This is a genomic window from Leptolyngbya sp. UWPOB_LEPTO1 (assembly GCF_017302695.1).
GTDB lineage: Bacteria > Cyanobacteriota > Cyanobacteriia > Leptolyngbyales > Leptolyngbyaceae > Leptolyngbya > Leptolyngbya boryana.
In genome coordinates this window covers 288,357-346,027 of sequence record NZ_JAFLCJ010000003.1, presented here as the reverse complement: position 1 = coordinate 346,027, position 57,671 = coordinate 288,357, and the positions used below count along the sequence as shown (strand labels likewise).

At 46.1% G+C, this 57,671-nt stretch carries 52 protein-coding genes (2 of these 52 cut by a window edge); 31 read left to right on the top strand and 21 right to left on the bottom strand.

The annotated features are described in order from the left end of the window. Positions 1 to 339, bottom strand: partial view of an NAD(P)/FAD-dependent oxidoreductase gene (locus tag J0L70_RS06915; protein ID WP_287453744.1) — the start only. It extends 1,269 nt beyond the left edge of the window; the window shows 339 of its 1,608 coding nt (coding positions 1–339); it begins with the start codon at positions 337 to 339; its stop codon lies off the left edge, out of view. A gap of 333 nt (positions 340 to 672) precedes the next feature. Here J0L70_RS06915 and J0L70_RS06910 point away from each other — a divergent pair, with 333 nt between their 5' ends. From J0L70_RS06910 to J0L70_RS06890, 5 genes are all read left to right on the top strand, one after another. Then, positions 673 to 960 carry a Mo-dependent nitrogenase C-terminal domain-containing protein gene (locus tag J0L70_RS06910; RefSeq protein ID WP_017289553.1) on the top strand — a complete coding sequence of 96 codons (288 nt, stop codon included), beginning with the start codon at positions 673 to 675 and terminating at the stop codon, positions 958 to 960. A 190-nt stretch (positions 961 to 1,150) separates the two neighbouring features. Then, positions 1,151 to 1,663: a hypothetical protein gene (locus J0L70_RS06905; protein ID WP_287453741.1), complete on the top strand. Its 513-nt coding sequence runs from the start codon at positions 1,151 to 1,153 to the stop codon at positions 1,661 to 1,663. 477 nt (positions 1,664 to 2,140) lie between these two features. Beyond that, positions 2,141 to 4,093 carry a TnsB C-terminal domain-containing protein gene (locus J0L70_RS06900; RefSeq protein ID WP_287453739.1) on the top strand — a complete coding sequence of 651 codons (1,953 nt, stop codon included), beginning with the start codon at positions 2,141 to 2,143 and terminating at the stop codon, positions 4,091 to 4,093. A 100-nt stretch (positions 4,094 to 4,193) separates the two neighbouring features. Then, positions 4,194 to 5,111: an AAA family ATPase gene (locus J0L70_RS06895; protein ID WP_287453737.1), complete on the top strand. Its 918-nt coding sequence runs from the start codon at positions 4,194 to 4,196 to the stop codon at positions 5,109 to 5,111. Positions 5,112 to 5,153: 42 nt separating this feature from the next. Further along, a complete protein-coding gene (locus J0L70_RS06890; protein ID WP_287453735.1) occupies positions 5,154 to 5,717 on the top strand; it encodes a TniQ family protein in 564 nt (187 codons plus the stop codon). 49 nt (positions 5,718 to 5,766) lie between these two features. Here the strand turns inward: J0L70_RS06890 and J0L70_RS06885 are convergent, their stop codons facing one another. Continuing rightward, the gene (locus tag J0L70_RS06885) at positions 5,767 to 6,231 is read right to left on the bottom strand and encodes a helix-turn-helix domain-containing protein (protein ID WP_287453733.1); all 465 of its coding nucleotides are present in this window, start codon (positions 6,229 to 6,231) and stop codon (positions 5,767 to 5,769) included. A gap of 69 nt (positions 6,232 to 6,300) precedes the next feature. On the opposite strand from J0L70_RS06885, the gene J0L70_RS06880 reads away from it, so the two are divergent. The 6 genes from J0L70_RS06880 (at position 6,301) to J0L70_RS06855 (ending at position 20,078) form a co-directional block, all read left to right on the top strand. Beyond that, entirely contained in the window at positions 6,301 to 7,206 is a 906-nt protein-coding gene (locus tag J0L70_RS06880; RefSeq protein ID WP_287453732.1) for a tyrosine-type recombinase/integrase, read from the top strand. Positions 7,207 to 7,541: 335 nt separating this feature from the next. Next, positions 7,542 to 8,258, top strand: a complete 717-nt coding sequence (locus J0L70_RS06875; RefSeq protein ID WP_287453730.1) for a hypothetical protein — start codon at positions 7,542 to 7,544, stop codon at positions 8,256 to 8,258. Beyond that, positions 8,251 to 10,329, top strand: a complete 2,079-nt coding sequence (locus J0L70_RS06870; protein WP_287453728.1) for a coiled-coil domain-containing protein — start codon at positions 8,251 to 8,253, stop codon at positions 10,327 to 10,329. Before J0L70_RS06875 ends, J0L70_RS06870 begins: the two co-directional genes overlap by 8 nt. 49 nt (positions 10,330 to 10,378) lie before the next feature. Beyond that, positions 10,379 to 12,442 (top strand): hypothetical protein, encoded by a 2,064-nt coding sequence (locus J0L70_RS06865; RefSeq protein WP_287453727.1) that lies wholly within the window; start codon positions 10,379 to 10,381, stop codon positions 12,440 to 12,442. A 95-nt stretch (positions 12,443 to 12,537) separates the two neighbouring features. Next, positions 12,538 to 13,431: a PGAP1-like alpha/beta domain-containing protein gene (locus J0L70_RS06860; protein WP_287453726.1), complete on the top strand. Its 894-nt coding sequence runs from the start codon at positions 12,538 to 12,540 to the stop codon at positions 13,429 to 13,431. A gap of 5 nt (positions 13,432 to 13,436) precedes the next feature. After that, positions 13,437 to 20,078 (top strand): HTH domain-containing protein, encoded by a 6,642-nt coding sequence (locus J0L70_RS06855; protein ID WP_287453724.1) that lies wholly within the window; start codon positions 13,437 to 13,439, stop codon positions 20,076 to 20,078. Between the two features lie 35 nt (positions 20,079 to 20,113). Here the strand turns inward: J0L70_RS06855 and J0L70_RS06850 are convergent, their stop codons facing one another. From J0L70_RS06850 to J0L70_RS06825, 6 genes are all read right to left on the bottom strand, one after another. After that, positions 20,114 to 20,377 (bottom strand): hypothetical protein, encoded by a 264-nt coding sequence (locus J0L70_RS06850; protein ID WP_287453722.1) that lies wholly within the window; start codon positions 20,375 to 20,377, stop codon positions 20,114 to 20,116. A gap of 80 nt (positions 20,378 to 20,457) precedes the next feature. Then, positions 20,458 to 20,715, bottom strand: a complete 258-nt coding sequence (locus tag J0L70_RS06845) for a hypothetical protein (RefSeq protein WP_287453720.1) — start codon at positions 20,713 to 20,715, stop codon at positions 20,458 to 20,460. A gap of 478 nt (positions 20,716 to 21,193) precedes the next feature. Then, positions 21,194 to 22,087 carry a hypothetical protein gene (locus J0L70_RS06840; RefSeq protein WP_287453719.1) on the bottom strand — a complete coding sequence of 298 codons (894 nt, stop codon included), beginning with the start codon at positions 22,085 to 22,087 and terminating at the stop codon, positions 21,194 to 21,196. Positions 22,088 to 22,108: 21 nt separating this feature from the next. Then, entirely contained in the window at positions 22,109 to 22,255 is a 147-nt protein-coding gene (locus J0L70_RS06835; RefSeq protein WP_287453718.1) for a metal-sensing transcriptional repressor, read from the bottom strand. A 25-nt stretch (positions 22,256 to 22,280) separates the two neighbouring features. Then, the gene (locus J0L70_RS06830; RefSeq protein ID WP_287453716.1) at positions 22,281 to 22,373 is read right to left on the bottom strand and encodes a metal-sensing transcriptional repressor; all 93 of its coding nucleotides are present in this window, start codon (positions 22,371 to 22,373) and stop codon (positions 22,281 to 22,283) included. An 88-nt stretch (positions 22,374 to 22,461) separates the two neighbouring features. Then, positions 22,462 to 22,932, bottom strand: a complete 471-nt coding sequence (locus J0L70_RS06825; protein ID WP_287453715.1) for a YidH family protein — start codon at positions 22,930 to 22,932, stop codon at positions 22,462 to 22,464. Positions 22,933 to 23,020: 88 nt separating this feature from the next. Between J0L70_RS06825 and J0L70_RS06820 the strand changes: the two genes are divergently transcribed. Together J0L70_RS06820 and J0L70_RS06815 are read left to right on the top strand one after the other, a co-directional pair. Beyond that, a complete protein-coding gene (locus J0L70_RS06820) occupies positions 23,021 to 23,581 on the top strand; it encodes an ArsR/SmtB family transcription factor (RefSeq protein ID WP_353736621.1) in 561 nt (186 codons plus the stop codon). A gap of 34 nt (positions 23,582 to 23,615) precedes the next feature. Further along, positions 23,616 to 24,536, top strand: coding sequence for a cation diffusion facilitator family transporter (locus J0L70_RS06815; RefSeq protein WP_287453714.1), 921 nt, complete (start codon positions 23,616 to 23,618; stop codon positions 24,534 to 24,536). 43 nt (positions 24,537 to 24,579) lie between these two features. On the opposite strand, the gene J0L70_RS06810 is transcribed toward J0L70_RS06815, so the two are convergent. Further along, the gene (locus J0L70_RS06810; protein ID WP_287453712.1) at positions 24,580 to 24,942 is read right to left on the bottom strand and encodes a hypothetical protein; all 363 of its coding nucleotides are present in this window, start codon (positions 24,940 to 24,942) and stop codon (positions 24,580 to 24,582) included. 265 nt (positions 24,943 to 25,207) lie between these two features. On the opposite strand from J0L70_RS06810, the gene J0L70_RS06805 reads away from it, so the two are divergent. Continuing rightward, on the top strand, positions 25,208 to 25,999 hold the full coding sequence (locus J0L70_RS06805) for a tetratricopeptide repeat protein (RefSeq protein ID WP_287453711.1): 792 nt from the start codon (positions 25,208 to 25,210) through the stop codon (positions 25,997 to 25,999). Positions 26,000 to 26,007: 8 nt separating this feature from the next. On the opposite strand, the gene rppB is transcribed toward J0L70_RS06805, so the two are convergent. The 9 genes from rppB to J0L70_RS06760 all read right to left on the bottom strand — a co-directional run bounded on the left by rppB (position 26,008) and on the right by J0L70_RS06760 (position 37,062). After that, positions 26,008 to 27,393 carry a two-component system sensor histidine kinase RppB gene (gene rppB, locus J0L70_RS06800; protein WP_287453710.1) on the bottom strand — a complete coding sequence of 462 codons (1,386 nt, stop codon included), beginning with the start codon at positions 27,391 to 27,393 and terminating at the stop codon, positions 26,008 to 26,010. Continuing rightward, positions 27,383 to 28,141, bottom strand: coding sequence for a two-component system response regulator RppA (rppA, locus tag J0L70_RS06795; RefSeq protein WP_353736620.1), 759 nt, complete (start codon positions 28,139 to 28,141; stop codon positions 27,383 to 27,385). The genes rppB and rppA overlap by 11 nt, the downstream gene beginning before the upstream one ends. A 139-nt stretch (positions 28,142 to 28,280) precedes the next feature. Beyond that, complete coding sequence (locus J0L70_RS06790; protein ID WP_287453708.1) at positions 28,281 to 28,766, bottom strand: copper resistance CopC family protein; 486 nt, start codon at positions 28,764 to 28,766, stop codon at positions 28,281 to 28,283. A 98-nt stretch (positions 28,767 to 28,864) separates the two neighbouring features. Then, positions 28,865 to 32,002: an efflux RND transporter permease subunit gene (locus tag J0L70_RS06785; RefSeq protein ID WP_287453707.1), complete on the bottom strand. Its 3,138-nt coding sequence runs from the start codon at positions 32,000 to 32,002 to the stop codon at positions 28,865 to 28,867. A gap of 35 nt (positions 32,003 to 32,037) precedes the next feature. Beyond that, complete coding sequence (locus J0L70_RS06780; protein ID WP_287453706.1) at positions 32,038 to 33,699, bottom strand: efflux RND transporter periplasmic adaptor subunit; 1,662 nt, start codon at positions 33,697 to 33,699, stop codon at positions 32,038 to 32,040. A 162-nt stretch (positions 33,700 to 33,861) separates the two neighbouring features. Then, complete coding sequence (locus tag J0L70_RS06775; RefSeq protein WP_287453705.1) at positions 33,862 to 34,809, bottom strand: RNA polymerase sigma factor, RpoD/SigA family; 948 nt, start codon at positions 34,807 to 34,809, stop codon at positions 33,862 to 33,864. A 245-nt stretch (positions 34,810 to 35,054) separates the two neighbouring features. Next, complete coding sequence (locus J0L70_RS06770) at positions 35,055 to 35,528, bottom strand: DUF2808 domain-containing protein (RefSeq protein WP_287453704.1); 474 nt, start codon at positions 35,526 to 35,528, stop codon at positions 35,055 to 35,057. 55 nt (positions 35,529 to 35,583) lie between these two features. Next, positions 35,584 to 35,910, bottom strand: coding sequence for a hypothetical protein (locus tag J0L70_RS06765; protein WP_287453703.1), 327 nt, complete (start codon positions 35,908 to 35,910; stop codon positions 35,584 to 35,586). A 249-nt stretch (positions 35,911 to 36,159) separates the two neighbouring features. Then, on the bottom strand, positions 36,160 to 37,062 hold the full coding sequence (locus tag J0L70_RS06760; protein ID WP_287453702.1) for a cation diffusion facilitator family transporter: 903 nt from the start codon (positions 37,060 to 37,062) through the stop codon (positions 36,160 to 36,162). Between the two features lie 204 nt (positions 37,063 to 37,266). Here J0L70_RS06760 and J0L70_RS06755 point away from each other — a divergent pair, with 204 nt between their 5' ends. Then, a complete protein-coding gene (locus J0L70_RS06755; RefSeq protein ID WP_287453701.1) occupies positions 37,267 to 38,088 on the top strand; it encodes a C39 family peptidase in 822 nt (273 codons plus the stop codon). A gap of 11 nt (positions 38,089 to 38,099) precedes the next feature. Here the strand turns inward: J0L70_RS06755 and J0L70_RS06750 are convergent, their stop codons facing one another. Next, positions 38,100 to 38,843, bottom strand: coding sequence for a ZIP family metal transporter (locus J0L70_RS06750; RefSeq protein WP_287453700.1), 744 nt, complete (start codon positions 38,841 to 38,843; stop codon positions 38,100 to 38,102). Between the two features lie 380 nt (positions 38,844 to 39,223). Between J0L70_RS06750 and J0L70_RS06745 the strand changes: the two genes are divergently transcribed. The 8 genes from J0L70_RS06745 (at position 39,224) to mrdA (ending at position 47,395) form a co-directional block, all read left to right on the top strand. Further along, positions 39,224 to 39,604, top strand: coding sequence for an ArsR/SmtB family transcription factor (locus J0L70_RS06745; protein ID WP_287453699.1), 381 nt, complete (start codon positions 39,224 to 39,226; stop codon positions 39,602 to 39,604). Between the two features lie 72 nt (positions 39,605 to 39,676). Further along, positions 39,677 to 41,728, top strand: coding sequence for a heavy metal translocating P-type ATPase (locus J0L70_RS06740; protein ID WP_287453698.1), 2,052 nt, complete (start codon positions 39,677 to 39,679; stop codon positions 41,726 to 41,728). 75 nt (positions 41,729 to 41,803) lie between these two features. Further along, positions 41,804 to 42,736 (top strand): vitamin K epoxide reductase family protein, encoded by a 933-nt coding sequence (locus tag J0L70_RS06735; protein ID WP_287453697.1) that lies wholly within the window; start codon positions 41,804 to 41,806, stop codon positions 42,734 to 42,736. 8 nt (positions 42,737 to 42,744) lie between these two features. Continuing rightward, complete coding sequence (locus J0L70_RS06730) at positions 42,745 to 43,386, top strand: cation diffusion facilitator family transporter (protein WP_287453696.1); 642 nt, start codon at positions 42,745 to 42,747, stop codon at positions 43,384 to 43,386. 18 nt (positions 43,387 to 43,404) lie between these two features. Beyond that, positions 43,405 to 44,232, top strand: a complete 828-nt coding sequence (locus J0L70_RS06725) for a CPBP family intramembrane glutamic endopeptidase (RefSeq protein ID WP_287453694.1) — start codon at positions 43,405 to 43,407, stop codon at positions 44,230 to 44,232. A gap of 72 nt (positions 44,233 to 44,304) precedes the next feature. Beyond that, a complete protein-coding gene (locus J0L70_RS06720; RefSeq protein ID WP_287453693.1) occupies positions 44,305 to 44,766 on the top strand; it encodes a transposase family protein in 462 nt (153 codons plus the stop codon). Next, positions 44,723 to 45,520, top strand: coding sequence for an ISL3 family transposase (locus J0L70_RS06715; RefSeq protein ID WP_287453692.1), 798 nt, complete (start codon positions 44,723 to 44,725; stop codon positions 45,518 to 45,520). The genes J0L70_RS06720 and J0L70_RS06715 overlap by 44 nt, the downstream gene beginning before the upstream one ends. Positions 45,521 to 45,577: 57 nt before the next feature. After that, on the top strand, positions 45,578 to 47,395 hold the full coding sequence (mrdA, locus tag J0L70_RS06710; RefSeq protein WP_287453690.1) for a penicillin-binding protein 2: 1,818 nt from the start codon (positions 45,578 to 45,580) through the stop codon (positions 47,393 to 47,395). 329 nt (positions 47,396 to 47,724) lie between these two features. Here the strand turns inward: mrdA and J0L70_RS06705 are convergent, their stop codons facing one another. After that, positions 47,725 to 48,087: a transposase family protein gene (locus J0L70_RS06705; RefSeq protein WP_287453688.1), complete on the bottom strand. Its 363-nt coding sequence runs from the start codon at positions 48,085 to 48,087 to the stop codon at positions 47,725 to 47,727. 65 nt (positions 48,088 to 48,152) lie between these two features. Beyond that, positions 48,153 to 49,766 carry an ATP-binding protein gene (locus J0L70_RS06700; RefSeq protein WP_287453687.1) on the bottom strand — a complete coding sequence of 538 codons (1,614 nt, stop codon included), beginning with the start codon at positions 49,764 to 49,766 and terminating at the stop codon, positions 48,153 to 48,155. Between the two features lie 901 nt (positions 49,767 to 50,667). Between J0L70_RS06700 and J0L70_RS06695 the strand changes: the two genes are divergently transcribed. From J0L70_RS06695 to J0L70_RS06660, 8 genes are all read left to right on the top strand, one after another. Next, positions 50,668 to 52,635, top strand: a complete 1,968-nt coding sequence (locus J0L70_RS06695) for a heavy metal translocating P-type ATPase (protein WP_287453686.1) — start codon at positions 50,668 to 50,670, stop codon at positions 52,633 to 52,635. A gap of 54 nt (positions 52,636 to 52,689) precedes the next feature. Next, positions 52,690 to 53,361 (top strand): class I SAM-dependent methyltransferase, encoded by a 672-nt coding sequence (locus J0L70_RS06690; RefSeq protein ID WP_287453685.1) that lies wholly within the window; start codon positions 52,690 to 52,692, stop codon positions 53,359 to 53,361. 28 nt (positions 53,362 to 53,389) lie between these two features. After that, a complete protein-coding gene (locus J0L70_RS06685; protein ID WP_287453684.1) occupies positions 53,390 to 54,748 on the top strand; it encodes a cytochrome P450 in 1,359 nt (452 codons plus the stop codon). 53 nt (positions 54,749 to 54,801) lie between these two features. After that, positions 54,802 to 55,431, top strand: a complete 630-nt coding sequence (locus J0L70_RS06680; RefSeq protein WP_287453683.1) for a methyltransferase family protein — start codon at positions 54,802 to 54,804, stop codon at positions 55,429 to 55,431. Then, on the top strand, positions 55,428 to 56,057 hold the full coding sequence (locus J0L70_RS06675) for a cation efflux transmembrane domain-containing protein (protein WP_287453682.1): 630 nt from the start codon (positions 55,428 to 55,430) through the stop codon (positions 56,055 to 56,057). Before J0L70_RS06680 ends, J0L70_RS06675 begins: the two co-directional genes overlap by 4 nt. 163 nt (positions 56,058 to 56,220) lie before the next feature. After that, positions 56,221 to 56,454, top strand: coding sequence for a hypothetical protein (locus tag J0L70_RS06670; RefSeq protein WP_287453680.1), 234 nt, complete (start codon positions 56,221 to 56,223; stop codon positions 56,452 to 56,454). Positions 56,455 to 56,526: 72 nt separating this feature from the next. Then, complete coding sequence (locus tag J0L70_RS06665) at positions 56,527 to 57,093, top strand: DUF421 domain-containing protein (protein WP_287453679.1); 567 nt, start codon at positions 56,527 to 56,529, stop codon at positions 57,091 to 57,093. An 89-nt stretch (positions 57,094 to 57,182) separates the two neighbouring features. Continuing rightward, a protein-coding gene (locus J0L70_RS06660; protein ID WP_287453678.1) for a di-heme oxidoredictase family protein crosses the window boundary here: on the top strand, positions 57,183 to 57,671 show its start. The gene runs 1,578 nt beyond the window's last position; 489 of the gene's 2,067 nt are visible here — the first part of the coding sequence; the start codon lies at positions 57,183 to 57,185; its stop codon lies beyond the right edge, outside the window.

Here is a 57,671-nt window from a genome sequence, read left to right as displayed (position 1 = left end):
TCCCGTAAACATCCCACAAGGCCCTGTGCCAATGACGATCGGTCGCTCTGTAAATCCTTGCGGCGCGTGAGCCACGGAACGATAGCTCATATCCGGTGTCTCTTTCACCCGCGGATCTTTCTTAAACCGTTGCAGTACTCGTTTTTCTTGCTTGATTTCTACGTCCAGAATATAGACCGCAGTAATCTTCTCCCCTCGATTGCGGGCATCATAGCTGCGCTTAAAAATGGAATACCCAACCAATTCTTCTGCCCTAAGGTGCAGCATGTCGAGAATGGCGCTTTCAATTTCCGCTTCGGTATGATCTAACGGGAGCTTTATTTCACTGAGCCGCAACATAATCTAGAGTCCAACCTACAAGGTTCAGGATAACGTCTCCGCGATACCAACTCACTCCATTTTGAGAACATTGCCTTTGGCACAGCAAAGCTGTTCGCGCACTGCTTAGAAAAAGGTAGAACACTCTGCTCCCTCCATCAACATCTGCAGCTGTCGATCGACAATGTTCAATTTGATATCCGTCCAGTGCCAAAATTTTCAAGTAGCGCTCTCTGTTGTACCATCTCTGAAGCTCAAAGTCTTCCAAGTCACCTTGCATAAACCATCCAGTTCAACCGTATAAGTCAGTAGCAGAGACAAATCCCCAACACCTCACAGCTCAGGAGATCAGTCATGTTGTACCCTACACTTCACAAACTTGCAGCTTCCCTTCTCCGTCCGATCGCTGAAAAACTCGACAATCTTGAAATTCACACCGCTGAAACTGCTCACTTCTTCTGTCGCCTCATTCCTGCCCAATGCCCGTTTGAACGTGATGTCCGCTTCTTCGGTCGCGTTTTGTTTCACATTCCGCCGATGTGCAAACTGAACCCGTTCTACGAACAACTCGTAGGATTACGATTCAAAGCACTGTGTTACTTAGCAGATGTCTGTGGTGAAGATATTGCAGCTTACTGCTAGGGTTCTTGCCATCCGTTCAATGAACCGAACTGTTCACTGTACTTTCATCGACTGTACTCTCAGTTTGTGAAAGTTTCTGGATGGTAGCTAGACTTGGGTATATCTGCGCTACAATGTCCGCTAGTATTGGGTTTGGCCAATCTACCCAGAAAGTCTAAGCCATTACTAAAGTGTTTTCAGTAGTCTCATAATGAGCATTCTCAAATTCATCACGCTTTCGAGCATTTTGACTGTCTCTCTTCCCGCGATCGCACAACCTAAACAAGTTCTTGATTCGGGATGTCGCCAAGGTACTTGCTGGGAATCATCTTTACTGAGCAGAACATTAGTCCATCAAAATCAGCTGGGTGGAGCAGCAAATCAGCTCTACACAATTGAAGTTGAAACTCAATTTACAGGTAACGACTCTAAGACTGAACAAACCTCACGATGGGTTTATTGCTCAACCAGCCAACCTTTTGTAGCATTCACCTCTTCACCGAATGACGAGCTCATTTACCTTCACTACCTGAATCCTGGTGGCGATGTATTCGGCTATAACTCTGGATCTAACAGAATATATTGGGCAGTCTGTCATGATATCTGGAATGCTAAAGTTTTTAGCCCACAAGAAGGGCTTGCACGAAAAGCTCAGCAACTAGGATATTCACGTTCATTGCAAAGTGATCAAAGAGAAATTCCTAAACAGCTATTCCAGCCCTAACCCTGCACAACGATCTGCTTAACTTCTCCATTACGAAACACAATTTCCTTATACCGCAGTCCCAAATTAATCGTGAAATGCACGATCTGTTGTGTTTCCTAAATCCCCCAAATTTTGGAGACTTTGAAACTGGGAATTTTGAGACTTCTCAGTCCCTCAGCATAGAGAATTTAGGAGCGTTCCCGGATTTCACAACTCAAATCGGATTGCTCTATGTGTAGATTGAAAGAACAGCAAATTGCTAGCAGAATAAAGTGTTATTCGACAAATTTTGTCCATTAAATCGTTTTTTTCCAATCCTTAAAGCGATTTTTTCCAATTCTTAAATTGCGACTTAGAGCCTGAAGTGCTTTTTCAGATAGCATTTCAGGCTTTTTTGTGTCTTTTTATCTTCTTAAGATTGTTAAATTGAATTCTTTCCTTTTTCTGAAAATTCGTTAAATTGAATTCTTTCCTTTTTCTGAAAATTCTCCAAATATGCAGAATACTCTCGATTTATCTGCTGTCTCAAACACAAATTCCTTTGAAGACATCGAAGTGCCCACGATTATTTCGTCCGAGGGCGAGCAGTTGCCATATTTTTTGCTGAATGAAATTACTCCCGATATTCAGAGGGAGATTGATTTCATTGATGCCATTCAGCAGGCAACTAATCGAAAAGCAAGAAGAGAAGCGATCGACAAGGCGGTAATCGGCTTGCAATGTTGCAAGAGAACCATCAAGAATAAGTTAAAAAAACTTCAATCCTATGGAGTTACTAGCTTAGCGGCTGGGCGGAAAAACAAGGGGCAGTTCGTCATTCCTAAGCAGTGGTTCGATTTCATTGCCTCAATCTACAAATGGGGACAGAAAGATGGCTCTCGGATGAATCGAAGTCAGGTTCATCAGCACTTGGTCACATTGACTTCAGAAGGTAAAAAACTTCGAGGAAAAGATTACGAGGAGAAGTTTAAAAACTATCCAAAGGTTCTTGAAGATCTTGTTGCTGGCAAACATCCGTCTTGTCCAACCGTATACAAAGTGATCAAGTGTTACCTTGCTCAGGAAGAAAGGCGCGTTCGCCATCCAGGATCACCCGCGGAAAGACAAATTGTTCAGACAACGGATGACATTCTTGTACTGACGCATAGTAATCAAGTCTGGCAGATCGACCATACAAAACTTGACATTTTTATTGTGGATGAAAACGGCGAGGTGATCGGTCGCCCTTATCTCACGTTGGTGATGGATAGCTACTCCGGTTGTGTTGTTGGCTTCTATCTCGGACTAGAAGCAGCAGGCTCGCACGAAGTCGCTCTCGCCTTGCGTCATGCGATGTTGCCTAAAGAGTACGGACCTGAGTACGAACTAACAGAAAAATGGCATGTTTACGGCATTCCTGACTACGTTGTCACTGATCGTGCTAGAGAATTCAAGTCTGAGCATATGAAGCTTGTGTCGCTTCAGTTAGGATTTCAGCGTCGCTTACGTGCGTTTCCATCAGCAGGAGGGTTAATCGAAACCATTTTTGACAAGATTAATAAAGAACTTCTATCGATGTTACCTGGATATACTGGCTCCTGTGTTGAAGATCGCCCACCAGAGGCAGAAAAGTCTGCTGCTGTAAAAATCCAAGAGTTAGAAATTCTTCTTGTCAGATACTTCGTGGATCATTACAACAGACACACTTACGGTCGTGGGTTAGCTCAGCCTCGAATTGAGCGCTGGAAAACCTCACTGCTGCTAGATCCTGAAGAACTTGACGAACGCCAGTTAGACATCTGCTTGCTGAAAGCTACTCGCAGAAGAGTTGAGAAGTACGGATGTGTGAACTTTCTGAATTTAGTGTACAAAGGGGAATGTTTGGCAGGTTATCAAGGTGACTATATATGCTTACGATATGACCAGCGCAATGTTATTCGGTTGATTGCTTACACCTATTCCAACAACGGTCTACCTGGGGAATACATTGGGATAGTCGAGGCTAGAGATGCAGAAATTCAACGGCTTTCACTTTCGGAATTGAAATGGAGGAAGAAAAAGTTTCTTGAGCAGGAGAGTAAGATTGACCAGACGGCTCTATTGCGGGAACGTTTCATGTTGAATAATTTCATTGAAACCAAACGCAAATCGAAAAGAAGGCGGCGCAAAAAAGCTCACGAGGAACGCGCTCAAGAAACCAATCAATCTAAAGTGGATGAGTTGTTCCCAGAGAGTCAAACGCCTGAAGAATTGACACCGCAGGATTCGAACACTGCCGCGCTAGCATCAGTGCAGGAGAAGACTGTGATCGAATCAAGTGACCCAGTTTCTCCATTATCTATTTCCCCTGAAACTGTTGCGGAGCCATCCTCTCAGCAGAAAAGCACTGATCACAATCCTGCGAATACGAGAAAGCGATCGAGACGCGGCATTCAAGATTGGGGAGAGTTCATCAATTCTAGCTGGTAGGAAGTCCAAGCCTTGCTGTTTGACAAGCTTGTGCTGACCTTTTAATCTTTCAAGCAGGAAGGCTATTTCAATCCGTCGAATCGTACTCTGAAAATACTCTATGTCTCAGATCAACCCAGCCTACGATAGTAATCGTCTTCAACCTACTCCCCCTCAAGAATCTCAGCCCGCTGAATCACTCCGTCGATCGCCAGAACAGCAAGCCGAGTTTGAGCGGCTTGGAAAAGCAGATACGTATTACGTGTTGGAGAGTGACGAGGAGTTTTTCCGGTGGCTTGATGACCAGCGCGATCGTAAAAGTTGCGGCTACGTGATTGCGCCAGAGGGAACGGGGCTACATAAAGTTTGTCGCTATTATCAGATGGAACGAGTGAAGCAGCGACGTGGAAAGTTTTTGCTGCCTGTATCGGTGATTTATGCAGAAATTGAACAATATGGTGGTCCGAAGGATTTGTATGGCGCGATTTTAACTGCTTGCAGTCATCCCCTCGCTCACGTAGGTCCACTGAAGGATCGCCGCGATCGCACAATCGATACATTAAGAAAATACGGCACGAAAATTCTCATTCTCAATCATGCCGACTATTTCGCCCTAGAATCCCTGAATGAACTGGTCGATTGTGCCAAAAAAGCTCCCATTTCTATCATTCTTGTTGGAACACCCTATTTAGAGCAGCTTCTCGGACGCAATAGTTTTCCATATATTCGCATCCACGATTCCTTTCTAGAGGTTCATGAATTTCCTCGTCTGGAACGGCAAGATGTCATTGAGATGATTGAGGATTGGGAAGAGCTTTTCTTAGGAGAGCAGCGTCTGAATCTAGCATCAGACCCCGAAGTATTAAAGTTTCTCCACGAAAAATCTGGCGGATTGCGCGAAGCTCTCTATGAGATTGTTCGTCAAATTGCCACAGTGAAACTGGATAAACCGAACTTAGAGTTGAGTCGGACAAATTTAGTGAAACAACTCGGAAAACGGAAGAAACCAAAAGTCATGGTACGGAAGAAAGCAGATTAGACGCGGTCTATCTCGAAGTTCTTTCGCAATCAACCAATTTGTATGTCTGAAATAATACCAGGTGAATCTGATTTAACAGACTATCAACAGACTATCGAAGATAGCTCAGAATCGATTTCGCTTTGGCAAGCATCGCTTTTTGAGGGTGAAAGTATTGCGAGCTATTTGTATCGCTTGCGTCTTCAAAACGCGGTATCTGCTCCAAGTAGTCTCAGCCAAGCATTGGAATTAGGCGTTGTTCTCAACAGATGGGAAAAATTTCGGTTCAACCCATTCCCAACAGAGACGGAATTACAAATTCTCAGCCAATTCTGTGGAGAATCGATCGACAAACTAGCAGAAGCATTCCCACCAGAATCTGAGCGAAAGAAGTTCATGGCAAGGACGATTCGACTCTGTGCTGCCTGCTGTGTTCAAGCTTGCTACCATCGTCTCAAGTGGCAATTCGATTCTGTTTCAGGTTGTGCAGACCACAAACTTCGCTTGCTCTCAAAATGCCCAGGATGCGAGAAAAAGTTTGCGATTGCATCATCGCTATGGACTCACAAAAGCTGCGAGTGCGGGATGCGTTTAACAAAAATGATCAAGCACCAACAAAGGTACTGAAAGAATGGTAGGAGCACTGTAACAGCTTGATTACATCTCTCCACGCTTCTTATTGGCGAGGAGTTTGTTTATAGCTGCTCCCACAGTGCGGACAAAATCTGAATTGATGCGAGGTCAAGCGAGAGTTGCACCCAGCACAGCGATCGCGCAATTGAGTTCCGCATAAACAGCAAAACTTCGATCGTGGTTCTGTCCATAGCGGATCAGGAGACGTTCCAGGTATCCAGCAACTTGGACAAAACTTCAAAGCTGCGATTGCATGTACAGGCACTTTCCGACAAACTGCGTCCAAATATTCTGTTGGGATGCCAAGCGCGATCGCTAACCCATTTTTTGGTTGCTGCTTTAATCGCTGCGTCTGTCCTCGCTCGATTTTGCCTACACTTTGAAGATGGATGTCCGCTCGCTCTGCCAGTTCTTTCTGGCTCAATCCCAGCCGTTCTCGCTGCCGCCGCACGTAGTCGGCAAGCGATTCTTCTGGGTTAGGAGCCAATTCAGAAGCTGAAGTAGACACAGAACACTGCCTAAAACGGTGGATTCTAGAAGTATAGATTAGCGTTTCTGACTCATCAAGAGGAAGATTATGAACTCTCGAAACCCTGTATCAGTTGCCGCAATAACGACTCAATTTTTACAACGCCCTGGACTGTCGCCTGCCACGGTCAAGTCCTACGAATCAACCCTGTTACCGTTTCTGGCTGAATATGGAAGTTTCGCGATCGAGATTTTGACTCGCCAGACCGTTTCCGAGTATCTGAACGGCTTAACCCAAATCTCCTACACCACCCATCATCGGCATCAATCTATTATTCAAGCCCTGTTCAATTTTGCGGTGGAGCAAGGGTACGTTGCTCACAACCCGATCGCTCGACTCAAACGTCGCAAGCCGGATGCGTCAAAAGGTGAACACAGCACGGATACGATCATTCGTTACCTCACACCCGATCAACTGGTCGTGCTGTATGGAGCAGTCCAATCTGATCTTCGGATGAATGCGATCGTCCATCTCCTTCACCGCACGGGCGCACGGATTGCTGAAATACTGGCACTTGACCTGAAAAACGTAAATCTTGCTCAGCAGAAGTTTCAGGTGATCGGTAAAGGGAACCGTCAACGCTGGTGTTACTACAGCGACGATGCCGCCCAAGCCCTTGCTGACTATTTCAAATATGAACGGCATTCTACCCACACTGCACTTTTCACGGCTCAGCAGCCTTTTACGAAAGAAGTTTCGCGACTTCACTACCGAACAGTTCACGATCGCTGGACGGAATTAATTGCCCCCGCATCTGAGCTTGCCGACATCAGAATGCACGATTTACGCCACACCTTTGCGACTGAGCGCGTGGGCTTAATTTCGCTGGAGGAATTGAGAGCATTGATGGGGCATCAGAAGATCGAGACCACGCTACGGTATCAAAAGGTCACATCGCAACGCGCAGAAATTGCAGCGAAGCGAGCGTTTAATTCGCTAAAGAACGCTGAATAGTAAAAGCTATAAATTGCTACTTTAAGTTAGCGTTTTTGCAAGATCTGCCTTACTGCCACAGAGTATTGACTATACTCTGCACTAGTCAAATAAGAATTCAGCTACCCTACCGGATTGATATAGAAATAAATCTATGGTAATAGGTCAAAAGACTATTTTCTCAGATACTATCGATAGCTTCTTTGGTGGGCAACTCAGATATTGGCAGCTTTGATCTACTTCAGAGTGACCCTTTAGTGTCCTCAAATCTGAAAAGAACCTTAAAGGGCATAAAATTTCCATGCTTCGTATGCTAAAAGATACCTTCGATACGTAATCTTTATCGCACCGATTTGATGGCATTATTCGCAGGTGGAGGTTGGCAGGATATTCGTCATACTGAGGTAGATGCAGCGCGTTTGCTGCTCATTCTCAATCAGTTTGGTGTGGCGATCGATGACTTTTGCGCTCAACTTCAATGCTATCCAACCTATCCGGTAGTACGCTATTTTACACCTGAGTATAAGCTGCAAAAATTAGACTTTCTACTGCGGTATCCCACTTACTTTTCCTACGAACTAATCGAACTTTATCGGCTGAGAGTCCCTGCTGCATCTGACGGTGAGGAAATTAAACAGCTTGTTCGAGGCATTCTGAGTGACCAAGAGCCAGATCGTCGTACTGATCTCTACCGCAAATTTTTTCGGGGGGCATATGAGCGGCTCGATCGAGTAGAAGCATGGTGGTACAGTCGCCAACTCGTTTATAGCCGAACCGAACCACGAGGTAATGCTCGCCCTGTGAAGTATTATTTTCTGACTGACAAGGTTGACACCGTTGTGACCCATCTCGTTAGCCATATTCCCCACGCTGCTTGGTATGAAAAGCGAATTCAACTAATTGACAAATACTTCGGCGAATTTTCAGCAGAGCAGCTTAAAAATCGTCAGTACACCCATGCACCCTACCAGAATGCTCAGCTTTCAGAAATGATCCCCGATCTGTCTCCGACGGAATTAATCAGCCATTTTGAACAAACGTTTGAAGAACCGATAGGAGTCAATTTTGAGTAACTTTAATCCTGTTGAGCACAATGCTGAGTTTTCGGAAAGTCCATCGTCGATCGAGACATTGGTTGAGAAAGTCCATTCCAGTTTCAACTCAATGTATCGAGAACGCATTTCTCGTGAGTTGGTTGAGCAAACTCTTTCTACTCTGGATTTGTCTATTATTCCTTCATCTCAAGCTACACCCCGCCTAGTAGTAGAGCGTCTAATTTTTGAAGGTGAGAAGAAGCTACGCGGCGAATCCAGTCCACAGCCTTTTCGGTACGATCAGCAATTTCAATCTGGCGTTAACATTTTGCTTGTTCAAGACAATAGCGTAGGCAAATCATCGGTCATGAAGACGATCAAATTTGCCCTAACCGGGGACGATGGTAATTATGACCTGGAAGTTAAGTCTTGGATTCACCGGATTTGGTTGCAGTTCTCCATTGGGCACGATCGCTTTACCGTCTACATCAATCGGAGTCCTGAGAACCTTCGTGGCATTTTGGTCTTTGGGGAGGAGGATCGGCGATTAGAAGCACTTGCTGAACGATCGAACTATTTTTTTGATGCAGTGGGGAGTGACTCTTTGCAGGAACGGTTGCAGCACTTCTTTTTTGAGCGGTTTGAAATTCAAGCACTGAGCTGGACTCATTCAAGCCCATCTTTTGGGATCACCACGCGAAACACAACTTGGAAAACGTTTTTTCAAGCCATGTTACTGCCAGACAGTAGCCATGATTACTTACTCTGCGATTCAGAACATGCGATCGGGAATCAAGAAGGGTTAATTTTGTCCACATTCTTGGGGCTACGCCTGGTAACGCCAATTAACCAGCTTCATGTTGCATCTAGAGTAAAAAAGCAAGAGCAGAAACTGAACAATGACCAAGTGCAACAAGTAAAGGCAGAGATCAATTTATTAGAGCAGAAACTTTCATCATCCCGTCGTGAAGCAGCGTCAATTCAACAAGAACAACGAGCTAGATTTAAGGCTTTTCAGGAAGGTGCGCCAGCACAGCGAGTTCGTGAGATCGATGCTCGTATTCTTGAACTTGCCAATGCAGTCGCTGAGCTTGATGAACAGATCTTTCAGGCGACGCGAGAAATTAAGGGATCGCACGCAATGGCGAAAAACCTGAGAGAAGCGATCACCTATAAGCTTAATCTGACTGGATTAGAAGTCACAATTTGCCCAAATTGTGATGCTGATGTAGAAGAACAATCAATCGTATTGGAACAAGAAACTCACACCTGTCGGCTTTGTCGTAAACCTGCGAACCCTGCCTCACCAGAAGCCATTCTTGAGTTGAATAAAAAAGCGATTTACTGGGACGAACAAGCACGTTCAGCAGAACAATTGAGAAGTGGGCTAAACCACCAACTCAAACAGTTCCATCAGCAGCAAGAAAATCTTAATCAAGAGCGTCAGTTGTTAGCCAATGTTGCAGCCCAGGGATATGAAGGAGTCGCCCTAAGTGCTGAAGAAGAAGCTCGTCTTGTGAGTCTGTATCAGCAGAGCGGCACTCTAGAGGCACAGATTGCTGGACTCCAACAGATGCTCATGACTTCAAACACAGGTAGTGAACAAGCAGAACTGGCGGCTAAAGTCGCAGAGAAATGTCGCAAAATTCTATGTGAAGAGGCGGAAAAACTGAACTTATCGATTTTGCAACGACTAAGCGCACAAACTCAGCATTTGGCGGAACAATTTGGAACTGAAAGTATCACAAACATTTCGTGTTCTTCTGTTGGAAGGCTCAAGTTATGGAAACATGAAGTGCCGATGGCATTTACCGCAATTCATAATTCTGGAGAGCGCCTGCGCGTCAGGCTAGCGTTTTTTATTGCAATGATGCGGATTGGTCGCCACCCAGGAATTGGTCGCCACCCAGGTTTTCTACTCATTGACCAAATTGCCTCGTCTGAAATGGTGGAAGATGATTGTCGCGCTTTAGCAACTGCCTTGCATCAACTTGATCAAGAGTACTATAAAGAAGTACAAGTGATCTGCTTCACGGCACGATCGGAGTTCGAGCAAGCGACTGACCCTTCCAAGATCTATGGAACTCAAGCAGGTAAATTTGTATTTTAGTCAGTTGCGCGATCGTATTGCTGCATCTTAACGATTGAAAATAACGATCATGACGGGAATTGACTGGACAACTGCCCATTTTGAATTAACCTTGATGCTCCCTGGCGCAGAAACAGATGAGCGCGTCGATGCTTGGGTCATGGCAGCATTACAATCCCGCTCTTCAGATGCCGTTGAAACTGGCGCTTTGATAAAAGCATTAGAAATTGCGGATCATGCGATCGTGAAACAACGGGTGGCGTTTGCGATCGCGACGCTCGCCTCGGATGAAGACCATCGTGCTTCCGATGCTTTAGTGACCGCATTGAAGGCAAACTCGGACGATGAGTTTCTCTATGTTGAAATTTTCAAGGCTTTAGGATTGCTTGCGAAGCGAAATATCTATGCGGAACCTGATGTCTTAAGCATTCTTTATCGGCTTAATGGTACAGAATCCACATACTTGTTAATTGCTGCCGCCAAGATCGTAGGACAACTCGTAACAACCCAGGATCATCCAAAGCTTCGGAAGAAGCTGGCTGAAATGAATCAAGTAGATGACCTGGATGTACAGGCAGAAGCATTCTATCAGCAAGCCCTGATTACTTTTGCAGATGCAATGCTAGCAAACACGTTGAAGAATTTAGACGAACAACTACAAGCTGCTCGATTATTTTTTAAGCGAGCGGAGGCATGTGCGGAGCAGCGCGAAGATGCAGCGGCGTACGGACTTCTACTGGACTTAATTCTGGAGTATTTTCACCTCAATGATTCGTCTCGATCAGAAGTCTCGATCAGAATTCATGAGAAGAAGGTTGCGTTAGTTGCATTAGTAAACAATGCGTATGTCCAGTCGTGGTATGGGTATCGAACTCAGACTGAACAGATGCTAATGCTACGAATTATGCAAGTCGCTGATTTGTTCGATCGCATCGTCTTATCGATTAATCAAGTTGATGAATGGACGAATTTTGATGAAGCATTAGTCGAGTTAGCAGCAATTTACGCACTGCTTCTGCATCGAGATGAGCAAAATTTGGGGCGACTTGATTCAATTCTTACAGTCTTGACTCCTCAATTGGTTGCGCCTCGACTTGGAAGCATTGTGATGCGATCGATTCAACAAGTTCGCTTTGAGAAAGTGATTGAACGGTACATCGCTGCACAGGGCAATGACGAGATCGCACAAGGTCTCAGAGCAATTTATACTGAGGGATTGAGAAGCGCCCAGGTCAGCCAAAATTTTAGCTCAGAGGCTCTAGCAAAAATCGCTGCGGCAGCAGAGCAACTCGGAGAAGAGCCTGATTTTTTTTTGAAAGGGATCGCTGAGGCAGTAGAATCTGGTCAAATTTCGGAGTGGGGGAAACGTTATAATTTCCCCTCACTGCCGCTCGCGATCGATAATCCGCATCTGCTGGGCAACGATCCGCAAGTCGATATGACTGCTCGAATGTTGTTGAACACGATTAGAGATCAAATTCATCCTTACCCAGCACAGCAGTGGCATCGGCTTACACAAGTTTGCGTGAACCTGATTCAAATCGTCCAGCAGATTCGTGATGATCTGCCTCTGTACACCCTAGCGGCTCACGAAATGAAGAAAGAACAGCCAGGAAAAGGGCAGCAAGCGACAGAAGATGACTTGCAAAAGGACGTATTTGATCGCTTGCGACTGTGTTATGGACGATCCGCTGGTTACGAAATCACTGGAATTGGAGGAGGACGAAGTGACAGTGGACTCAAATTTCAGGAGTGCGAATTCCCGATCGAGGTGAAAGCAGAGTACAGAACAATTGATCGACAGCATATTCACGATCATTACATTGCTCAAGTGGATACCTATGCAGCAATGCGCGATCACATTGCATTTCTGCTTGTTCTAGATTTACGCAGCATTCATGCAGGTGGATCATCCCCAAAAGCACCACGAAGAAGCCCTGAAGAATCTTCGCAGCCAGTGATTGCGAAACATGCTTTATATTCTCTACAAGAGAGCTTTTGGGTTGATCAATTGCCTGTTGATCCTCAAATCGAGAATGCTAAACACAATGCCGTCATGATTGGCTTAGTTCCTGGAAACCGCTCAAAACCCTCATCAATGACAAAGTACAGCCGAAAACCTGCTGCGAAATGAGTACGGCTAGTTATTCTTCAGCCATCGCTGCAGATTTTTGCAAAGTAGTATAAGAAAGGGACGATGAAAGAATAGTGACTCACCCTTAGTTTCTCATGAAGATTGTTGGAATTCACGGAATAGCTCATACACACCTAACTGCTCCCGAAATTGAACACAAGTGGTTACCTGCGATTCAAGGTGGACTTGAAGAAGCAGGCTTTTCGCGCATTCAGCCAGAAGATTTTGCGATCGCAGCTTATGGTGCTTTGTTTCGCCAAGAAGGAACACGAGCAGGGGGGCTTCCTAGGCTGACCGCAGCAGATGTTCAAAATGAGTGGGAGATCGCACTGCTTCTAGAGTGGTGGCGTGAAGCGGCTAAACTTTCGCAGATCAATCGTGGTCAGCCGCAGCCTGATGATTTAGGTGAAGATCTCACAATTGAAAGCCCGGATTTTGAAGGGCGAGGGCGAACTCCACGCATGATTCAACACGCACTGGGTCAATTGGCAAAGTCGAAGTACTTTCACAAGCTTGGCGGTGAGCGCGCTGTTCTATTTCTGTTGAAGCAGGTGCGGGAGTATCTCCACAATGCAGAGAGGAAAGAAGTCATTCAGCAACGGGTCATCGAAAAAGTTTCACCAGATACTAGAGTCATCATCGGACACTCACTTGGATCAGTGATTGCTTACGAATGTCTGTGCGCGCATCCAGAATGGAATGTAGAGACGCTAATAACATTGGGATCTCCACTTGGCGTGTCCCCGATTGTGTTTGATGTGCTTACACCTGCTCCTGAGTTTGGTCGAGGAATATACCCAAACGTAAAACAGTGGTTTAATGTTGCTGATCAAGGGGACATTGTGGCATTGGAAAAAGAATTAGCTCCTAAATTTGGTGCGATTCTCGATCTGTTGGTATATAACGGATGGGAGTCACACTCCGCCACTTGTTACCTCAACGCAAAAGAAACCGGACGTGCGATCGGCATGGGATTGCTAGAAGCATAATGACGATGAGTAATTTTCCTGAAAATGATGAGCCTCGACGCTATCTTATTGTGATCGGCTCTCCTCACTGCCCGAATTTAGGACTTTCTCATTTACCTGGAGTTGAGTCTGATCTCGCAAAGGTTCTGGCACTCTTTGCAAATCGTCAGCAGGGGTATCAGAGCGCATTAGTCGATGTGATACCTATCGGTGCAACATCCAGTGAAATCAAAAATGCATTAAGTAATTGGTTCTCCAGCCCTGATCGAAGGGCTTCAGATTGCGTCATTCTCTACTATGCAGGGCATGGAGATGAGGGAGGACGATTTGGCGATCACTACCTGTTTACAGTCGAATCCCGTGAGAATAGTTTAGCCAATACCGCGATCGCAACTCGTTCTCTGATCGAGAGCTTATTTCAAGGAGATAATGACTATCCTCAAAATGTCTTGCTGATTCTAGATGTTTGTTATGGTGCGATCGGTCAGCAACAAGCCTTTGACACGCTCAATCGGTTGAAGAATTGCAATTCTACGGAGAGTGGTGTTTGGATCATTGCTACGAGTACTGACACTCAGGCTGGAGATGGTGCTTTTGTTGAGGCATTTGCACTCGCGATGCAGGTTGAGACTGGCAGTACTGAAGAATTTTTATCGATTGATCAGCTGATCCAGAAGATTAATCAACACTTTAAAGAGACTCAGCAGGTTCAGAGAGCAACCTTATCGGGGGCAAGAATTCAGAAAACAGCGCCCTTTATCCGAAATCCTCGATTTCAGTCTCCTTTGCAACGTATTCAACAGCCAACGTTGCTTTCTTCCATCGAATCTAGGGGAATAGACTTCACAATTGGGATCTTGACCTCCAAAGTTGAGCAGCTTTCATCTGAGTTATCCAAAACAAAAGCACGGCAACTTGAAGAGTACCGTGAGCTTTATCGACAGGGAAAATTTCAAGAAGCGTCTTCTATCCTGAATACGCTACGTGCTGATGAACATTGGAATGTCTTTGACAAAGCGCTCCAAGCGCAGATTCTACAGTCTCTCGCGGGTTATGCCCTCGGTGTCGAGCAGAATGTAACAAAAGCTCAAGAATTAGCAAACCAAGCTCAGGCGCTTGAACCTGGATCAGAGACTTCAATCATTCAAGTTTTAATTCAGTACCATCTCGAAGGTGCTGAAGCTGCTTTAGCACTGCTTGAAAATCCATCAACGCTTGATCTATGTAACTTAAAGCTAGGCTTGTACCTAGAATTAGGACAGCTTAGTGAAGTCTTTTCACAGCTAGAGGCTTTGGCTCAAGTCTTTGAAGCAAATTCAGAGACTCATCGAATTCATGCACTTGCTCTCTTAGATCAAGGAGATATTTCAGGGGCACAAGTCAAAATTCAACAGGCTCGATATGACAACCCTAAATGGGAGAAAATTCGAGCCGCAGAGGCGACAATTAATTATTTCAGTGCGCTTTCTCCATCCGTTGTTCCAAGACTGATTGATCGCCCCTTACCAGTTGAATGGTGTTTGGTAAAACGTGATGATGAAAGCCTGAGAAGATTACGTATGGCAGCAGCCGACTTTAGCCAGCTTGCAGCAGAAACTGAACGAGGCGATCCGCAACGTGATTATTGGGAGATTTGGCATCTTGCCGCTCTAGCAAATGATCCAGAGTATCAAGCAGAAGCTCAAACACTGTGCCAAACTTTGTTAGCAAAAGACCCCACGCATCCTCAAGCGATCGCGTGGGGCATGGTGCGTCGATACGAAATTGATACGGCTTCTAGTCAGCAGGCTTTGGAAGCCTTGATTCAAGCAGGTAGCCAAGATCTAGAGCGCATGATTACGCTACTCGGTCTTTACATACAGTTCAATTCTCCCCAGCTTGCGCTAGATTTACTCAAGGTAAAACAGGACGTATTTGAGCGTACAAACCATTCTGAACTCTGGCAATTCTGGTATGTACAAGCTTTATCTGCGAATAGCGATTTTGAGCAAGCCCTCGAAATCATTGCTACATTCAGTCGTCCTGAAGTTCGACGCAACCTTCAAACCGCAGTATTCTACGAGAGAGCACGCCTCCAGAATGACTGGCAACCGCTTGCTGAATTCCTTGAGATTTGTTGGCAAGAAAGTGCTAACTATCAGTATCTATACGAAGCGTGTCAACTTCAAGCTAAATTGAAGAACTGGCGTTATATTGCTGAACGCGCAGACGTACTCGTGGAGTCGATTGCAACAGCAGATGCACTTAGCCTCGCTGCATTTGCTGCTTGGCAAGTTGATCGTGCAGAACAGTGCTATCAGTTGCTTAATCATTACCTTCATCTTTTCCCGCACCGGGTCTTGCCACCCGACTTACGCCGTTTGAAAACACAGTGTCAAGCACGATTAGGCTTGCTCCCTCAAGCGATCGCAGACGCGAGTGAGTTAGTTTCTTTACAGGAAACCGCCGAGAATCTTGCTGTCATTCTGAATCTCCAAATTGATCACGGTGATCTTCAAGGGATTGCTCAAACTGCGACTCGCTTGCTCAGAAATGAGAAAGTTTCTCCAGGTGTTTTATTGCGAGCTGCCAGATGCTTGCTCATTGAAGATTTCCATCTAGCCCGTCGTTTATGGCAACGAGCAGTAGTAGGGGACATTGACAACAATCTTTTACGTGAAGTGATTACCTTGGGCTACAATCTCGGACTCGATCGAGAACTTCGACCTTTTATTCATCGGGCACAGACTCTTGCTTTAACTGGGCAAGGTCCATTTCAAATAGTTTCAGTTTCTGAGCTTCTGAAGCGAGAACAAGAGTCGATTGCTAGCGCTGAAGCAATGAACTCACAGTACGATGCAGCGGAGATTCCCATTCATTTGATCGCTCAGTCTCGTAATATATCATTGTCAGGCATTTTTCATTCTCTTCTCAATGCCAACGCATCTGAGCCAAATCCGCTATTTCAAGCTCCGATTTTCATTCGTCATGGTGCTCGGCTTTTTCCCAAAATCACTTTAGAATCGACACTTCAGCGGCGACTGCATCTAGATATCTCTGCGCTTCTAGTTGCTGCCCACTTAGGAATTTTAGATGTTCTTGAGCGTCGGTTTCATCCAATCCGAATCTCGCCTGCATTGCCAACAGCACTCCTCCAAGAATCTGAATACTTCACAATTCAACAGCCCTCTCAGTTAGCAAGCTGTCGTGAAATTCTACGCCTTCACAAAGCAAAGCAACTACAGCAGCTTCCATCGTCACTAACTCTAGATTCTGAGTCTCTACTCGAACACTTGAATAAACAGACCGCGATTTTGTTACAGCAAGCTCGCCGTGAAAACGGATTTGTAGTTGAGTTTTTACCACTTGAACGCTTTGACGAGGATGAAACTTTTCAGCCTATAGTTTTAGAAGGAAGCGATCAGCAGCGCCTGATCAACTGCCGAGCAGTAATCGAAGTTCTTAGAGAAGAGGGAAGCCTGTCCCAAGCTGCCTATGATTCTGCCGTTGAAAATCTACCTGATCTAAGTCGTGTGCCCGTTTCTCAACGCCCAATCCGAAACGACGCATTGTTTGTAAATTCAGAGTTAATCAGATCGTTAGCTGGCTCAGATCTTCTTGCAAAATTGTGCCGTCATTTCCGGGTTTTTGTCGTAGGACAGTGCATTGATGAGGCTCAAGCTGCGGTTGATGGAAATGAGGCGGCAACTGAGATGGTTCAATGGATACGAGAATTAATGCAGCGAATCTCAGATGGATTGGTGCAAGGTCAATATGAGATGATTTCTGTGTTATCTCATCATGCAGATGAAGCGTCCGAAGCACGCCAGTCTTGGGGTGCAAGCGGCTTGACGGCTCATGATCTCTTGAACTATCAGCCTCAAGAGAATGATTTGCTCTGGATTGACGATCGCTTTTTCAACCAGTATCCGTATCAAGAACATGGAGTTCCTATTATTGGAATCTTGGAGATTTTAGAGATGCTCCGAGTTCATCAAGACTTGAGTGAGGCAGAATACTATGAAAAAATCTTGCAACTCCGGAAAAGTAATGCTCGCTATGTTCCGATTACAAGCCAAGAAATTCTATATCACCTCAAGCAAGCTCAGGTAAAGGACAACGGCAAACTACAAGAAACTGAAGATTTGGCTATCTTGCGCCGCTACATGGCTGCTTGTTTGCTGGATTCGCATCGCTTGCAGCGCCCATCCGAGGCTCAGAATGTTATCCACTCTGATGGAGAATTCCCGTTTGTTTCTGGATTTGTTCGAGCGACATTGGAGACATTGAGTGCAATCTGGGCAGATGAGCAACGATCCATAAAAACCGCAGCAGCTTACTCAGATTGGATTCTTTTCAACCTGTATACCGGGATGTTTGGAGTTCGACATTTATTGCCTGAACCAGATATTGATCAAGATGGACTTGAAGTGCTGAGTGATGATATTCGGATGCTTTACTGTCGCGGATTAGGGCTATGGCGAATCGATGAGCAAAATCGCCATTTTGTATCTCATCGTCGTCGAGCTTATTTTGACTGGCTAGAACGTCGGGTCATTGAGCGGCGATTTAGAGCAAATCCAGAAATGATTCCTGCGATCGCACGTCTGATTTGCGAAACGATTCTTCACCTCAGTCGGGACGAGAGTTTGAATGAACAACAGTCATATCTCTATCGGCTGATGTTGGAGCGATTTTATCGAGATCTCCCTGTTGCTTTGAGGAATGAGCTAAATGCTGAACCCGAACTAGCTACTTATTTCCAGATTGAAATCATTGAAGCAGTTAATCTGGGTCAATTTGATCCCGATCACTGTCCTATCTTTTCAGCATCTGAATTCCTCAACGCGATCTCAACTGTCATGAATGGTCAGGAGGCAGAACTTAAAGCTTCAAATTCTGAGTTAACCTATCGAGTACAAGCAGTACATCCAAGTGATACAGTGACTCAACTGCATTTCACAAATCTGAAAACTGCACATACGTTTGCAGTACGAGACGATGTTATGGGACTTGCATCTGCAAATCCTAAAATGCGTGAGCGGCTACTACGAGAAAATTCAGCCTGGTTTGATTGCGATCGCACAACTTATGAAAACGCGGTTGTAGCGATCGTCTCCACAATCGATTTACAAAGCCGATTCGATCAGGCAAATCAGTGGCGAAGAGAATCAGCAAGATGCTTCTATGAAGCATTTCAGCAGAAAATTTATCAGGATCAGGAGTTTACAATTGAAGAGTTGATTCCTACCTCCGGCGCTGGATTACTGCGGCATTTCCATTTAGCGCAACAGTTACCGAAATCGAGCAGCTTCAGCGAGGGTCTTGAATCCGCTGCAATATCAATGTTAGCCGTAAATGATCTGGAGACTTGCTTAGAGCGATTTTCCTGCTTTCCAACAAAACTACCATCGCAACTCAAAGAAGCTTTTCTCAGCTTACCATTTGATGAGAGAGAACAGCTTCTGAAAAGATTAGTTGACAAACTAACCTCGCCAGTTTGCCAACTGCACTTGTTGAATCTTGCTGTATCCTCTCCAGGCTTAATCTCACTCGCTCAACAGATCTTCAATGCGCTTCTGAGCAAGGACGGACAACTCCAGTTTCAGTTGTTCCAGACAATTCTGCATCTCGTTGACAAAGAGTTTAGCTACTGGCTTGAAGCTCGGCAATGGTCACCGTCGATCCGATTAGCAATCACTTGGGCGCATAGTAGCAAGTTGCATAACCTACTCTATGAGCCTGATGTAGATGTAGAAGCTTTCATTCGTGGGCTGAATGAACTGAATCAGATCAGTCAGATCAGTGCAGAAATTCTCGATCGTGACGCTGAAGTGTGGAATGATATGCTTTCTCCTCGGCGACTGAATCAAGTCCGTTTCATCGTCGGGGGAATGACTGCTCTTTTTCAAGACTGTGAGCAAAGTGTACTAGAAGCAATTGGTGTTGCTCAAGCGTTAACCAGTTTTGCGACAAAAATGGTAGAAGATCAAAGATTTCTGAGCGTATCGCTCTGGCATGATGACAATGCACTGGCACAAGATAATTTAGGCGTATTGTGGGGTAAGAGTCATCAGAGAGACTTAGCACTTATATTGGGGGAAGATCTCGCCAAGCAGAGATCTTCTGACTATCTGAAGGCGGTGGTAGAAACTGCGATTGAGGCGCTAGAAACAGAACCAACTTCCGAGAATCAATGGTCGTTGCTCATTTGCATTGTTGGAGATTTACCAATTTATGCTGACTGTGCAGAGAAACTGAGCCAGTTGGCGCAGAAAATCAATTTTGTCAAGCTCTATGAAGCCCAATCAACAAAGGCATTCTTGGTGCTGAGAGTCGTTTGTGATCATGCTGCCAACACAGCCGATGAAGAATTGAGAGCGAAATTGGAGGCGGAGTTAATTGCGATCGCAAAATCAGCGAGCATTCAAACGCAGTCCTTGCAAACCGATAAAGAAATATCAGAGCAATTGCTTGAATGTGCGCTGAAAGTAACAGTCAAACCAAATAGCCCTCGTATGACGAGCGCTTCTCTCAATATGCTGCTAGAAAAAATAGCAACTGCTTGGTGGCAGTTCTCAAAGGTACATGCTGAAGGGATGTGTCTGACCTCCCTCAATCTGCCAGCGAATCAACTACATCAGTCATGGACAACGAATCTTAAACTACGCGCATTACGAAGGTATTAGAGTTGTTTGCGCGAGGAGGGAGGGGAGAAAAAGGCTTAGAACGGAGAAGAACCCCCAAAGGCGGAACCCTTCCATAACGATTGCAGGGGCGAGAACAGCAAATCTTCTTGAATGGTTTGATCAAGGCAAGGGTGCTGTAATACCAAGCGCTGAATGACGAGATTAGTAACGATCTCAACTTCATCAGGAGCGATCGGAGTACTTTCTGAATCGATCGCGGTCTGCTCAATGTAGTTCAACAACTGCTCTACTTCACTAAATTGACTAGCCGCCAATGGTTGGGAGAAATCTTGATTCATGCATTGCCGCTGATGCTCAACAACTTTGTAGAAGCAGTATTTCCCTGAGTCAGATGCTCAAGGAAATACAATGAGAAGCACTAACGACGATCGAGACTGCGAAACTGATTAGATTTCCACCAGATAGAAGTTAATTGTGTCAAGCCATCTAGCAGGTAAAGCCATTCTTCATTCTGATCTTCAGGTTGCTGACTATCAGAGCCGTACTTCATGCCCACAATCGTGGCAATCTCTCCGGTTAACTTCACTCTCACAACCTGGAAAAAAGCGAACGGTGGTAATGTGACTTGTTGATTAAGAACTGGAATGCTATGGGAATCGTTGGAAGCGTGACTCATAGTTCAATCTCCAAGAAAAATTTCTCTCAAGTCATTGCTTGAGAGGACAAACAAACGTCGTCAGTTTGAAATTTCCACTCTCATGAAAATTCTTTGTTGACGTTGCACTTTGGCAAAGCGATTGCTGGTTTTCTAATTTTTTCTTGATTTACTCATTTAAGTGTTGGTACTGAATTTGATCGATTGCAAGACTCACAATGGTTCAATCTGCCGACCTTAACTTTTCTGCTTATGCCTGACACAACTCTACATCTGCCTAGTGATTCCTCGACCAGAAACTACTCAACGGTGCAACCTTGCAACTGAGGTGAACGAAGATTTACTCTTCTAAAGAGTGCTGTTTGCATTGGATTGAAGAGCAGTTAGACTTAGCTCATTATTAGACAAGAAAGAGATTGGCTTGATTTCTTCAATCTGTCTTGCTTTCTAGTAACTACTACTGACAGGGAGAGGTTTGAAGCGGTATTTCTCAAAACGCTTAATGATAGCAAGACTTTGGAGCATCAAGATTCAGCCAAAAGTCAGCCAGCAGGATTTCCTGACCGCGCTCAAATTCTAGCCAAAGCTTGTAAAGACCTGGTTGAAGAAGGCGCGTCGCAAATTTTAGCTGATATACTGTCGCGCCTGGACTAAGCTGAGCGGGAATGTAAGCAACACCATTCAGATTGGAAGAGCGTTTTACAATCACCAAATTTCCCCACCCTCTATTCAGTTTTGATCTTCGGTTGGAATGAATCGTTGGATCTTGCAAATCAAATACGATTGTCATTTCCTCCCCAAACTGTGTAATCGGCTGCGGCAAGCAAAGCTGAATTTTTGTATTGTTAATCACCTGAGTTGCACCCAATCTGACAGCAGGAGGAGAAGAGATAAAGCCAGGAACAGTCAACTTGAGCGACGAAATAACTTTCTGTTGTCCAGAAGGTTGATAGCAACTGAAGAGCGTGTAGCTTCCGGGTTTGAAAAAGATGGCTTCAACTGTAAACCGCCCATTGCCCTGATAGTTTGGGTATAAGCTTTCAAACGTATGCAGATCGTCACTAACGACAATCAAGCGCATTTGCTGTTCTCGCACTTGATCAAATCGCTTGATCGCTTTCCCTTGAAAATCTTGCACCTCGATCAACAGAAACGCAGGCTCATGCAGTGAAATTGGCTTGAAGGTGATAAGTTTCGCTTTTGCATTGCACCGATTCAGATCAGTACTTGCGTTCAGCGATCGTTGAGGTGAAAGTTGCCAATCATACATATTGAACGGTTCGTTAGAGAGAGTAAAGCTGTCTGAAATCTGTTGTAGAAGCTGCACCAATCCTAGACTAGCGACCTCGAATGAAAAACCGATGAAAATTTCCAAATCAGCGATAGAACGCAAATGCTTCTCATACTGTCTTTACTAAATTAGCAAGTCTAACGCTTTCGCAAAGTTTTTCAGTTTTCCCTCAAACTCACCCATCTCAGATGCCTCAATCAAGCAGTGTTCGATGTGATCGAGCAGGACAATTTGAGCCACTTTATTGAGCGCAGAACGTACCGCAACCATTTGCAGCACCACATCTGGGCAGGAGCTATCTTGCTTCGATTATTTCCTGAATACCCTCAATATGTCCTTTGATCCGAGCCAAACGATTCACCACTTTTTGCTGTTGGGCATGAGGCATAAGAATACCCCCTAGGGGATTTGTATTCCTCAGCATAGGTCGGAATCGGACGCTGAAAATTCTTATCCTAAAGAATTCTGATGCCCTACTAGAGATGTCGTGATGCACAGTAGCAATTTCGGCTCAAATTTCGAGATATTTGACGGTTTAGCTGCTTTTGAGGAGTTGGAGTCGATTCTCGATCGCGCCATAAAATTAATGGAATGCTCAAGCCTCCTAGTAAAATTACGGCTCCAGTCATGATCCATACAAGCGATCGATCTGGACGATAATCGCCGCGCTCAATCTGCCAAAAGACCTGATTGTATCGCCAAGCCGCAAGCGCGATCGTCACAATTCCCAAAACTACCAAACTTAGCCCCAGATTTTGCGAATTGAACAAGGAATGCAGGGGGGCATTCCGTTGCGTCAGGCTCAGGTTCAATTGGGTGAGAAAAAGCCCAAATCGAGCTAGCGCAAACCCGAAGCCAATTAGAGCAATCGAGGTGCGAAGCCACGCGAGAAAGGTACGTTCGTTCGCTTGATGTTCACGCTGTCGAGCGATTTTTGGGTCTTTCATTACAATCTTCATATGGCAAGCGACGTAGCTTAGAACTCCTGCATTTGATTCACATCTTGCTGAGGATGGAAAGTAGTTTGAGGACATCTTGAAACGCCAAGAATATTTGTGTATGGTCAGCGATCGCGAAATTATGACTCCAGAATACCGATCGTCATTTGAACGACTGCTCATCGATAAGAATGATTCCCATTCCTTGCGTATACTGAAGATTCAATCTGTGATTCTAGTCTTATTGCCTCAATCTATGAGCAAGTCTAACTCTCCTAAACAGCCGCGTTCTCAAAAGATCGATGCGCCGAGTTGTGAAACTCATTTGGTGCATTTAGAGAATGTGCGTCAGGTACAACAAGCTGTGTTGTCTACTTCACAGGCACAGCGTATGGCAGAATTCTTTACTGTGCTAGCAGACCCGAATCGACTCCGAATCCTATCGGCTTTGGCTTTACAGGAACTCTGCGTCTGTGATTTGGCAGTGGTCGTAAAGATGGGAGAATCGGCGGTTTCACATCAGCTAAGAGCGCTGAGAGCGATGCGACTGGTGAATTATCGTCGGGAAGGGCGAAACATCTATTATCGTTTGGCGGATCATCATGTGGTGAATTTATATCGGGAAGTGGTCGAGCATTTAGATGAGCCAGAAGCCTGATTTTCGCAGGCAAACTTGACGATAAAATTCGCGCATGAGTGTCAAATCTGCCCGCTCCTACATTGTGTTGTCGATCGTCGCTGCAATCGTGACGATCGCGCTGAAAGCATCGGCTTATTTCCTGACTGGCTCAGTCGGGTTGCTGTCAGATGCGCTGGAATCGTGCATTAATCTAATTGCCGCAGTGGTCGGATTTTGGGCGCTCTCTTTTGCTGCTAAACCACCCGATGCTGAACACGCTTTTGGGCATTCCAAAGCCGAGTATTTTTCGAGCGGGTTGGAAAGTGCTTTGATTATGGTGGCTGCGGTAAGTATTGCGATCGCAGCTTGGGGAAGACTGTTTGATCCACAGCCGATCGAGCAAGTCGGATTGGGACTGGCACTCTCATTGGCGGCAACTGCGATTAATGGCGCTGTTGCTTTTATTCTGCTTCGTGCTGGACGACGATTGCGATCAATTACCCTACGAGCCGATGCCCATCATTTACTGACTGACGTTTGGACTTCTGCGGGAGTTGTGATCGGGATCTTGGTTGTAAAGTTCACTGGATGGCTTATTCTCGATCCCATCATTGCGCTGGTTGTAGCAGCAAACATTATTTGGGCGGGATTTCAACTGCTGCGTGAAACCGGATCAGGATTGCTCGATCGATCTCTGCCTGCTCACGAGCAACAACTCATTATGGATCGGCTGATTCCTTATCAAGAAAACGGCATTCAATTTCATGCTCTACTAACGCGGGTTGCAGGATCACGTCGCTTTATCTCTTTTCACGTTCTAGTCCCTGGAAATTGGACAGTGCAGCAGGGTCATGACTTGTGTGAGGAACTTGAACTATCGATCGTGCAAGTCCTTCCCGGAACGCACATCATTACTCATCTAGAGCCATTGGAAGATCCTACGTCTTGGGCGGATCAAACTTTAGAGCGAAGAGACGAAATACAAAATCCCTAAAGTTGGACTTCAGGGACGTAAACTGCGATCAACGGTAAGAAATTTACCGAGTGCAAGCCATCCTCGCATTGCGCCATACGACATTGCGGAGATGATGGGGATTGTTCACGACAGGCGGAGTCGCAGAGGCAGCGTCGCCAGTACAGGAGTTTGATCGGGAAACAGGAGCAGCAGGCGGTTGAACGTCGATCGATTTTACTTCGCCTTTGTCCACCGCAGCTTGGGGCTTAGAATCTTGAGCATCTGAGGTCGGTTGAACCACTGGTTTAGCTTGAATGGTTCGGGACTGACCGAACTCCCAGATCGCAGGCTGACCGCTAACGGTGATCGGATTCGCGATCGCAGCGCCGACTGAAACAATAGATGTTGCAACTAACATTGATGCCGCAGCGATTAACTGATTCATGTGTTCTGCCCTCTTTTAGGATCATATCTATCAGTTTGACTTCCGCGAATGAAAGAACGATGAAAAAACGTGTTGGTGAGTAAACTTGTTTGCCACCTCTCAGAACCAAGGCAGAATCGACCTTACGCATTTAGATGGGTTTCAAATTCATCCTTTAATCGCGACGGTATTGATGTTGAACTTCACAAACTTCATAAAACTTCACTCAGTAAACTTTGAAATTGCAGCGCATTGTCTTGATTCTTTCTAGAATTTTGGTGTTGTAATGGCGAAACTTATGCGTGTGATTCATCAGTTCATGTTGACCTCTGCCTTAGTTGCAGGCGTGAGTATCCTCGCTCCAGTAAGTCAGGCATCTGCTCGATCGCAGAACTCGACTCCTACTGAAAGCGTCAATCTTGTGAATCAGGGCAAGCAACGCGCTCAGCAAGGCGACTTGTCCGGCGCGATCGCACTTTACACGCAAGCGATTCAAGCGAGTCCAAAGTACGGCGATGCGTATCTTCACCGGGGATTAGCACTGCACGATTCTGGCAATCCTCAGCGAGCGATCGCAGATTTTGAGCAAGCGGTAAAGCTAGAACCGAACAATCCAAAAGCACTTTATAACCGGGGTGAAGTGCGATCGGATATCGGTGATTTACAGAATGCCTATGCCGATTTGACTCAAGCGATTCGACTGCAAGCCAACTATCCAGAAGCATTTAATACTCGTGGTGTAGTGCAGGCAGGACGTGGAGATTTGAAAGCAGCGATCGCCGATCTCTCCCAAGCGATTAAATTGCGTCCAAACTATGCAGATGCGTTCTATAACCGAGGAAAAGCAAGAACTGAGAGCAAAGATGTCAATGGCGCGATCGCAGATTTTACCGCAGCCATTCGAGCGGATTCAAACTTAGCAGAAGCGTATGGGAATCGCGGTCTGCTCTATGCTCAAACTGGAAATAAGGCATCAGCAGTACGAGATTTACAGACGGCTGCAAAGCTGTTTCAACAACAAGGAAATCAAGAAAGCTACCAAGAAACGCTGTCCTATATTCAGCAGCTTCAACAGTAGGAACAACTTCAAACCAAATTGAGTTTGATTGGCAAAGGACGGCTTGATTTAAGCGGCAGACGGACGATGAAGGTGCTGCCGCTACCGATTCGGCTTTGAACCTGAATGCTTCCGTCGTGAGTCTCTACGATTGCTTTAGCGATCGCGAGTCCTAAACCTGTCCCACCACTGTTGCGCGATCGATCTGAATCGACTCGGTAAAAGCGATCGAACACATGCAGTAAATCTTCCGCAGCAATTCCAATTCCGGTATCTTGAACTTGAATCACAGCTTGATCGCGCTCTTGATACAGCTTCAAAGTAACTTTTCCCGACGGCGTATATCGAATGGCATTAATCACCAAATTAGACAGTAACCGATAAATTTGATCCTCGTCTGCAACAATCTCTAATGGTTTGTTCGTTTGAATTTGCTCGCTCAATGCTAGGTTCGATACTTCTGCCAAGGCTGTAAATTCATCGATTAAGTCGAACATCAAATCATTCAGGCAAAGCGTTTGGGGTTGAAAGGTTAACGTGTGTTGTTCTAAACGAGATAGAAGCAGCAAATCTTTAACCATTCCTAGAAATCGGCTGACCTGACGTTCCGCTGTTGTGAAGGCTTCTCGCGATTCGGTTTCGCTGATTGTGGGCATTCGGAGAACTGAATCGATCGTGGCTAAAATTGCGGTGATCGGGGTTCTGAGTTCGTGCGCCGCATCTGCTGTAAATTGCTGCATCTGCTGATAAGACTGTTGCACCGGGCGCATGGCTAATCCAGAGAGCCACCAGCTTGAAAGTCCCACTAGCACAACTGAGATCGGTAAACCAATCAGCAGCATATTTTGCAGAGCTGCAAGACGACGATCGACTTCTCGCAGCGATCGTCCCACCTGCAAATATCCCCAAACTTTGCGATCGATCGTATGTAGCGGCAACGATATTTGGTGAAATCGTTCACCTTCTTGATTTTGTAGCGTCTGCCATTCGATCTTTCCAGGAGTCTCTGGCAACCCTTCTGAACGCAGTCCACTTGTCGCGACTAACTGATCTGAACGACTGACGAAGCGCAAATAATAGTTGCTCTGGTAAACTGAAGCAATTTTTTGATCCAGCGCATTCTCTGAGCGATCTACACTATCGTTTAGCTGAGGACATGGGCGATTTGCAAGACACAAATCAGGGAATATTCCTTCTAACCTTTGCGGAATCTTTGCAGGTTCTGTTAAAGATTGCTCCAGATTTTTATGAAATGCTTTCGCAATGCCTTGTAGCTCTTGATCGACGGAGTAAAGATAAGCCCGCACCAAAACTTGATAGCTGACTAATCCAGACAATCCCAGCAGTAACGCCATGACGGCTGAGTAACAGCCTGCAAGCTGTAACCGAGTTCGATCGAGTATTTTATTCCGCATAGCGAGGATTGATCCGATAACTTCCACCCGGAATTGTCTCGATCAAATCGCTACAGTCGATTTCTGCTAAACGCCGTCGCAGTAGACGAACTTGCGCCGCCACGACATTGCTAATCCGCTCCGCATCGAGTTCATAGAGATAGTTCAAGATTTGATCGCGGCTCATCGCTTGCCTCGGATGCTTCATGAAATACTCTAGAAGCTGAAATTCCTTTTTAGAAAGCCGAGTACTGCGGGGTGATGTATCTGGGAATTGACAAGTTAAAGTTCGATCGCCATATTCCAAAGTAAGAGAGCCAACCTGAAGCTGTTGGGTTTGAAACTGAGGTGCTCGACGCTGTAGAGCGCGGAGTCTTGCTAATAGCTCTTCCATCCGAAACGGCTTAATTAGATAATCATCGGCTCCCGCATCGAGTCCAAGCACTTTATCTTCCCAGCGATCGCGAGCCGTGAGCATCAAGATCGGCATGGCGTTCTGTTGCGATCTCAGGCGTTTGCACAGTTCTACTCCGGTCAATCCAGGCAGCATCCAGTCGAAAATTGCCAGGGTGTATTGCGACTGTTTGAGACAGTACCATGCTTCATCGCCATTCTGCACCCAATCCACAATAAATTGCTCTTGCTTCAAGGTTCGTTGAATTGCCGAGCCGACATCGAATTCATCCTCAACCAGCAGAATTTTCATACCCGCAAACTCTAAATCAGCGCTCTCAGCCTGTAGCCGTGGATTATTATAGGCGGTGATCATCTTAAAATCCGCGATCGCAACGTAACTTTCAGTTTGGCAGACCGCTATGAAAGTCGAGTGAAATTTTCATCAAAAACAGACCGCCGAGTGAATGCAACCCATCTAACGGTCTGTTTTGAAGTGCGATCGAAATTTCAAACTATTGCTTGAAGCTAAATCGTCCGTTCATTTTCTTGCCTGCGACATCCGCTAAAATCGCAACTTGATACTCTCCTGCGGCTGCACCCGAAAGCACAGTCTTATATGCTTTCTCTGCCGCATCATATTTCATCTCTAGCGGCTTCTGAGTCCCATCCGGCATTTGTACTTGTGCCGTCACTTTCGCATCTGTTACAGGTTCATGCGCTGCTCCTTTTTGAAGAAGCAGATCAAGGCTAGTTCCATTGTCTGCTTTGTGGGTGGCAAATTCTAAATGATAGTCGCCAACTTCAACGACTTGTCCGCCTTTGTGATCGTGCCCATCGCCTTCTTTGTGCGATTCTTTGCTCGTTGATGCAGCTTGAGTCGTAGAGGCAGCTTCGGTCGGTTTAGCTGCACTCTCAGTTTTAGCAGTTTGGTTACTACCACTGCAAGCACCGAGAGTCAGTAGGCTTAAGCTGCTGATCAAGATTACTAGAGATTTCATCGATTTCACTCCTAATGTAGAACAAACGATTTGGGTTCGCTGCAAGATTCATCGATCGATGAACACAAGCTGACATTCTGCGATCGACTTATTCAGAATCACGCATTACTGTTGATCTCTTCCAACGCAGTATGAGGATCATTCTGGTTAGTAGAGGTAGACGACTTCGGAAACAACACTTTACCGAACTTGGCGTACAAAGCAGGCAACATGAGCAAGGTCAATGCGGTTGAGGTAAACAATCCACCCAGAACCACGATCGACAATGGCTGCAAAATTTCCTTACCAGGTCCACCTTCAGCAATCAGTGGAAATAATCCTAATGCTGAAGTAAATGCAGTCATTAGAATCGCGTTCAATCTTTCCTGAGAGCCTTTGATAATGACATCTTTGAACGACATTCCTTCTGCAAATTTAGCGTTGTAGTTATCGACGAGGAGTAACCCATTCCGAGTTGCGACACCAAACAGGGTCACGAATCCGACAAGTGATGCGATCGACAAAATTCCGCCAGATAACGCGACCGCAATCACACCTCCAACTAAGCCGATGGGTAGGTTGACCATGATCATCAGCGTCGAAGGAATTGATTTCACTGAGAAATACATCAGAACCGTGATCACTACGAACGCGATCGCGCTAAAGAGGAGAATGTTTTGGCTTGCACGTTCTTCAGCTTCAAACTGTCCACCGTACTGGACAAAGTATCCCGCAGGCAATTGGACGTTCTCTTTCACCTTTGCCTGAATGTCATTGACCACGGATCGTAAATCTCGTCCTTTGACATTTGCCGACACAATGATCAATCGAGAAACATTCTCACGGTTGATCGTATTCGGTCCGGTTCCTTTCACAACGCGGGCAACTTGCGCGAGTGGAATTTTTTGACCGTTTGCTGTATCCACTAATAGATTCTCGATCGTCTCCAAACTATTCCGAGCTTCTGGCTTCAACCAAACGACTAAATCGAAGGTCTGCTGATTCTCTAGAACTTGAGAGACGACGCGCCCATTTAGAGCCGTCTCGATCGTTTCAGACAATGCTCCAACCGATAAACCATATCGACTAGCAGCAGCTCGATCGAACTTAATTTGAACTTGTGGAATCGGCACTTGTGGCTCAAGCTGTAAGTCGAGAATGCCATCGATCGACTTCATCTGGGTTTCGATTTGTTGTCCGATTGTGCGAAGCTGATCGAGATCTGCGCCGAAGATTTTCACCGCGATCGCGCTTCTCACTCCAGAGAGTACCTCATCCATTCGGTGAGAGATAAAGCCACCAATGTTCGGAGCCGCGCCCGGAATTTTACTAAACTCTTCGCGCATTTTCTCCATACTGGCAGCGCGATTTTTCATCCCTTCTTCGCTCAGTCCAATGTCAATGTGAGCTAGATTTACACCCGCCGCGTCTCCATCTCCTAAAGCACGACCGGAACGGAGTTGAACATAGCTATAACGCGGATCGTTTTTCAGCGCTTCTTCAACGACAAAACCCGCTTTATTGGTGGCATCAAGCGAAGAACCTGGGTAGAGCATTAATGTATTGACGAGCGTTTGCTCTTGAAACTCTGGCAAGAAAATTCGACCTAATCCAGGAATAATTGCGAATGAAGCCGCCGTTACCCCTAATGCAGTGGCAATGATTAAAGTCGATCGACGCATTGAGAAAATTAAAAGCGGCTCATACAATCGTTTGAAAAATCGCGCTGTCCAGGTTTCGTTACTGGGTAAACGACCACTGGGTAATAACAATGCACAAAGCGCGGGCGTAATGGTTACTGCGGTCAAACTTGAGGCGAGAACGGTGACTAGATAGCCAATTCCCATTGGCGAGAAAATGCTGCCTTCAACCCCCGTCAGTGCAAAGATTGGAGCAAAAACAACAACCGTGATTAAGGTGGCTCCAAACACAGAATCTGTGAGATCAGCGCAACCCTGATAAACCACTTCCAAAGCGGGACGAGGATTTGATGATTGGCGATTTTCGCGCAGGCAACGGAACGCATTTTCGGCATAGACGATCGCATCATCCACAGCAGACCCGATCGCGACTGCTAATCCCCCTAATGTCATCGTATTTAAGCTTTGACCGAGTAGACTCAGCGCTAATAATCCTAGCAATAACGACAAAGTTAGGGCAGAGATACAGACTGCAAGAATTCGCCAATTCATCAAGAAGGGAATCAGAATGATTGCCACAATGATCCCACCTTCGACTAATGCCGATCGCACATTATCCACTGAAGTTTGAATGTATTCTTCCTGCCGAAATGTGCGCGTGACTTTCGTTCCCTTCGGCAATCCAGGTTCTAAATCCTTGATTGCAGCTTCAACCCCACGGGCAACGCTGGGAGTATCTGCCATCGGTTGCTTATTCACCATCAAAATAATCGCAAGCTGACCGTTAAGACTGCCATCCCCACGCTTGATTCCTGACCCAATTTGCACCTCTGCCACATCCATCAATCGTACTGGAGTGCCTTGGCGAGAAGTAATCACAGACTGCTTTAGATCGTCTAAATTCTCAATCCGCCCAATGCCTCGCACTAATGTTTCTTGATCAGATGTAATTAAATACCCGCCCGAAGCATTACTATTTGAGCTTCTCACCGCTTCAGAAATTTGATTCAGCGATACATTGAATGCCTTGAGTTTCTGCGGATCAACTAACACTTGAAACTGTCGCTCATCTCCACCGAATGCCAGCACCTGACTCACACCCGGAACTGACATCAAACGATTCGTGACTTGCCAATCGATCGCTCGTCTTAGCTCCATCATCGAAGTCTGCCCGTCAGTCGTAAAAGCATATTTCACCACAGTTCCGATCGGCGAAGTCGGTGGCGAAATTTGCGGGGCTGCGGCTCCTTCAGGTAGCTTACTTTGAGCAAGTTGCAATCGTTCTGTTACTAGCTGTCGTGCCTTATAAATGTCAGTGCCCCAGCTAAAGACTACCCGAACCACAGAAATTCCGGTAGCAGATGACGATCGTACCGTTGTCACTCCCGGCGTACCATTGATCGAGCTTTCGAGCGGTAAACTAATCAGTGATTCGACTTCTTCCGGGGCGAGTCCCGGCGCTTCGGTTTGAATTTCGATTTGTGGGGGAGCGAATGACGGTAGCACGTCGAGCGGCATCTGGGTGACAGTGCGCCCAATCCAGAACACAACGACGATCGCGCCAATCACAACGAGCCAGCGCTGTGCGATCGCCCATTTCACAATGGCATTTAACATAACAGAGCTATCTTTGAAAGGTTAGGGACTAAGGGTTAAGCTTCTTCGCGCTGATTCTTTTCGTCGGAATCGTGAACAATTTTTCTGAATGGAATCACAGGATGTCCACCTTCTCCATCGATTACTTGCGGATGCTCCCATCCATGAGTATTGGCAAGTTGCATCTGGGCGATCGTCGATTGCATTCGTCGTCTTGCGACATACATTCCACCGAAAAAGGTTCCAAGCACAATGACTCCGCCGCCTGCTGCCATTGCCCAACCTGGAATTGGGAGCGCAGAATTAGTGGCTTCAGGAGCTTTCTCTTCGCTATGTCCGCCTTCTGCTTCACCACTACCGCGTAAAGACTGAGCTTGAAGCTGATTCGCTCGTTGAGTCACCACCATGTCGCCATCAAATAGTCCTTTAGTAATTTCGACCCAATCGCCAGAAGTCCGTCCTAGCTCAACATCGACGGCTTTGAAGTCATTGCCGTTTTGAACATAAACAGTGTTCTTTTTGTTCACTTCAACGATCGCTGAACGTGGAACCGCTAACACCGCAACCGGAGTTTTGTCGGTTAGGACTTCGATTTGAGCAAACATTCCAGGCTTGAGCATTCCACTGGAGTTATCGAGTTCTGCTCGAACTGGAACGACACGAGTTTCACCCTCAACCGTTGAACCGATGGTTTTGATTCGTCCGGTAAATGATTTGTTCGGTAAGCTTGCCACCGTGACCCGCACCTGCTGACCTTCGGAGACTTTCTCTAAGTCTTTCTCGTAGACATTCGCGCTTGCCATCACTGCTTGACTATCCACGATCGTCATCAAGACTTTCCCTGCATCTTGAGCGGATTCTCCCGGTGTCGTTTCGCGACTCGCAACTGTTCCTGAAATTGGAGCCGTCACCGTAATTGTGCCGTCAGGATTCGCATTTGCACCCAGTTGACGTAAGCGAGTTTCGTAGGTTTGACCGCTTAATTCAACTTGCGATCGTGCCGTGTCCAAGGCTGCCTGAGCGCGTTCTAGCTGTGCTTGCGCTTCCGAAACGGGTAAACGGCTCTCGGCTCTCGAATATTCCGCCTGAGCTTGGGAAAATCTGGTTTGAGACTCTCTTGCATTGCGTTGAGGTAAGGCACCTTGTTTCGCGAGATCTTGATCTTTGGTGTAGCTTTCTCGCGCAAAATCTAACGAGGATTTCGCTTGCTGAATTTCCTTATCCGCGATCGTGCGTTGTCTAGCAAGGTTGCTTTGTGCCAGTCTCAAATCAGCCTCGGCTTGCTGTACACTCCCCACGGCTGACGTTCTGCGGTCTTGGGCTTCGGTTCGCAACGTTGCTAAATCAGGGCTTGAAATCAGTGCGATCGCTTGTCCCGCTTGTACCTTATCTCCGGGTTGAGCGAACATCTGAATTACCGTTCCCCCGGTCGGATTCGTCACTTGCACTCGCTTATTGGGTAGGGTTTCAATTTGCCCTGTCGTTTGGACTCCAAACGGCAATCGCTGACGAGTGACTGACTCTACTTTCAATCCCATTCGCTTTGCTGTTTCGCCATCCACCTTTACGGCTCCGCCCGTCTGAGGTGCATCTTCTTTGAAACTGCCAGCGCCGTGATCGTGTCCCGGACCTGCTAACACCATTGTCGGAGTCGTTGCTAAGAATAGGCTGAAGACAAGGCTCGACAGCAAGGATTTGGAGCGGCGAATTGATTTCATAGAGAGTCCTCTATCAGATAGGGTCAAGGGGAAAAGCAGCCTCACCTAACCAATTTTTCATAGCGCGATGAAAGTAGGATGAAAAAACTTGAAGTTTGATGTCGTTATATACGGAATTCTTTGCAATTCCGTATATAACCTCTGCAAAAGTACGCTTGACGTTCAAGACGTGAGGTAAAGCTGTAACTGCGATCGTTGACGTAGATCTCCTAAAGCTTGCCGCTCCAACTGCCGAACTCGCTCTTTGCTCAAATCCAACCGAGTCCCAATCTGCGACAGCGACAAAGCTTCTCCATCAATCAACCCAAATCGCAAAGTGAGGATTTTTCGTTCCCTCTCAGAAAGACGATCAAGCGCGGATTGAATGTCCTGTTGCAGCATCGTGTGGGTTAAATCCTCTTCGGGTGAAGCATATTCAGATTCGAGCAAATCTTGTAGCACCGCTTCTTGAGCCTCAGAAATTGGCTGATTGAGCGATCGAGGATATTTCGCAACAGTTAAATATTCTCGAACTTGTTCTGGTGACAAATCAATTTCCTGAGCAATTTCCGAAACGGTAGCTGTTCGCCCAAGTTGCTGCGCTAAAGTTCGTTGAGCCTTTTTGATTTTGTTCAGCTTTTCGGTCACATGAGTAGGAAGCCGTAAAGTGCGCGAGTAAAGAGCTAAATAGCGAGTAATCGCCTGCCGAATCCACCAGTAAGCATACGTTGAAAATCGATATTGCTTTGCGGGATCAAACTTCTCGATCGCTCGTTCTAGTCCAAGTGAACCTTCTTGAATCAGATCGAGTAAGTCAACATTGCGCTTCTGGTAGCGTTTCGCGATCGACACCACAAATCGTAAGTTCGATTCAAGTAGTTTTTGTTTTGCCTGACTTCCAACCGCGATCGCTTCGGTTAATTCTGTTTCAGTTTGCTTTGCTGCGGTTGCCCATTGCGCGATCGTCGGTTCTCGTTGTAATTGAACAACCAATGATGCTCTAATCTGCTGAAGTTGAACAAGCAGTTGCACTTGTTGCCCGTAATGCAGTTCTTGATCTGCCTTCAACAGTGGAAAACGTCCAATATCTTGTAAATAGAGATGCACCAAATCAGAATTAGCCGTATCCATAAACCCCCTCACACGGGTTATCTTGGTCAACAGTTTTACAAATAAAGATGAAAACAGGATGAAAATTTGCAGAGTTTCGGAAGACTCGCGCAGCTTAGAACATCCAAAAAAACATCTGAAGTTTCCAACAAAAGAAACTCCAGATGAAAATTGGTGTAAAGACAAAACTCATTCATTCAAAGTTTTAGTCTTAGTACATCATTTTGCCTGCTGCTGATGAAAACTGTGTGAAATTTGCGATCGTCTTAGATGCGACCATAACGTGTTGTGACTTGAATAGTTCCTAGAGCGATTTCAGAACCGAGTCCAACGACCTGACTACTGACTGAGAAGAAAGCTGTCGGCAGCGCATTGGGGTTCTGAACGTTCTTCAAGTCAAGTCTAAGAACAGTGTCAGGCTTCACAGGTTGGGCAAATGCGATCATTGCCGTTTCTCCATTCATCGAAATGGTTGCAGCGATGGGCTTGTTGAATTGGTCAAAGACTTGAATGTTTTGGCTGAGTTGAACAGAGTCTTGTGCTTTAACCATCAACGCTGAAACTTCTTGTCCCATCACATGAACTTTCAGCGAGTAGCTTCCAGGTTGAAACTTAGCATTGTTGAGATTAGCAGAGCTACCTGCAAGATGAGGTACTTTTGCACTTCCAGATGCTTGAGCGGCAGTACCAAAAGCAAGCAGGACGATCGTGGCGGTTGCAGCCGAAAGAAACCGTTTCATGAACATTCTCCTAAGTTGTAAAAGAGTTTAAGGGTAAGCGTTTGAGAGAGTCTGTCTACTGATTCGGACAAGCTTGCACAGCGGCTAATGCCTCTTTTGCTTGTCCTCCTGCGGTTACAGGTCGCAGTGTGCAAGAACCTCTACCGCTTGCTTCAGCAGACTCTTGAGTTGAAACAACAGAAACAGATGAGGGTTGATCTGGATTAGTGTTGCTTTGTGGATTGACTGGTTGACTGGATTGGTTACGCTGCCCAGTCAAGGAGCGCATTACTGACTGTCCAGTGGTTCCAGCCGAAACACCGTGCGAATTTGCAGATGCAACTGCACCCAAGGATACAATGCCGATCGCTAGAGCAGCACCAAAAACAAATCTCTTCATCATAAAACTCCTAGTGTCCTGACTAAATCACCAAAAAATAAGCAGCGAGAATCACTTGTTTGATTCATAGTGCAAATAAAGTAGAACAGGTGTTAATGTCATGTTCTATATCTTTAATCATGATGGTTGGGAATGAAATAATAGTGAAAAAATGAAGCAAACTCAAGTCAACTGTGAATCGGTGAGGTGAAATGCCTGAGCGGTAAGAATGTTTAGTTGAGGCGATGATGCGATCTTCATTCTAATTTCTGACTAAACTACATTCTCTGGCGCAAGCGCACAGGGCTGTCCTGAATCTCCCAATTCAATTTGAATGGTTGCGTGTTCGATGCTGAAATTTTCATGCAGGTCACGATAAATCTCAGCTAAGAAGGCATCGCCCGGATGACCATTTGGTATGACTAAATGAGCCATCAAGGCTGTTTCTGTTGTACTCATCGCCCAGATGTGCAGATCGTGTACTCCGGTAACGCCCGGACGCTCTAAAAGATAGGTTCGCACGGCTAAAGGTTCAATGCCTGCGGGAACTGCATCGGTTATCAAGCTCAAGGCATCGCGAAAGAGTTGCCAAGTGCTGACGACAATGACGATCGTCACAATCAAGCTCGTGGCTGGATCAAACCGTTGCTGTCCCGTCAATACGATCGCAATTCCCGCCAAGACAACCCCCAGTGACACCCCCGCATCTGCCGCCAAATGCAAAAATGCGCCGCGAATATTCAAATCTCGCTCTCGTCCTGACAGAAACATCAAAGCACTCACGGTATTAATCGCAATCCCGGTCGCTGCCACAATAATCACTGTATCTCCCTCAACTGGAGCCGGATCACGAAAGCGCTGAATTGCCTCCCAACCGACTCCGCCCGACACAATAAATAAAAAGACTGCATTCGCGAACGCTGCCAAAATTGACGATCGACGCAATCCAAACGTATATCGTGTACTCGGTTGCCGCTGAGCTAAAAGACTTGCTCCCCAAGCTAGGAGTAATCCTAAAACATCACTGAGATTGTGCCCTGCATCTGCTAAGAGTGCTAATGAATTCGCAAGAATGCCATAGAAAGCTTCAATGATGACAAAGGTAGTGTTCAAGGCAACACTGATCACGAAAGCGCGATTGTAGTTCGTAACGCTGTGAGCGTGGTTGTGTGACATCGTAATTCTTTTACAAATGTAGGTTAGAGCCTTGTTCAAAGCTTACTACAGCCAGGAGAATAGCAAGCACCAATGAAAATAGGATGAAATTTTCTAAGTTTTGCTAGCTTTAGTAGAAAGAAATTGCGATCAAGAAAGTACAGCAATGTTTGGGAAATCTGGATTAGTCAGTGGGTATCTACTCAGGCAGTCAAGCATCAAACCATGAAACTCAAAGTTCTCCAAAACACCTTTTTTAAGCAATCAACCGCAAATTCGGCTCAACTTCCAGCACAGTCAAAAGTTGCTGTCGCAGCCGGAACTGAGTTTGAGATCCATTCTTGGAAAGCGATCGAGCAAAATCATCTCCGCATTGCACTTCTGGACGAATTCTTAGGTAATCCGCCTCAGAATACATGGACAGTCTACACACCGCACATTCAGCTTGTAAATCCACGCGGCATAGTTGTTACACCCCAGACCGCAAACCAGCTTCCCAGAGTTCCAGATTTAGGACTAGGGCTGCCGAAAACAAAGTTACTGAATGTGCCTTACCACACTCAGCTTAATAATGCGTTGAATCCAATGGGGGCTTGTAACGTCACTTGTTATGCAATGGTGATGCGTTACTTTCAGATTCCAAAACGAACAAATGCGGTGCAATTTGAAGATGAACTGTATCGCTACTTAGAGAGCCGCAATCTTTCGCGTCATGATCCGGGAGATTTAGCGGAAATGGGACGTGAGTATGGACTCAATGTCGATCTGACGCTGCGGGGTAGTTTGATGGACATTCGACGAGCAATCGCACAAGGAAAGCCCTGCATCGTTCATGGCTACCTTACTAGCTTCGGTCACATTATCGTCATTCGAGGATACGACCAAAAAGGCTTCTTTGTGAATGATCCGTTTGGCGAATGGTTTGAATCCGGTTATCGCAATGACTTTTCTGGCGAGAATTTGCACTACTCAAATCAACTGATTCAATCGAAATGTTCTCCGGAGGGATCGAACTACCTCTGGCTACACCGGATCTCAAAAGCCTAATTTCACCCCAATCAGTGATCAAATGAATTACTTTGCTGGCTTTCTAATAGAAAAATCATTAGAAAGCCAGCAAAGAAAGTCGCTGTTAACAGCGGCGACTCTTCGATTTCGTGTGCTTCAGTGAGTAACTCTTCCGTGACTAGAAATAACAGTGCTGCGGTTCCGAACGCAATCAAGCCTGCTAATGCTACTCCAGTAAATGCTTGAGATAATAATCCTCCGGTTACTGCACTCAGCACAAACAGCAGGCTCAAACCTGCAAGGACGATTAGTGTCTTGCGCTGTGGAATGCGTTTTCCAGTTAAATTCGCAGTTGTCGCAATTCCCAGTGATAGCAACTCGATCGTCAAGGCAACCGTGAACAGAATGCCTTCTTTTGCGCCTGCGGCAAACCCGATGCCCAACATCAACCCATCGATCGCTAAATCAATTCCAGTTGCCATCAAAAAACCACTGGGTAGCCGTCCGGATTGCTCTTTTTCGGCGGATTCGGCTCGACTTGTCCAAGAGCGAATGGCTAACATCAAAGCGGTTCCGATCGTAAACCCGATCGCGGTCGTTGCAATTTTATGCTCATGAACTAAATCCGGAATAAATTCCGCCGAGACGACCGCAAAAACAACCCCTGCTGCAAAATGTAAGACAGCGCTCCGCAGATTTTGTCCCGGAATGCGAACGGTAGCTGCACCACCTGCTAGAAGCATGATGACGGCAGGGATAAACGAAAAGTTAACAAGCTTCCACAACAGATCCATTGTTCTCCGGTCAGGCTTTAGAGCGTTGGTGTGGATAGACTACCAGAAATTCTTGCTTCCGCTTGCTCCCTTCAGAGAAATTGATGAATGAAGAAAGCCTGAAGGGTAGAAACTACAAGCTCAGGCTTTCTCAGCAGGGTGTGTGAGGAGTGACAACTGCGCTGAGGCGATAGCCTGAATCAGTGCAGCGATATTTCTACTTTAATCAGTAGGGATGAAACGCGGATGAAATTTTTGTCTAACTTGAGCAGAGAAATTATGGCAACAGAATCGAGATCAGAAATTGCGTAAAAAGCTTGATCCGAGATCGTAATCTGGACTATATTGAACCAATATCTGAATAAGTATTCAGATATTAAATTGATTCTAAGTCAGCCGCCGTGAGTAACCTTTCTCAATCCTCCGAGCTTTTGAATTGCGAAGTTCCAATCGTCCATCTCGATCAGGTTCGTCAAGTTCAGCCAGATTTACTAACCATGACGCAAGCGCAACACATGGCAGAATTCTTCGGTGTGTTAGCTGATCCGAATCGGTTGAGATTACTGTCTGCGTTGGCAAAGCAAGAACTCTGCGTCTGTGATCTAGCAGCAGCGCTAAAGATGAGTGAATCGGCGGTTTCTCATCAACTGCGAGTTCTCAGGGCAACTCGCTTGGTGAACTATCGCAAAGAAGGACGCAACGTTTACTACAGTTTGGCAGATCATCATGTTTTGAATCTCTATCAAGAGGTTCACGCGCATCTTTCTCACTCTGAAGTCTAAACCGTCGATTTTTTAACGCAACATCTGAATTTCTGCTCAGATATTCAAAAATGTACTCTCCAGGGAAACTCAATGAAAGCACGGAAACCAACTCAATCAAGCTGCTGTGGTCACGACGACGACCATGATCATCAGTCGCACAAAACGGCTCACGACCACACCGCAGGACATAGCCACAACGACGGTCATAGCCACAGTCACGACGATGATGACCATGATCATAGTCATGGCGGTGGGGATCTCAAGCAGGAAATCATCGTTACTGCGATCGTGGTTGTCTTATTCCTCGTCGGCTTCATTTTTGAGCAGCAATTGCACAACACGCCATACTCGATCGCGGAATACGCAGTGTTGATCCCGGCTTATCTCTTAAGCGGTTGGGGCGTTTTGAGCAGTGCGGGACGTAATATTCTCAAAGGACGACTGTTCGATGAAAACTTCTTGATGACGATCGCAACATTGGGCGCGATCGCGATTCACTTACTGCCGGAAGCCGTCGCGGTGATGCTGTTCTTCCGCATTGGAGAACTGTTTCAAGAATCTGCGGTGGGGCGATCGCGGAAATCCATTAGTGCCCTCTTAGAAGTTCGTCCCGATACTGCCAATCTAAAAATCAACGGAGAAGTGAGACAAGTTTCTCCAGAATCGGTCAAGATTGGTGACACAATTCTCGTCAAGCCTGGAGAAAAGGTTCCGCTCGATGGTGAAGTTTTAGACGGTAACTCACAGGTTGATACTTCTGCATTGACGGGTGAATCGGTTCCACGAACGGTCAAGCCCGGAGAAACAGTCCTGGCAGGAATGATCAATCAATCCGGTGTGCTGACCATCAAAACCACAAAGCTGTTTGGTGAATCGTCGATCGCTCGAATTCTAGAGCTAGTTCAGAACGCCAGCAGCAAGAAAGCCGAAACCGAGAAATTTATCCGCAAGTTTGCCAAAATCTACACGCCGATTGTGGTGTTTCTGTCGTTGGCAGTGGCAATCCTTCCGCCATTGTTCATGAACAATCCAACCGATGTCGATCGCTTCCGTTGGGTCTACAATGCTTTGGTTTTGCTGGTGATTTCCTGCCCATGTGGATTGGTGATTAGTATTCCACTCGGCTATTTTGGCGGTGTTGGAGGTGCAGCAAAACGAGGTGTGCTAGTCAAAGGCTCTACTTATTTAGATACACTCGCAGCCGTGAATACAGTTGTGTTTGACAAGACGGGGACTTTGACTCAAGGGGTGTTTAAAGTCGCTCAAATTATTCCAAAGAATGGCTTTACTGAAGAGAAGTTACTCGCCCTGGCAGCCCAAGTAGAATCCCATTCAAATCACCCGGTCGCACAGTCGATTCGGACAGCTTATGGTCAAGCGTTTAGCGCAGAGCGCAACTCCGAAGGAACCGACGAGTCTCAAGTTCAAGACTACAAAGAAATTGCAGGACATGGAATCCAAGCAAAAGTCGGGAATCAGCTTGTGATTGCAGGCAACGATCGACTATTACATCGTGAAAACATTGCTCATGATGTCTGTCAAGTGGATGGAACAGTCGTGCATCTAGCTGCTAACGGGACTTATGCAGGTCGGATTATCATTGCAGACGAGCTAAAAGAAGATGCAGTCGAGGCAATTCGATCGCTGAGAAAAATCGGCGTTGAGAAAACCATCATGCTGACAGGCGACAATCAAAGCGTTGCCGAGGGTGTCGCGAGACAACTCGGCTTGAGCGGCTATCGAGCGGAACTTTTACCGGAAGGAAAAGTCGAAGCGATCGAGCAGATTTTACGTGAGTCTGGCAAAGGAAAAGTTGCTTTTGTGGGCGATGGAATTAATGATGCTCCGGTAATTGCACGGGCAGACGTGGGGATGGCAATGGGTGGACTTGGCTCAGATGCCGCGATCGAGACGGCTGACGTGGTGATTATGACCGATGCTCCGTCCAAAATTGCTGAAGCGATTCAAATCGGGCGCAAGACGCACCGAATTGTGATTCAGAACATTGTGATGGCGATGGTAGTGAAAGGCTTCTTTATCATCCTGGGTGCATTCGGACTCGCAAGCCTCTGGGAAGCGGTATTTGCCGATGTGGGGGTGGCGCTACTTGCCGTTCTCAATGCAAATCGGGTTGTCAGATAACACAGATTGCTTTAGTGGGATGAAAAGTCTTCCTTCTCATCCCAAACTTATTGACATCATGAGGTTTAAGACTTTATGCCACGTAAACGATCGACCCCTTGGATTCACCGCTGGTCGCGCTTCATCATGGCAGGACTGGCAACGATCGGAGCCGTCGTAACGGGTTATTTAACGATCGTCAAATTCTCTCAGAGCGCGACGGCTTGCCCGACCAGCGGATGTGACATTGTTCTATCAAGTCCCTACGCAACTGTATTTGGATTGCCATTAGCGTTGTACGGATTCTTGGCGTATGTGAGTATGATTGTGTTTGCGATCGCGCCCTTGCTAATCAATCCCGAAAAAGACAAGACGTTGCGCTCAAAACTCGAAAACTGGACGGGGTTGCTTCTGTTTATGGGTGCAACGGCAATGGCAATTTTTAGCGGCTACTTAATGTATCTGATTGCATTCGAGATCAAAGCCGTTTGCGTTTACTGTGTGGGTTCTGCTTTACTATCGTTTAGTTTGTTTGTGTTGTCGATCGTCGGTCGCGATTGGCAGGATGTAGGACAACTCTTTTTTAGTGGAATTGTCGTCGCAATGGTTGTTCTGATTGGAACGATGGGCGTTTATGCTGGGGTGAAGAATCCTGAAATTGCCGATCGTGCCATTCCTGGAGAAGCAGGTTTACCGATTACGACTTCATCGGGTGCGGCTGAACTGGCGTTAGCGGCTCATCTCAAACAGGTGGGAGCGAAAATGTATGGTGCATTTTGGTGTCCTCACTGTCATGACCAGAAACAGCTTTTTGGCAAAGAAGCATTTAAACAGGTTGATTACGTCGAATGCGATCCGAAAGGGAAAAATCCGCAGCCTGATGTTTGTCAAGCAGAAGGTGTGAAAGGATATCCGACCTGGAAAGTAAGCGGTCAGACGGTTTCTGGAACACAATCTTTAGAAGAACTGGCACGGCTGTCAGGCTATCAAGGCGCACGTAATTTTCAGAACGTAAAGCCATCGCCTTAGTAAGAACATTGAATACTCTAAACACATCTCAAACTCAGCAGCAAAAGATAAAACGCCTCTGGTGGGTGCTTGGGTTACGCAGTGGGCTTTTTCTAGTCGAACTAGGAGCCGGACTTTGGAGCCATAGTCTTTCGCTGTTGGCAGGGTCAGGGCATCTATTCTCAGATTTGATTACGCTAGGAGTCACGCTACTAGCGACTTGGTTCACACAACGTCGCACTGCAAGCCAAACTGCAATCAGTCAAAATAGACGACTTGAAGCTGGGATTGCTTTGCTTAATGGAGTCAGCTTAGCGATCGTTGCGATTCTTCTCGGACGGGAAGCGATCGAGCATTTACAAAGCCCTGAACCTGTACTGGGCTTACCATTACTCGGTGCGGCGGGACTAAGTTTGATCATCAACGGTTTGAGTGTTTATCTATTGCACAATGACCATCATCACGATCTGAATTTACGCGGTGTGTTCTTGCATGGGGTTGCGGATGCGGCAAGTTCGATCGGGGTAATGGTCGCAGCTTTAGCGGTGTACTTTTTCAATTGGGTTTGGGTCGATGCTGCGATTGGTTTACTCGTTGCCTTACTGATTTGCCTCAGCACAATTTCTTTAGTAACAGATAGCTTACGAATTCTAAGGCATCACTCCGTCTAAACAGTTACAAATAACTGAATGTCTTTTTTATACCTATCGCCTCACATTGCTCGTTATCCTGCATCCGTACGATTAGCGATTTTCGTCGTTACTCTGTTGGGGCTATGGCTACCGATCTCAGTTCCGATTTACTGGATTTGGGGCACGAACAACCCAATCAGCATCATTACGGTTCTGGCACTTTATGGCGAATTTGTCGGGTTGCTTTGGATCTGGGGGCGAACAGTTCATCAAAAAATGCACCCGCTTCAGCGACATGGATTATCCAGAACTCGGCAGAATTGGCGAGAGCTAATCCAAGGATTGATGATTGGCGTTGTGAGCTTGTTCTGCTTGTTTTTAGTCGAAGGCGCGATTGGCTGGATTCGCTGGCAACCGATGCCACAAAACTTACTCAGAATCATCTTAGAAGGCTTGCTCGTCGCATTCGGGGTAGGACTTGCAGAAGAACTCCTCTTTCGCGGCTGGCTAGTCGATGAATTGCGGTGGAACTATCGGGCATCGATCGCAGTGTGGGTCAGCAGTCTCGTCTATGCTTCACTGCACTTTACTAAACCCTGGGTAGAAATTCTGCGGACGCTTCCTAGTTTTCCGGGATTGCTGCTATTGGGGTTAACGCTCGGTTGGGCGCGACAATTCCATCAGGGACGATTGGGATATGCGATCGGACTTCATGCAGGATTGGTCTGGGGCTACTACATCATCAATGTGGGAAATTGGGTGCAATATCTTGACCAAGTTCCGGTTTGGGTAACAGGCATTGATCGTAATCCACTTGCGGGTGGTATGGGATTGCTATTTCTCAGTGCGATTGCGCTAAATTTGCGTTCCAAACGTCAGACTTAGAGTGACTTTAGCAGCATGGTTGGGTCTATCGGCTGAGTTATGCTGGAAGTTGAGAACCTTATCCTGCGAACTATGCAACCGCTTCTGACTCAGCTACTGGACATCCCCGGAATGGCAGTCGAAGACTACCACAATACAGACAATGCGCTGATTCTAGAGGTAAGAGCAGACCGCACACGAGCCGTCTGTCCCCGATGTGGGCAGGAAAGTACGCAGTTGCATCAAAATCATCGGCATCGGGTGCGAGATTTGAGCATCAGTCAACATCGGGTGTTTCTGACCTTGAATCGACGACAGTTCAAATGCGCTGAGTGTCGAAAGCCGTTCAGTGAGGCGTTTGAGTTTGTGGGTAAGCGGCGGGAGTATACCGACCGCTTTGCCGAAATGATCGTCCAGCAAGTACGGCATAGCGATATGCACAATGTTGGGGTGAATCATGGCTTAACGGATGAGCAAGTGGCATCAATGGTGCAATACGTGAGTAAAAAAAATGCAAGTGGACGTGAGCGAGTTGCGACGATTGGGAATCGATGAAATTGCTTTGCGGAAAGGGCAAAAGGATTTTGTGGTTGTGTTAGTCGATTTAGACCGGAATGCGTTGATTGGAATGGCTCCCTCACGCAAGCAAGTTGATATTCAGCAGGTGCTAGACGGGTGGGGAAGTGAGATACTCAATCAAATCGTCGAGGTCAGCATCGACCTGTCCGGGAACTATCGAGGCTTGGTGCAAAAACAAATGCCGAATGCTCAAATTGTGGCAGACCGATTCCATGTGATGCAGTTGATGAGCAAAGAACTGAATACTCTTCGCAATCAAGAAATTCGTGCCATTGCTGCCCACCCGGATGAAGCCGAACGGACTGAAATGACGAAGCTCCTGAAATCGAGCAAATATGCGCTGCTGAAGCCAGAAGCGAACTTGACCGACAAGCAGAAAGCAACCCTGGAGCGAGTGAAACTGGTTTCACCAACTCTGGCACACCTACATCAGCAAAAAGAAGCCTTTCGAGACATTTTTGAAACCGCAATCGACTGGGAAGATGGCATGATTCGTCTGGCTCAATGGTTAGCTCAGGCACAAACGACCTTCCAAGAGAGTGTTGCCACAATTGATCGTTGGTTTGAAGAAGTGTCGAATTACTTCGAGCATCATACGACCAGTGGAGCGGTTGAAGGGATCAACAACAAACTCAAGTTGATTAAGCGGTCTGGCTATGGATTCAGGAACTTTGCCAATTTTGAGCTACGTTGTCTCATCTGCTGGCACTTAGATTTGACCTCTGCATAATTCAGGCGATAGACCCGCATGGTTTGAACGATCGCGATTTAATCTCAGCAAATTCATATGACTAAATTTCTACCATCTTCGGCTCATCGATTTAATCAGATTAATTTACGAGGACAGAAGACTACTCAACGCAAACGCAAGGCAATGGTTTTAATGCTGCTGACTGCATTAATTCTGCTAGGTGGGTTAGGCGGTCGCCTGTTTTACGTTCAAATCGTTCAAGGAAAGTACTATGCTCAACTTGCCCAGGAGAATCGGGTTCGACTGATTACGACACGAGAGGAGCGAGGAAGAATTGTCGATCGTCAAGGTCGAATTTTAGCAGGGAGCAAGCTTTCCTACTCGATCGCGCTTCAACCTTCGGCGCATCAGCCAACCGAGTGGACGACAATTCTTAGTCGCCTCTCGAAGATCCTAAACATTCCGACTGCTGACCTTCAAAATCGCTTAAACCAGGCGACGAATCGTTCCCAATGGGCTGTTGTTGTAAAACGAGGAATCAATGCCGCTCAAGTGACACAAATTAAGGAGCAACTTAGTAGTTTTCAAGGCGTTGAAGTTCGGCAAGATCTAATGCGTCACTATCCGAATGGAACGTTAGCGGCTCATGTTCTGGGATATGTGGGTGAGATCGATGCTGAAACAATGAAAGCTCGTCAAAGTCAGGAATATCATTTTGGTGATCTAATTGGTAAAGCAGGGATTGAATCCGTTTATGAATCTCAGCTTCGGGGACAGCAAGGCGGGCAGCAAGTTGAGGTAAATGGAGTTGGGCAAATTATCAAAAAGCTGGCTGATAAACCTGCTCAACCTGGACAAGAGATTCAACTCACGCTGGAGTTAGAGTTGCAGAAAGCAGCAGAAGTGGCACTGGGCGATCGTATTGGCGCGATCGTTGCGCTCAATCCTATGACTGGAGAAGTTTTGGCAATGGCAAGCCGCCCTGATTTTGATCCGAATCTATTTACTAAGCAAATAAGTTCCCAAACGTGGCAGCGACTTCAAGCAAAACAGTTTCCATTCGTCAATCGGGCACTTCAGGCATATCCGCCCGCCAGCACCTTCAAAATTATTACCACGATCGCGGCATTGGAATCCGGCAAATATAATGCTAATACCGTTCTTGATACTTATCCTGCGCTTTCGATCGGGGGTAGCCAAATTTGGGAATCAAATCGATCGGGATTCGGACGAGTGGGATTTGTAGATGCACTGGCTTGGAGTAGCAACACCTTTTTCAGTCAGGTAGCTGTCGGGATAGGAGCATCACCCATTCTTGACTGGGCAAGACGATTTGGAATGGGACAGAATACAGGGATTGAACTCTCAGCCGAAGAAGCACATGGGTTTGTGCCTGATCCAGATTGGAAGCAAAAGCAATTAAAAGAAGGGTGGTACATCGGTGATACGATCAATACCTCGATCGGTCAAGGATTGATGCAAGTTACGCCACTTCAAGCTGCTGTTATGTTCGCCGCTATAGGGAATGGAGGCTACCGTGTTCAACCTTTTCTGGTTAAAAAGAGTGCAACGATTTCATCACAACAGCAAGAAAGCTCCCTAAACCTCAAGCCTGAGACGCTTCGTGTTTTACAAGCAGGATTGCGAAGTGTCGTCAGTAAAGGAACCGGACAAGCACTAAATGTAACTACACTACCGTCTGTATCGGGTAAGAGTGGGACAGCCGAAGATCCGCCGCGTCCGACTCATGCTTGGTTTGGAGCTTACGCACCGAGTGACAAGCCTGAAATTGTAGTCGTTGCATTCGCTGAGAATGCGGGAAGTGGGGGTGGTGCGATCGCTGCACCGATGATTCGCCAGGTTATGAGCGCTTATTTCAACTCAAATCGATCTAATAACTTGATTAGCAGATAGATGAAAACAAAGTCATGCTTAAGTTTGTTGAAAACCTACCTTCAGATCCCCCCTGTAGGAATGTTATACGATTTAGCGCAATGCTCTACTTGTAAATCATCGCTACAATCTCGCCTTGGTAAACGTGAGCGCGTTCGCAGGCATATTCAGTGTGATTGTCGGTATCTTTTTTGTCACGGGTTAAGGCGCAGAATTGCCTGACTTGCAAGAAGTACTCAATCAGATCTTTGGACAAAGTAAGGTTTGGGTTTAGTAAGAAAAGGGAATATCGATCGTTCAAACTGGACATACAATTTCGCGATCGGCATCCCTTTTTAGATCAATGAACATTATCGGAAGAAATAGCGGCGAAAGTTATGCAGTCCACATCGACTCCCTGCTGGAAATTTGTATTTCTCTTGATCAGCAATCGTCAGATCATGTCTCTTGCCTTTATAGATGTCGCTCAGGCATTTCATTTTGCCTTGCCGTTTAGCAATCACTTTGTTCTTCACGGCGTGAGCTTTTTGCTTGCTGCCATAGTACTTTTTTCGCTTCTCCTTGTCTTGGGGACGATTGATCTTATAGGTTTGTACCACCAATAACGCATTCGAGTGCAGGATACTCGTTGATTGCTCAAACTTGTACAGGCTGGTTCCTATTAGACTTTGAAAGACGTGCGGCTTGTTTTGCAGACTTTGATAATTCAGCAAGAATATTGCTTAGAGCAATATTCTTGCTGTTTAGCTTATCCTATCTCCGATGAGGTTTATTTGCTCTAAGCTTGTGGTTCCACTCTACAAGCTTCAGGCTTCGTTCTAACAGGTACTGTAATTATAAATTCAGCGCCATTCCCTAAAACTGAATTGACTTCCAGAGATCCACCATGTTTATCAATCACAATAGAATGAGAAATTGCTAATCCTAACCCTGTTCCTTTACCAACTTCTTTTGTAGTGAAGACAGGATCAAAAATCTTTCGCTTGACTTGGTCGGTCATACCGATACCATTATCTCGAATAGAGATAACAACAAATTGGGAATCATTCGACAGATCAGTTTTAACAGAAATACGATTTGGATTAGCTTTTATTTCCTCAAAACTTCGTCCTTGGTTGAACTCTTCTAGCGCATCAATTGCATTAGACAACAAATTCATAAATACTTGATTGAGTTGCCCTGCATAACACTCTACTGAGGGCAATCTTCCATACTCTTTAATTATCTCAATTTCTGGGCGAGATTCGTTTGCTTTGAGGCGATGCTTGAGAATCAGTAATGTACTGTCAATTCCGGCGTGAACATCGAAAGCTACACAAGAAGTACTATCTGACCGTGAGAAAGTTCTTAAGCTAGTACTGATGTCTCGAATACGATCTACCCCCTCTTTCATTGAACCAATTAGCTTGGGTAAGTCTTCACGAAGATAATCTAAATCAATAGTAGCAACTTCTTCCTGGATGACTTGTCCTGGCTGAGGAAATTCTTCTTGATAGAGGTCGATTAACTTCAGCAGATCATTTGTGTACTCTAGTGCAGGTTGAATATTACCGGATAGAAATCCAATTGGATTGTTGATCTCATGAGCAATTCCAGCAACTAGCTCCCCAAGTGTAGACATCTTCTCGCTTTGGATAAGCTGAATTTGCGATTTTTGTAGCTCGGAAAGTGTCTGAGAGAGCGCAATGTTTGATTGTTGAAGTTCCTCAGTTCTCTCTACTACCTTTGATTCTAAAAGTTGGCGCTCTTGTTCCAGTGTCTGTTCTCGGCGATGCAAATTTTCAATCGTCATCTGCTGCATCTTCAAATTGACCTGTAGATATCGTCGAAACAACAATGAAAAAGCAGAAACTAGAGATAGAACGATTAAAAGCGAACCAAAATTTGCCCAGAATGTTAGCCTGGCAGTTGTCTCAGCAGCTTCTGCGGCTGCATTACTAATGGATTCATACAGCTTCTCATAACTTAAATCAACTTGCGTTTCATCAACTTCTAGAGCTTTTTCTATTTGGTTAGATTCTAGAAGCTTTAGAAGTTGATTTACAGCAGTTGCATAAGTTTGATATGCCAATTCAACCTTCTGTAGCTGCTCTTGCGAAGAAGCGGTTGTTTTTAATGCATCTAAACTATGATTTGCCTGCTCTCTTTGTCTATTTAGAGCTTCCTTTAATTCAGAAGTGTTCTTCCTTTTAGCAATTGCCCTCCATTCCAAAGCATCTAAACGGTTTGCTACAGCTTGCAAATGAGTGAGTTCTAGCTCGTGCTTTGCCGCTTTATCTGATTGAGCATTTAACGTCGCGATACCAGCAGTTGCTGCAACAATTGCTGAGAGTGCTGCTCCTAGTAATAACCAACGACAAGACTGCTTTGGGAGAAATATAATACGATGCATTGAAGACTGGCAGGAATTTTGCTTCGCCTAATTGTTCCCACATCCTTTCAGAAAATAACGCTGGCTCAGTGGGAAGACCTCTGCTGTCATCTTCCAGTTATCAACGTAAAGCATTGAGCATTGATTCCTGACGGGCTGCACAGTAATCACCCGATCTTAGAAATTGTGCTAAATCAGGCTCTTCAGATTGCCGTCTTTTCTCCATTTTCTACAATAGACCTTTTGCGTGATAACTCAAAAAATGGCTACAAGCTTTATGGGATAAGCATTTCAATCATTAATCCATAAAATCAGCTACAAGTACTGCGGTATATAGGTTTTAGGGCAATTTCTCTGTTATCACGCAAAACGTTTAATACATTAATCCTGTCTGTGATGGTGATTCTCAAGTATGTATGATTACGCAGGAGATATCTTGTGTAACATTCTTCAGTGTTCGATTCAGCTTTTTGAGATTTCACCTAATCTATCTATCAAGTGACAGCGACATGGCAGGCAGGCGACAGCCAGAAATCCTGTTCAACGACCGCTTATAATTGTCGCAACAACTACGATCAAAGTCGAAAGATACATACAATGAGCAATGTGTGTGTGATGTTTAGGCTGACGTTCTACGGGAGATGCGCTGCACGAAGCGTTCGCATCTTTAGAACAGGATTTCTGGCTGTCGTTCCGCCGATCATCACTGTTATTTAAATCTATCAGCGTTCTTCCTCAACCGTCTGTTTGATGAAGGTTCTGAATCACCTCGCGATTGTTGCACAGTTGCAAGGCACTATGCACTCCTCTGCTCGACAGGTTTCTTTACAAAAATACATACTCAATGCACCTCGACTATTTGCTGAAATTAGCATATCATGATTTACTGATATGCTGTTTGCGAATTCCCAAGAGTGATGCCATGTCTTCAAACGAAGGACGAAAAGCGCTCCGGTTACAACGGTCTGACATCCACAGTCAAGACGCTGACCAAGACTCTGATGATGTAGAAGGGTTTGAGGGTTCTTGGTATGCATTTCCTCCCATTCGGAATGCATTGATTGCAGGTGCGTTATTGGTGACAGGTTGGTTCGTCAGCCAGTTTCAGGTTCTGGTTTACATCCCCGTTGGCATTTTCGGTCTGGCTATTTTGATTGGTGCTTATTACTGGGCACGAGAAGGTTGGGAAGAATTTGTGGAAGAACGGGAGATTGGCATTGAAGCATTAATGTCGTTTGCCACTTTGGGCGCTGTCATTTTAGGGCAATGGTTTGAAGCTGCCTTTCTGGTGTTTCTCTATGCTGGAGCCGAATCGATCGAAGAATATACGTTTGCCCGCACTCGTACTGCCATTCGTGCGCTGCTCGATCTAGTGCCAGAAACCGCCGCGCTTCTGACCGATGCGGGAGAGGTGCAAATTTCCGCGAAGGAACTTGAAGCTGGCAATTTATTTCTGGTTCGTCCGGGTGAACGCATTCCCACCGATGGCGAAATCATTGAGGGAGCCAGCAGTATTGATGAGGCAGCCGTCACCGGAGAATCAGTTCCGGTTGAAAAAGCTGTGAGTGACAAAGTATTTGCTGGAACGATTAACACGACAGGCATCCTCAAGGTGCGAGCAACGACCAGTTTTGCTTCTAACTCCCTGCAAAAGATTATTCAAACGGTTGAGGAAGCCCAAGGTGTGAAGTCTAGTGCTCAACGCTGGATCGATCGCTTTGGTCGCCGCTACAGCCCTGCTGTCCTAGTTGTTGCCCTGCTCCTAGTCGTTATTCCATACCTAATGAAGGCTAACTTCGCCCTCTGGTCGGTTCGAGCGGTTGTTCTGCTCGTGGCGGCAGCTCCTTGTGCCCTAGTGATCTCGACCCCCGTTGCGATCTCAGCCGCGATCGGGCGATCGGGTCGAGAAGGTGTGTTAATCAAAGGTGGCATTCATTTAGAGAACCTGGCAAAGATCCGAGTAGTGGCGTTTGACAAAACTGGCACCCTCACTCGCGGCAAACCAGTTGTGACGAATGTTTTCTCAACGACCAATGAAACCGCCTCACTGCTGCGTCATGCTGCTAGTATCGAGCATTTAAGCGAACATCCACTCGCGAAAGCCATTGTAGAAAACGCGCAGGCAGAAGGAATTGCGATCGCACCAGTGCAAAATTTTCAATCGCTTACCGGGGCAGGTGCAAAAGCTGATATAGACGGGCAAACAATTTATATCGGTAGTCCAGGGCTATTCCGACAACTGCGGGTTCTCTTAGAACAATTGGAATCTGAAATTGAGCGATTGCAAGCAGAAGGCAAGACAGTGGTTCTGGTTGGCACTCAAGATCGGATTGAGGGTTTATTTGCTATCCGAGACGAACCCCGCTCAGCGGCGAAACGGGCAATTCAACAACTGCACAAGATGCAGGTCAAAGTCGCGATGCTAACTGGAGACAATGCCCGAACTGCTAAAGCGATCGCGACTGAACTCGGTATTGACGAAGTTCGGGCTGACCTCAAACCGGATGACAAGGTGAAAGCGATTCAGGAGCTTGAACAGCAGTATGGTCCGGTTGCGATGACTGGAGATGGGATCAACGATGCTCCAGCACTGGCAACGGCAACTGTCGGACTGGCAATGGGCACAGCCGGAACTGATGCGGCAATCGAAGCTGCTGATATTGCGTTAATGGGCGATGATCCCAGCCGGGTTGCGTATGCCTTGAAACTGGCTAAAGCCAGTCAGCGTATCAGTTTTCAAAACATTGTCTTCTCGATTCTGGTGCTGGTCATTCTGATTCCCGGTGCGATTCTAGGCTTGTTGGGAATTACGGCTGCGGTTTTTGCCCATGAAGCTAGTGAACTGCTGGCGATCGCTAATGGCTTACGGATTACTCGGCAACGGCTATAGCGGTTGCTAACCATTAATGCTCCTATCAATCACACAATTACGGAGAACTTGAACATGAACCAAAACGGAATGAATTACATACCAGCCCTTAAACACAACTGGCTGACCCCACTGTATGACCCCTTAATTCACTGGTTTGAGTCTGCCTTTAAGCCGCAACTGGTCAAACAAGCCAAAATTGCAAGTGGACATCGAGTTCTTGATCTTGGCTGTGGGACAGCAACACTCACGCTCCTGATAAAACAAACTCAACCGGATGCAGCGGTTGTTGGACTGGATGGCGATCCAAACATTCTTGAAATCGCCAAAGCAAAGGCGGCGAAAGCGGGTTTGCTAATTACCTTGGATCAGGGGATGTCTTTTGATCTGCCCTACCCTGACAACTCTTTCGATCGCGTTCTTTCAAGCCTAGTGTTTCATCACTTGACGCGAGAAAATAAAATTCGCACCTTAAAGGAAGTGTTTCGAGTCCTCACCCCCAATGGAGAACTGCACATTGCGGATTGGGGTAAAGCACAGAACGCATTGATGCGTATGGCATTTCTACCTGTACAGATGCTTGATGGCTTTCGTACAACAGCCGATAACGTAAAAGGCTTATTACCCGGACTGTTGAGTACTGCTGAATTTGAGGATATTCAGCAAACAGTCCACTATTCAACACTGCTTGGAACGCTCACGTTGCTACAAGCCCGAAAACCTGTTTCATCTAACAAAAAGTCTTAATGTTTGTCGTTAATTAAAAGGAATTTCCATGACTCAAGATATCTTCGACCTGCCTGGACCTCAAGGTAATTCCATCGTCGGGAGTTTGGTTGATTTAGGTAACGATCCATTAGCCTTTTTAACTCGCTGTGCCCGTGAGTATGGCGATATTGTGCCGCTGCACTTGGGCTTAACGTCTGCCTGCTTAATCACCCATCCCGACTACATCGAGCAAGTGCTGAAAGACCGGGAGAAATTTATTAAGAGCCGAGGATTTCGGATTCTAAAAACTTTACTAGGCGAAGGATTGCTCACGGCTGAAGGGGATTCCTGGCTGCGGCAGCGCCGTTTAGCTCAACCTGTATTTCATCAGTCGCGCATTCAAGGCTATGGCGAAGCGATGGTGAACTACGCCGAGCGCATGGTTAACACCTGGCGTGATGGAGAAGAGCGCGACATTCACGCTGATATGATGCGTCTCACGCTTAACATCATCATGAAAACAATTTTCAACCAGGATGTAGATGAGGGAGAAGCAAATGCGGTTGCCCGTGCGCTGGATGTGACCATGAACTGGTTTGAAAGCAAGCGCAGGCAAGGCTATCTGGTGCTGGAATGGTTTCCCAGACCAGAGAATATCCGATACCGTCAGGCGATCGCCGAAATGGATGAAGCGATCTACACCCTGATTCGCCAGCGCCGCTTCAGTAACGAAGATGCTAGTGATTTGTTGTCAATGTTGATGCAGGCTCGTGATGAAGAAACGGGCAATCAGATGGACGACAAGCAATTGCGCGATGAGGTGGCGACTCTGATGCTAGCAGGGCATGAGACAACTGCCAACGCGCTCTCGTGGACCTGGATGCTCTTATCAGACTATCCAGACGTGCGAACCAAGTTGCAGAACGAGTTGCAAGAGGTGCTGGATGGTCGCGCTCCTACGGTTGCTGACCTGCCTCGTTTGAATTACACGAACATGGTCGTGAAAGAGGCAATGCGGCTTTATCCGCCTGTTTCCCTTTTTGGACGAGAAGCTGTCGAAGATTGCACAATTGGAGACTATACGGTGCCTGCTGGAACCGTGGTCATGATCAGTCAGTGGGTCATGCATCGCAGTCCTAAGTATTTCGACAATCCAGAAGCGTTTCAACCAGAGCGCTGGGCAGACGATCTGGAGAAAAAGCTGCCGCGAGGCGTTTACATTCCCTTTGGCGATGGTCCGCGCATCTGTATTGGCAAAGGCTTTGCCCTGATGGAAGCTGTTCTGCTGCTGGCGACGATCGCGCAACGCTTCCAACTCGATGTCACACCGAGCTGTCCCATTATTCCCCAGGCTTCCATCACACTCCGTCCCGAATGCGGCATCTTGGTACGGCTGCGATCGCTAAGTCTTCAACCTCAGTCCTGAAAACTTCCGTTCATCGACACTTGCCAGCAAATGAGCCATAGGGGTACAGAAGTATGTTGAACGAAACTATTTTTCAAATTATCCTTGCAGCTTCTCTTGCTGTATTGGCGATCATGCGAATTTACTACCGCGCCAAGAGTGGAGCCTTTCGTGAAAGCCAATTTACAGAAAAGGAAAGTAACTGGTTTCTAGTACTGGGAATTCCGGCTAGTCTCACCTGGCTTGGCAGTCTTTTGGTTTGGATCATTAATCCTGAATGGATGAGGTGGTCTGTTCTAAATTTTCCGGTAGGACTGCGTTGGAGTGGAGTAGGTTTGATGGTGTTTGCACTAGCTGCATGGGGATGGATTCATCATTCGCTGGGTAGGAATTTTAGCCCAACTCTAGTGGTACGAGAACATCATCAGTTGATTACGCACGGATTGTATCATTGGGTTCGGCATTCAATGTATTCAGCGTTTTTTCTGTTTGAACTTGGCATTTGTCTCCTGACTGCAAGTTGGTTCATCGGGCTGACTGGAACCCTATTGATATTGCTAATCGTTGTTCTACGGGTTCCCGAAGAAGAAGCAATGATGATTGAAACATTCGGCGATCAGTACCGTGAGTACATAAAACATACGGGTGGTTTGCTTCCGCGCTTTACATACAGGCAAGCATCCTCAAATCCAGAATCATTATGAGCAAAGTAACTAACGACTCCAACAAAGACAAAGCCGTTGATGCGACAACATCCCAAAAGCGCCGCGTTCTATTTCAGGTTCTGGGACTGAATCTGCTGCTGTCGCTGTCGCTATTCATCACTGGCTTACTGGGTAACTCCAGTGGATTGATCGCTAATGCCCTGGACAACTTATCCGACAGTGCTGTCTACGCAATCAGTCTTTTCGCAATCGGGCGATCGCCCAAGCTGAAAGTTGTCGCAGCGCGTGTATCGGGTGTGCTTCTAATCATCTTCGCAATTGGCGTTTTAGGCGATGCAATCCGTCGTGTTATGACAGGCACCGAGCCGATCGGAATCGTCATGGTCGCAATGAGCGTGATTTCAACGGCAATCAATCTGCTGAGCCTCAAACTGCTGAAGCCTCTAAAAAATGCCGATGTAAACCTCCGTGCAGCCCAGACCTTCAGCATCAACGACTTTATCTCTAACCTGGGCATTCTGGTCGCTGGTGGGCTAGTTGCCTGGATCAATCAATCGTGGCCCGATCTGGTCGTCGGTGCCGCAATTGCCGCGATCGCCGTGAAAGGCGGGATTGACATTCTACGCGATGCTGCACGAGAGTCACGCTCTAGAGCAAGGCGATGATTTTCATGCAAATCACATATATCAACACTATTCTAAGAACGTTGAGCTATTACAAAGGAGTGAGATCGTAGCTGATGTCCAATTTCTGAGGCTACTGTATTAAGCCAGTCGTCAATTCAAGTGATTTTACGAATAGAAATTTTAGTACTTGAGGAACACCAAAATGAAACGAAGAATTGCAAGTCTGTTTCTCGTAACAACTACACTAACGATTCTAGTTGCTTGTCAGCAGCCTAGTAATAGAGATACTGAGAACAAGCCTAGTCCTTCTAATAATGAAGAGGTGAAACCAAACAATAGTCCCAGTCCCTCTGGAGATCGAGATGATGACAATCCGAACAAATCTAATGGCGATCGCGACCAAGATAGAAATGATGACAAAAAGCCAGGCTCCTAGTTTTTCGGTCGATATAGTCAGTCAAAGAAACAATTTGTCTTCTTAAAAACTGCTTTCTGGAGTATTTGAACAATGAATTTTTGGAGTAGTTTGTGGACGTTTGAGGAGCCAATTCTAGAGAAAGTTATCCGTTCAATTCTGATTTATTTTTTCTTGCTGGTGGCGCTACGTTTAGGAGGTAAACGAGAATTGGGACAAACCAATAATTTTGATCTGGTTGTACTATTGGTAATTTCTAACACGGTACAAAACGCAATTATTGGCGATGACAATTCTTTGATTGGTGGAATAACTGGTGCGACTACATTGTTAATCACCAACTACCTAGTTGTCCGCGTTGCCTACCAATTTCCCAAATTCCGAAAATTGACTGAGGGAAAGTCAAGACTTCTTATCCAAGAGGGTCGAATCATTGAGAAAAACTTGAGAGCAGAAGCAATTACTGAACAAGAGTTACTCACGAGTCTGCGCCGTCAAGGAATTGAAAGTCTTTCCGAAGTTAAGTCTGCCTGTTTAGAAACAGATGGTGACCTTACTGTTGAGCGTCTCAATCTAGGCGATGATCCTCAGAAAAAAATTATCGATCGCCTTGACCGAATCGAGACAGCTTTGAATCAAATTGTCCAAGGCATTAAGTGACTTGAGACAAATGAGAACAATTTTGTTTGACCTTGAAGTACTTTTTGCCTTCAACACTCAACCTTTAACTAGAAACAAGGACATGAACTATGTGGTTCCGCTCACTAATTATTCTGATTGCTCTGGTCGTTCTCGCTGGATTGGTCGGCTACCAGATTGAACTGACCCTACCTGGAAGACCACCAGGCATTGGCATGACTTCTACCCCGTTTACGACCTCTGCACCAGCAGAGATTGGTTCCTATGATGTGCTGGGTAAAGTCGTTGATAAAGTAGCAGCAGGCAACCTCTTGCAGACACAATCGGGGCGTGACCAGCTATCGCCTGAAAAAGGAGCAGTCGAGATCACTGAAAAACTGATTGATCTAGGGCGAGATGCGTTTTATCAAGAAACGTTTGGCAATGAAATTCTGTTTACAGACATTGTTGGCATTCTAGACGGTTCTCTAACAGTCGGAAAGCTTGTAAAAGCAGTGACAGCCCTCAAGGGTGAACCCACAACTAATCTGCAAATTCCCCTCGATCGAGATGTCACCCTTGGAGGACGCACTTTTAAGGCGGGCACTTCATTGAGTACA

Excerpts from the sequence above, each read along its gene's own strand:
- J0L70_RS06675 (WP_287453682.1), top strand. The coding sequence starts at position 55,428 with ATGAGCAAAGTAACTAACGACTCCAACAAAGACAAAGCCGTTGATGCG.
- J0L70_RS06835 (WP_287453718.1), bottom strand. The coding sequence starts at position 22,255 with ATGGTTGCGGTACGTTCTGCGCTCAATAAAGTGGCTCAAATTGTCCTG.
- J0L70_RS06680 (WP_287453683.1), top strand. The coding sequence starts at position 54,802 with ATGTTGAACGAAACTATTTTTCAAATTATCCTTGCAGCTTCTCTTGCT.
- J0L70_RS06775 (WP_287453705.1), bottom strand. The coding sequence starts at position 34,809 with ATGGATACGGCTAATTCTGATTTGGTGCATCTCTATTTACAAGATATT.
- J0L70_RS06750 (WP_287453700.1), bottom strand. The coding sequence starts at position 38,843 with ATGGATCTGTTGTGGAAGCTTGTTAACTTTTCGTTTATCCCTGCCGTC.
- J0L70_RS06670 (WP_287453680.1), top strand. The coding sequence starts at position 56,221 with ATGAAACGAAGAATTGCAAGTCTGTTTCTCGTAACAACTACACTAACG.
- mrdA (WP_287453690.1), top strand. The coding sequence starts at position 45,578 with ATGACTAAATTTCTACCATCTTCGGCTCATCGATTTAATCAGATTAAT.
- J0L70_RS06890 (WP_287453735.1), top strand. The coding sequence starts at position 5,154 with ATGTCTGAAATAATACCAGGTGAATCTGATTTAACAGACTATCAACAG.
- J0L70_RS06770 (WP_287453704.1), bottom strand. The coding sequence starts at position 35,528 with ATGAAACGGTTTCTTTCGGCTGCAACCGCCACGATCGTCCTGCTTGCT.
- J0L70_RS06790 (WP_287453708.1), bottom strand. The coding sequence starts at position 28,766 with ATGAAATCTCTAGTAATCTTGATCAGCAGCTTAAGCCTACTGACTCTC.
- J0L70_RS06765 (WP_287453703.1), bottom strand. The coding sequence starts at position 35,910 with ATGATGAAGAGATTTGTTTTTGGTGCTGCTCTAGCGATCGGCATTGTA.
- J0L70_RS06900 (WP_287453739.1), top strand. The coding sequence starts at position 2,141 with ATGCAGAATACTCTCGATTTATCTGCTGTCTCAAACACAAATTCCTTT.
- J0L70_RS06735 (WP_287453697.1), top strand. The coding sequence starts at position 41,804 with ATGCCACGTAAACGATCGACCCCTTGGATTCACCGCTGGTCGCGCTTC.
- J0L70_RS06810 (WP_287453712.1), bottom strand. The coding sequence starts at position 24,942 with ATGAATCAGTTAATCGCTGCGGCATCAATGTTAGTTGCAACATCTATT.
- J0L70_RS06815 (WP_287453714.1), top strand. The coding sequence starts at position 23,616 with ATGAGTGTCAAATCTGCCCGCTCCTACATTGTGTTGTCGATCGTCGCT.
- J0L70_RS06665 (WP_287453679.1), top strand. The coding sequence starts at position 56,527 with ATGAATTTTTGGAGTAGTTTGTGGACGTTTGAGGAGCCAATTCTAGAG.
- J0L70_RS06755 (WP_287453701.1), top strand. The coding sequence starts at position 37,267 with ATGAAACTCAAAGTTCTCCAAAACACCTTTTTTAAGCAATCAACCGCA.
- J0L70_RS06830 (WP_287453716.1), bottom strand. The coding sequence starts at position 22,373 with ATGCCTCATGCCCAACAGCAAAAAGTGGTGAATCGTTTGGCTCGGATC.
- J0L70_RS06850 (WP_287453722.1), bottom strand. The coding sequence starts at position 20,377 with ATGAATCAAGATTTCTCCCAACCATTGGCGGCTAGTCAATTTAGTGAA.
- J0L70_RS06690 (WP_287453685.1), top strand. The coding sequence starts at position 52,690 with ATGAACCAAAACGGAATGAATTACATACCAGCCCTTAAACACAACTGG.
- J0L70_RS06905 (WP_287453741.1), top strand. The coding sequence starts at position 1,151 with ATGAGCATTCTCAAATTCATCACGCTTTCGAGCATTTTGACTGTCTCT.
- J0L70_RS06715 (WP_287453692.1), top strand. The coding sequence starts at position 44,723 with ATGCAAGTGGACGTGAGCGAGTTGCGACGATTGGGAATCGATGAAATT.
- rppB (WP_287453710.1), bottom strand. The coding sequence starts at position 27,393 with ATGCGGAATAAAATACTCGATCGAACTCGGTTACAGCTTGCAGGCTGT.
- J0L70_RS06845 (WP_287453720.1), bottom strand. The coding sequence starts at position 20,715 with ATGAGTCACGCTTCCAACGATTCCCATAGCATTCCAGTTCTTAATCAA.
- J0L70_RS06865 (WP_287453727.1), top strand. The coding sequence starts at position 10,379 with ATGACGGGAATTGACTGGACAACTGCCCATTTTGAATTAACCTTGATG.
- J0L70_RS06875 (WP_287453730.1), top strand. The coding sequence starts at position 7,542 with ATGGCATTATTCGCAGGTGGAGGTTGGCAGGATATTCGTCATACTGAG.
- J0L70_RS06880 (WP_287453732.1), top strand. The coding sequence starts at position 6,301 with ATGAACTCTCGAAACCCTGTATCAGTTGCCGCAATAACGACTCAATTT.
- J0L70_RS06805 (WP_287453711.1), top strand. The coding sequence starts at position 25,208 with ATGGCGAAACTTATGCGTGTGATTCATCAGTTCATGTTGACCTCTGCC.
- J0L70_RS06685 (WP_287453684.1), top strand. The coding sequence starts at position 53,390 with ATGACTCAAGATATCTTCGACCTGCCTGGACCTCAAGGTAATTCCATC.
- J0L70_RS06895 (WP_287453737.1), top strand. The coding sequence starts at position 4,194 with ATGTCTCAGATCAACCCAGCCTACGATAGTAATCGTCTTCAACCTACT.
- J0L70_RS06785 (WP_287453707.1), bottom strand. The coding sequence starts at position 32,002 with ATGTTAAATGCCATTGTGAAATGGGCGATCGCACAGCGCTGGCTCGTT.
- J0L70_RS06720 (WP_287453693.1), top strand. The coding sequence starts at position 44,305 with ATGCAACCGCTTCTGACTCAGCTACTGGACATCCCCGGAATGGCAGTC.
- J0L70_RS06695 (WP_287453686.1), top strand. The coding sequence starts at position 50,668 with ATGTCTTCAAACGAAGGACGAAAAGCGCTCCGGTTACAACGGTCTGAC.
- J0L70_RS06825 (WP_287453715.1), bottom strand. The coding sequence starts at position 22,932 with ATGAAAGACCCAAAAATCGCTCGACAGCGTGAACATCAAGCGAACGAA.
- J0L70_RS06740 (WP_287453698.1), top strand. The coding sequence starts at position 39,677 with ATGAAAGCACGGAAACCAACTCAATCAAGCTGCTGTGGTCACGACGAC.
- J0L70_RS06910 (WP_017289553.1), top strand. The coding sequence starts at position 673 with ATGTTGTACCCTACACTTCACAAACTTGCAGCTTCCCTTCTCCGTCCG.
- J0L70_RS06760 (WP_287453702.1), bottom strand. The coding sequence starts at position 37,062 with ATGTCACACAACCACGCTCACAGCGTTACGAACTACAATCGCGCTTTC.
- rppA (WP_353736620.1), bottom strand. The coding sequence starts at position 28,141 with ATGATCACCGCCTATAATAATCCACGGCTACAGGCTGAGAGCGCTGAT.
- J0L70_RS06725 (WP_287453694.1), top strand. The coding sequence starts at position 43,405 with ATGTCTTTTTTATACCTATCGCCTCACATTGCTCGTTATCCTGCATCC.
- J0L70_RS06860 (WP_287453726.1), top strand. The coding sequence starts at position 12,538 with ATGAAGATTGTTGGAATTCACGGAATAGCTCATACACACCTAACTGCT.
- J0L70_RS06855 (WP_287453724.1), top strand. The coding sequence starts at position 13,437 with ATGAGTAATTTTCCTGAAAATGATGAGCCTCGACGCTATCTTATTGTG.
- J0L70_RS06700 (WP_287453687.1), bottom strand. The coding sequence starts at position 49,766 with ATGCATCGTATTATATTTCTCCCAAAGCAGTCTTGTCGTTGGTTATTA.
- J0L70_RS06780 (WP_287453706.1), bottom strand. The coding sequence starts at position 33,699 with ATGAAATCAATTCGCCGCTCCAAATCCTTGCTGTCGAGCCTTGTCTTC.